We start from the raw sequence: 57,671 nt of genomic DNA on the forward strand, positions 1-57,671 counted from the left end.
AGGCCCAGTACCATTTCGTCCACAGGACGAAAACCACAGCGAGGACTAGCCACACGCATCCTAGGATCAACATGCTCTGCGTATTCGTCAATTTGGCTTCGTATCCGTACATATCTTTGCGTGTCCTGTACCGAAGATATCGAATAGTTGGTCAACTTCTGCAGTGACGAATCTCGGACAGCTACTTCCTTTCCACTTGCACTCCCTGGGAAGCCTATTGATCGAAAATGTGAGCTCTCCAGGGCCTGACTTCTCGCACTTGCATGCATAATGGCAGGCGTATTAGAAAATCGCCTCGGCCGCGAGGTGCTTCTCGAAAAATTCGTCCACCCGGTCTAGCACTTCGCTTGCTGACTTCGCCTCATACACGGCTTTGCGCAGGTGGCTGCCGTTGGTTACGCCGTGCGTGAACCAGGACGCAAATTGCTTCATCTTGCCGACCGCCTCCGGTAGCTCTTCTTCAATCAGCATGGCGAAGTAGGTGTGAATCATCTGATAGCGATCCTCTTCCGTGGGCTGTGTATAGGTGCCGACTCCCGTGGACTGCTTCGACGCGGTGTACTCGGCGATCTGGCGGAAGATCCAGGGATTGGACGGGGCGGTGCGGCCGATCATGACGGCGTCGCATCCAGTTTGGGCGATCATGGTGGCCGCGTCTTCGGGGGTGCGGATGTCGCCGTTTCCTAATACGGGAATCTTGATTGCGTCCTTCACCGCGGCGATGTACTCCCAGCGGGCGTTGCCGCTGTAGCCTTGCTCGCGGGTTCGGGCGTGCAGGGCGACGCCGTTGAGTCCGCAGTTCTCGGCTAGCCTGGCTAATTCGACGCAGACGATCTCGGCGTCGGACCATCCTATGCGGAACTTTACCGTAAAGGGAATCTTGACGGCGGCGCGGACCGCTTCGAAGATGCGCTGAATTTGCGGCAGGTCGCGCAGCAGGCCAGATCCGCCGTTGCATTTCACGACGCGCTTGGCCGGGCATCCGAGGTTGAGGTCAACCAGATCGAAGCCGAGGTCTTCGACTACGCGCGCGGCGTCGGCGACGACGTTTGGATCGGAGCCGAAGAGTTGGGCGGAGATCGGATGCTCGTCCTCATAAAAGGTGAGATAGCGCTTGCGGCGGGATTCGCGGCAGCGGGCCAGTCCGTCGGCCGAGGTGAACTCGGTCATGATCAGTCCGCAGCCGGACTGAAAGTTGGAGATTTCTGCGGCGACTTGGGCCTCAAAATCGCGTTCTGAAGGCCCATTTTGTGCTCGGGAGGCGGCTTTTAGCGCCTCAAAATCGCGCTGGGAAGCCTCAATTTGGGCTGTGGAACGGTGTTCTAACGCCCCAAAATCGCGCTCGTGTGCCTTGATTTGGGCGCTGGAGGCGGATTCAGGGGCCTTACTGCACCCCCCGCTACTGCAACGGGTTCTGCTAAACACGCTGGCATTGCGGATAAAGCGGCGAAAAACGGTGTCGGTAACGCCCGCCATGGGCGCTAGAACCGTCGCTGGAGCAACGCGAACACTGCCAATCTGCACCTGGGACGGGACAAAAACGTCCTCTGGCATAGCGTGCGGGAGCGGATTGTCCCAATTTTTCCGCATCGATAGACTCTAGATTTTAGCGCGGGAAGAGCGAACAGGAAGGTCACAAAGGGAACAAAGAAGGTCACGGAGCGGTGCTTTGGAAGCTCCGAAGTCGCCTCCGTGGCCTTCGTGTTCGCCTTTTTTCGGTTATTTCGTGCCCGTTTTGGCCGCTTCTCCGGCCTTCGCGTACTTGCGGCGGAAGCGTTCGACGCGTCCTGCAGTGTCTACAAGCTTCTGTTTGCCGGTGAAAAACGGGTGGCAATTCGAGCAAATTTCCAGGTGGATATCGCCTTTATGGGTGGATCGGGTGGTAAATGAGTTCCCGCAAGCGCACATTACGCGGATTTCGTTGTACGCGGGATGGATCTTTTCCTTCACTTAAAGCCTTCCTTTGGATCACCGGGGCACACGGAGCCTCTCCGCGAGTTTTCCGGGAACCTCTAGTTTAAGGGAATTTGCGGGATTTCAGCAAACTTGGGAGGGCGCGGAGGAGACGAACGGAGCGCCTTTAGGCTGCTGATTGCGTATCGCTAAGCGCTTATTGCTGGGTTTTGCAAAACTAAAAGGCGGCCTTTCGGCCGCCTTTTCTCGTTCGGTATTTCAGGATTAGAGCGGTTGGACGCTCTCTGCCTGCCAACCTTTGGGTCCCTTTACGACGGTAAATTGTACCGGCTGACCTTCCTTCAGGCTGCGGAAACCGTTGGCCTGAATTGCCGAAAAGTGCACGAAGACATCTTCCCCGTTTTGGCGGCTGATGAATCCATAGCCCTTCGCGTCGTTGAACCACTTCACTGTACCTTGTTCCATACGTTGCTCTAATCCTTTAATCTTGTGAATTACGCTGAGATGTCAATCGGAGGATACTGCAGGCAGGACCAGCTTTGAGGCGCGGACTGCTCACAACCAAGTGCATCTAACGCGCTTGCATTATACCAGAGAAGAGCATTTTGGGCGTGCTAACGCTCTGATGACGTGCCGGCGACGGTTCTCTGCATTTACCTGATCCCTATTTGAGGGCTTCATCCTAATTTTCTAAGGCGTTTCCGCATGCGCAAAATGACCCTTCTCGGGTGCTCTTCGTAACCCTGCGGAAGCGTTCACCTGAGCCGGATTATCCCACTGGAAACACAGGGGATTCCGGCGCGGTCACTTAACGTCTGACTACGCGCGCTTCGTTGCTTTTCCTTGTGGGCTGCTCCTATAATGCTGACATCCGTACCCGCCAAGAAACCTCGCAAGAGGTCCGGCGAGCGTCAGCCGGAATGCCAGGAACATGGCATAATTCGCCCGTCCAGGGAAGCAAAAGGCGACACTGGGAAGTGATCCCGAACGGAATCAAGGAGTCTTCAAGCGCAACAATGACACGCAAGATTGTTTCAACACTCTCGGTCGCGGCCCTGCTTTTAGCCGGAGCTGTGGCGCAAACCGCGGCAACTAACGCAGCCCCTTCCACCAGCACTAACTCGGTGATTGCCGGACCAAACAAACTGGCGATCATCAATATCCAGGCAGCCATTGCCAATAGCAATGAAGGCCAGCGCGATCTGGACGCCCTCCAGAAAAAATTCGAGCCCAAGCAGATCGAGCTCAAGAGTCTGAGCGACGAAGTCGACAACCTGAAGAAGCAGCTCGCCGCGCAGGACACCAAGCTCAACGACGATGAGCGCAACAAGCGTGTGCAGTCTATTGAGACCAAGCAGAAGACGTTGCAGCGCAACCTCGAAGATGCGCAGAACGATTACCAAACCCAGTCGAATGAAATCGCGCAGCGCATCGGCAGCAAGCTCATGCAGTCGCTCGACAATTATGCGAAGCAGAATGGTTACGCGGTTGTGATCGACGTCTCGTCGCAGCAGAGCCCGGTGCTATGGGCAGCGCAGTCCGTCGACATAACTAAGCCGGTGATTGATGCCTACAACGTCGTTTCGGGTGTTGCAGCGCCCGCGGTGAAGCCGGCGACACCATCCGCGCCCAGCGCGAGCACGACCCTCCCACGCCGCACGACTCCGCCTGCCATCACACCAAAGCCGGCAGCTACAAGCGCGACGACACCAAAATAGGAATTTTAGTTCCAGGTTTTTCAGTAAGGCCGCTCCGCACGAGCGGCCTTTTTTATTTCTGCGTAACCAGCGCCAACAGCGCGTTTGCGGTGTCAATTTCCTCATCCCGTAATGGGAAGGAGGAAGTCATGTTCGCTGACAGCCTGTTGGAATCGGCTCCCCATCCTGCACCTCGCGGCGCCTGGAGCAAACTCGCATCTGTGCTTCTGCAGAGTCTTGCCTTGGCAGTCGCGCTTGCTATTCCACTGTTTCACGTGGACCGTCTGCAGCTCGTTTCACCCCCACCAAGTATTCAGATGACGAGCGCGCAGCAGCCGCCAGCGATGCGACAAACGGCAATCAGCGGCACAAGCTCCGTTGTTCGTACCGAAATGGTCCAGCTCACCTTCAGAAGCCATCCTGCAAAAACACGAAACGAAGATCAAGGAGTTCCGCCCTCGACATGGACATTCGGTCCGCCCTGTGGCGCGAACTGCGGCACCGGACTATCCGTGCCATATGTTTCGAGTGCTGGATCATCGGTGATAACGCTCGCTCAGCCGAGTCCTCCTGCGCGTCCGCCTCGCGTGTCTGAGTGGCAGCTCGGTGGAGTCATTCACAAAGTTCTCCCGGAGTACCCGATCACCGCTAAACAACTGGGAATTCAAGGCACTGTGGTTCTGACGGCAATTGTCGGGAAAGATGGCCGAGTGGAGCATGTGCAGCCGGTGAGCGGTCCGGCTCTCCTCGTCAGGACAGCCATGATTGCAGTTCAGCAATGGCAGTATCGCCCGTACCTGTTAAACAAGGAGCCGGTAGTCGTGCAGTCTACGATCACGGTGAACTTTGTGTTGAATCGATAGAAATTCTTCGCCCACGATTCACGGAGCAGCCGCCTCTTGTCGAAAGGGTCGCGATTCGTGAAGGAATCTTCCTAACTCGAACGCGTGGAAATCTTGAACCTCGTACCGGCCGAGGGCGGGCAGAACAACGCAATCGGGGCTTCTGAGAGGGCAAAAAGCTTCTTTGACGCTTCCGTGTTTCCGGGTAAAGACCCTGCTAAACTTCGACGATGGTTCCCGGACACGCGTCGCATTCGGGCACTGCTCGATTGTGTGCGCGATTCCCTAAATTCTCCGCGGCGGGACACTTCCGTCAGCCGGAACATGTACCTCACCTAAGCCATCTCTGGCTCTCGTCGGTTGGAATCGGCACGTACCTCGGAGAGCCGGACACTGCGACTGATCAGCGGTACACGGACGCAGCACTAGACGCGATTGCAGGGGGCATCAATGTTCTGGATTCCGCCATCAACTATCGGTTTCAGAGATCTGAGCGCAGTATTGGTGCCGTTATTAAGCAATTGCCGGGGCGACGCGAAGAACTGCTGATCTGCAGTAAAGCTGGATATCTGACTTACGACGGCACAGTACCGTCCGATCCTCGCCGTTATTTCATCGAGCAATACATCGAGCCGGGCATCGTTCCCCGCGAAGAGCTCGTCGGGGGAATTCATTGCATGGCGCCGAGCTATCTGAAGAATCAACTCGAGCGTTCGCGACACAACTTGCAGGTCGAGACCATTGATGTGTTCTACATCCACAACCCCGAACAACAATCAGGTGAGGTTTCGCGGGACATTTTTCATGATCGTCTGCGGCGGGCATTCGCCGCTCTGGAACAGGCGGTTGCCGGCAACAAGATTCGCGTCTATGGCACAGCAACATGGAGTGGATTCCGCCAGGACCGAGGCGCGAAAGATTATCTGGATCTAGGGGAAATAGCGGCAATTGCGCGCCAAGTCGGTGGCGACGGCCATCACTTCCGCGCGATTCAGTTGCCTTTCAACCTCGGACTTCCCGAAGCTTTCGCAAAGGAAAATCAGAAGATTGGAGCAAAACAGGTTTCACTGCTGACTGCCGCCCGGGAACTCGGCATTGCCGTCATTGCCAGCGCATCGTTGCTCCAGGGCAAGCTCGCTGGTCGTCTGCCGGAGTTCGTTCGCGAACGCATGAATTTTGAAACAGATGCGGCAGCCGCGATTCAATTCGCGCGCTCAGCACCAGGCGTGACCACGGCGCTAGTCGGAATGAGTCGCAGAGAGCACGTGGAAGCGAACCTAAAAGTAGCAGCAAAGCCTATAGCGAAAACGGAAGATTGGGAGAGCTTGTTTCAAAAGCAGCAATGAGCGATTAGCGATAGACAAATCGAGCGCGTTGAACCGAAGTCGCTAATTACTAATCGTTGCTTTTATTGGTGCTTCACCGTTTTATCGCGCTCTGCCGCTGCTTTGCCATTTGCGCTACAGTCGGCGACTTATCCAGGGCAAGCTGATCGTAGATTCGCTTGGCCTGCGCTGGATCTTTGCGCTCGTAGAGATCCGCGAGGGCAAACTGCGCGTGCTGCGATGAGACCGACTGGGTAGGCTTCTTGATTAGCTCGTTGTAGATGTTAATCGCGTCTTGATCTCGATTCCTGGCCTCATAGACCGACGCGAGTCCCAATTTGGCAAGGGCAGCGAGATCCTTGTTGCCAACATCGACAACCTTCTTGAACTTAGTTTCTGCGTTTGCGTACTGGCCGCCATCCAGCGCCGCCGCCGCGGCCATATACAGAGCGTTCTTTCCTGTCTCGGTGTGGGGATACTTGTCCGCAACCGCCTGGAACTGCTTCTCTGCCTCTTTGTCGCGCTCAGCCGTGCTGGCATAACTGGCAATGCTGGGATCTTGTATTGCCCCTGGTGCCCGGATAGGAGCGGCGTACGTACTCAATGCTTGGCCTAAGGCCGCACTCGCCTGGTCGTCCTGATGGTTACGCCAGTAGCCGTAAGCTCCGCCCGCGAGTACCAATACAAGCACTACAATTCCGAGCAGCGTGAGCTGCTGGCGATGCTGTTGCGCTTGCGCGATGGCGCCGCGCGTTACTTCCTGAAACTTGTCTTCCTTAAGTTGATGACGGGTGTAACTCTGCACGAACGGTCCTTCAATGCTGGATTGTCAGCCAAGGCGGGAAAACCTTTGATGGCCAAGAATTTAGTTTAGCAATCCTGCAGAAAGAGCGTCAATTTTGCGGAAAAATCGGGCCGTCCTGGACCATTGCTAATTTGCGCGCGCCCGGCAATTTGCCACACACTTTACTGACGTCAATTCAATCTGAGCCTTAGCCTTTGCGGGAACACTGACGTTCGGCTCCGGAATGAGAATCAACGACTGTGCAGCGCCGTTCGGATTTAGTTCACATCCGAAGTTGACCGATTGCGCCGCGCGCTGCTGGCAAATTCCGCCTGCAACCGCTGACTGTAGCATCTCGGGCTTGCTATAAAGCTGTTCCGCGAGCGCGGAGGGAACCACCGCAACCAGCATTGGCACCGGGGATTTGAGCTTCACGTCCACTTGTTCGCCCTCGTGCTCAGGTAGCGGAAGGCTATAAAGTTTGAGCACGCTGCTCAGCTGGTATTTTTCCTTTGCCAGACGAACGCCGCGGAATTGCGGTGGATAGCAGTTTTGCACGCAGCTCCATCGGTAGTACTGGAGATGGACTTCGTTTGTATTGCCAAATGCCTCGGCGACGTGACGGACGCCCAGCACGTTGCCTACTTCGGAAAGAACGGCGCGATCTAGCTCGCGTTCGTCATGCACAATCAGGACCATGGAATCATCTGAAGCGGGAAGATCGCAGCTATAAGTCGTGCTCACCACGTGCTCCTGTACGCAGCGATATTGCAAGCGGTCCATGACCGCGGGACGATAGATTGCCTGCGGATCCTGCGTAGCATCGTCCCAATCGCGACGTTGGGCCACGGCAACGGTGACCGGCTTCTGCGCCGTGATGTCGAGCTTGATATTGCCGCCCTGGCCGGGATTGTACAGATGCGTCTTCTCCCGCAGTCCCGGAGTGAGCCGCACCATCTCGTCGGTGTCACGCACCCAGTCGAAAGCTTTCTGCTGGGCGGTGGCTGGTCCAGCCAGCAGACCGATAAACAATAGCGCGTGAATAGTGGGTTTCTTCATGGCTCGTCGGAGTTTAGGCAGTAAGAACGGTCGATCGGAAACATTTCTTCACAAGAGCCGTTACGCGAGTAACCGCGCTGCGCTGGTCGTACATGGACCTGGGTAGCGAGTCTGCGATGCCGCGCCGGAGCTTTTTTGAATGGCCTGCGGGAGCCGACACGAGGGGCACGAAGTCAGCTTAAAGCCGCCAAGATTGCGTTCGCCGCTTGTTTGTCGTGCAACCGTCTGCTCTTCTTACAGTTCCAATTAGATAGGCCTTCGTTTAGAGTACCGTGCAGCAGCTCTCGCGTTGTTCTTCCCACCCGATTGAGGAGTCCGCACGGAGTTCTGGAAAGGGGATTCTTATGCGTAAGCTAATCGGCGTCTTAGTTGCGCTTGTTCTGATTGTTGTTATCGCGGTCATTGCGCTGCCTTCGCTGGTCAATGTGAACCAGTATCACGACAAAATCCAGGCAGAGCTCCAGCAGAAGCTTCACCGGCAGATAAAGCTGGGGGACATGAGTTTGAAGCTGATCCCATTTTCAATTCGCGTTTCGAGCGTTGAAATTGGGGAAGACCCAAAATTCAATACGGAAAGACCATTCGCTTCGACGCAACAATTAGCCGTTAGCGCAAAATTGCTGCCTCTCCTGCATCACGACATCCAGGTGAATTCCGTTGAGTTAATCGATCCCAAGATCGAACTGATACGTAACGCACAGGGAGTTTGGAATTTTGCCAGTCTGCAGGAACAGCCGGCTCCGGCTCCAGCTCCGAGCCAGCCGAGCAACGCTCAGCCAAGCCCTGCGAAACCCAGCCCGACCCCGAATCAGTCCCAACCTGCCCAACAAAAGTCTGGTCAGGCTTTTTCGCTTTCGCAGCTGAAAATCACGAATGGTCAAGTCGCGATCACGGATCAGCAGAAGCACCAGAGCCGTGCTGTTTATGACCACATCGATCTTGCCCTTTCCAACTACGCAGCGGGCAAGCCGTTTGATTTGTCACTGGCTGCTCATTTACCGGGACAAGGCGATCAGTATGTGAAATTCGACGGAACCGCCGGCCCCATGAACGACAAGAACTCGCTGGCGACGCCGCTTGACGGGCGCCTCAAGCTCAACCAGGTCTCGCTCGCGGGCGTGCAGAAGTTCCTAAATTCGCCGCAATTGCAGCAATACGACGCGAGCGCCAGTGGCGATGCCAGCGTGCGTAACGATAATGGGAACATGAACTCAGTCGGCCAGCTTCAGCTCAACAACGTCCGCGTGCGCGGGATCGAGATCGGATATCCGATCAAGGCTGACTACAACATCGGCGATAATCTGAACACAGATATCATCACGATCTCCAAATTGAACCTTAACCTTGGTCCCACGCCAATCAGCATGAGCGGCACTGTGAACACGCGGCCTACTCCGGCACAACTCAACGTTCAGTTGAAAGCGAGTAATGCCTCCCTCAGCGAAATGGCAAGGCTTGCGGGAGCGTTCGGAGTGGCTTTTAATCCAGGAACGCAAGTTGCGGGAACCCTGAACACTGACGTTCGTGCACAAGGCGCCGCTAATAAGCCGGCACTCAATGGAAACCTCAATGCGCAGAACCTGGTGATCAGCGGCAAGGATATCCCGCAGCCTGTAAAGGTTCCCGCAATTAATCTGGAACTCACTCCGAACACGGTGAAATCCAATAATTTCACGGCGCAGAGCGGTGGGACGTCACTCAACGGCAACTTTGCCTTAACGAACTACACCTCGCCTAACGGAATTATCGACGCTGCGATCCGCACCTCGGGCGCGAACCTCGGCGAGTTGATCAATATTGCTAAAGCATATGGGGTCTCTGCAGCCGAAGGCATGAGCGGAACGGGATCGCTTTCGCTCGATGCGCACGTTCAAGGCCCCATCAAGCAGACAGATCGGCTTGTGTACAGCGGCACTGGATCGCTGCAGAACGCGACCATCAACATGCCAAATCTGACAAAACCGCTGATGGTCAAAACGGCGAACCTGCGCTTCGCACAGAACTCAGCGGTGCTCGAGAATATGCAAGCCTCACTCGGGAGCACGACCGCGACTGGAACGGCGACAGTACGCAATTTCTCCGCTCCCCAACTTCAGTTTGCTCTCAACGCTGACAAGTTGAACATCACCGAATTGCAGCAAATTACTGGCGGCAACAAGAAACGCGCTGCGGCCGATAGCTTCTCCCTGGTGCCATCCGCCTATGCGCAGGAACGTCCGGGCGGATCTATCTCGCACCTCGGAGGAACCGGAACTCTGAGTGTCGGCACGATCTTGTTCGATCAACTTGTGCTGAGCAATTTCAAGTCGAATCTAACCTTCTCCGGCGATCCGGCCGGCAACTTGATGCGCACGTTGAATGGGGACATCAATTTCAATACTGGAAATGGAAAGTTTCAGGGTATCGATTTGCTGCATGAACTGAGCTCCATCGCCAAGTTCTCCCAATCACAGCCATCACAGGGCTACACCAACATCGTGAAGCTTGGCGGTCTCGTAAACATCAAGAATGGTGTGGCCAGCACCAATAACCTTCAGGCTTTGATTGACGGCGGGACTCTCGGCGCCGAAGGGACCGTAGACTTGGTTACGGAAGCACTGAACATGCGTGCGAACGCAGTGCTGGCCAAACAACTCAGTCAGAAGGTCGGCGGCACTGGCATTGGCGGTTATCTGAATACAGCGCTAGCTAATAAGAATGGAGAGTTGGTAATTCCTGTGATCGTCACTGGAAACCTCAACAAACCAATGATCGCTCCCGATGTGCAGAAGCTCGCCCAGATGAAGCTGAACAATCTTCTGCCAACAGCAGGGAATCCGGGCGCGCTCACTAGCGGCATTGCCGGTCTGATTGGGGGCAAAGGTGCACAGCAGCAGGGCGGCGGGGTTCAAGGACTTCTCGGTGCGCTGAGCGGTCAGCAGCAACAGCAACAACAGCCGCAGTCGGACCAGGCTCAGCAGGGGAATGCCCCGAAGGGGAACGCTCAGCAGCAGCAACAACAGCCGCAGCAGAATCCAGTGAACGACATCATTGGATTGTTTGGAAAAAAGAAAAAGAAGTAGCTCTCGGATCAAGACCTGTGGCACAGGGCGTTCAATCGTGCCTGCCCAACTCGGCGCCTGTGCCACAGCGACAATCCTGTGCACATCCGACCAACTGGAATCAACGGTTCTTCACATCTTCATTTGCAGGTCGTGCTCCCGAGTCGTATCGTTCTCTGCAGGTGTCTATTTAACTAGGCATGACCCTTTTTGAGGCGAAGGAATACGATCCGAGTGTTGAGAAACGGCTTCGCCTGTATGCGATTGCCGGGCTAGTAGTGCTTGTGATTCTTGGCTTCCTTGTGTATCACTTCTGGGACTGGCGCGAGGAGCACGCAGTGAACAGGCTGCTCACCGCGATCGAGCACAAGGACTACGAGAAGGCCTACGCGATCTGGAATGCCGATCCGGACTGGAAGCAGCATCCGCAAAAATACGCCGGATACAACTTTGGTACTTTCGAGTTGGATTGGGGTCCGACCGGCGAATACGGAGAAATTCGTTCGCACACCATCCGCACGTCAATCACGCCGAAGAATTCGAGTGGCGTGGTCGTGATCTCGATGATCAATGATCGCAAGGTACCACTGGCGCTGTGGGTAGAGAAGAAGGACAAGAGCATTACCTTTCTGCCGCCAACCTTAAATATTAGGATTGAACCGTAGCGTTCAGCACTCAGGGTTCAGCATTCAGCTTTCAGCTAAGGCCACTCAGTGGATTGGTGGGCTGACAAGCTACAATCGGCGACCTAACTCGGAGCCGCTATGAAAAACTTCCGAGACCTTAACGTCTGGCGAAAGTCGCACGAGCTCACGCTGGCAGCATACAAGCAAACAACAGTATTTCCGATTGAAGAGCGGTTTGGTCTCACATCACAGATACGGAGAAGCGCCGCGTCGATCGCGGTCAACATTGCGAAAGGATGTGGTCGACGGGGGAATTCAGAATTTCACCGTTTTTGACGATTGCAATGGGTTCAGCTAGTGAACTCGAATACCACCTCTTCCTTGCAAAGGATCTCGGATATCTGAGGGTCTGAGCTTATGCAGCGCTCAACGAAGGCGTTATTGAAGTCAAGCGAATGGTTGCTTCGTTGCTTCGAAGAGTTGATGAGGTACGCTCAAACAACAAGGCAGCTGGAATCTAATGACACTGTCCTACGGCTGAGTGCTGAGTGCCCGAATGCTGAGTGCTAGGTGTGCAGCGCAGAGAGCGTCTTTTGCAGTGACTCCTCGTTCTCTACATTCAATCCCATTTTAGATCTATCAATCTGGCGTAGCAGACCGGTGAGCACTTTGCCCGGTCCGACTTCGATAAATGTCTGAACTCCTGCGCTGATTAGCGCCTGAATAGAGCGCACCCACTGCACTGCGCCAGTGACTTGACGAATGAGAGCTTCGCGAGCTTCTGCCGCACCCTGAATTGGATTTGCGTCGACATTCGTGATCACGGGAACGCGCATTGCAGAAAATCGCAAACCGCGCAAATCAGCGGCGAGTCGATCCTGCGCGGGCTGCATGAGCGCACAGTGGAAGGGAGCGCTTACCGGCAGCATCACAGCGCGTTTGGCGCCTTTTTCCCTGGCCAGCTCCGCGGCTCGTTCCACAGTGGCCTTGTTGCCTGAGATCACGATCTGGTCAGGTGAGTTGATGTTGGCTGGGGATACCGTGCCAACGGTCTCTTGCGCAGCCCGGCGGCATACTGCTTCAAGCGGATCAAGAGCGAGGGCCAGAATCGCTGCCATAGCTCCTACTCCCACGGGCACAGCTTCCTGCATGTATTTGCCGCGCTTTGCCACGGTGCGCACCGCGTCAACGAAGCTGAGCGTACCGGCGGCAACGTGGGCGGAGTACTCGCCAAGACTGTGTCCCGCGACGTATTGCGGCTGAATGCCCTGCTCTGCCAACACGCGCTGAGCGGCGACTGAAGCTGTGAGAATCGCCGGCTGAGTAATCTCGGTGAGCTTCAGCTTTTCTTCTGGTCCTTCAAAGCAAACTTGGGAGAGCGAATAACCGAGGGCCGCGTCGGCCTCAACAAAGGCTTCGCGCGCGACTGAATATGTCTCGGCGAGTTCTTTGCCCATTCCGACTGCCTGTGATCCTTGTCCGGGAAAAAGGAAAGCGAGGGGAGATGTGCTCATGGCCAAAGATGAGTTTAATCAGAATTTATGTTCACCGGGGCAAATGCCATCGCGATTTGGGCTGAGGCATCGGCGATCAGATGATTGGGAATCTGGCTTAGAACAATCTTGATCCAGCGCTCGCCAGATTGGGAGCTGTAATCTCCAGTTGCCGCGAGAGCCATGTCTCAAGATCGGATTTCGCAAGTGGGGCGATTGTCGTGAAACGGATGCCGACGCGACCGGTATTGTTCGTCCAGACGAATTCGCCTTTAGCTTCGAGTATGCGATTCAGCCCGGGTAGCTGCATTCTCAATTGCACGGGACCTGTCATATCGCTGGTTCGGTTTGTCCCAAGAGCAACTCCACCCTCGCTGATGTTGGTGAGCGGGACCGGCACATCGCGGACCGAACCATAGCTCATATGCACGGTCGCGTTCACCGCGTGACGGTGATAGCGGCGGCGTTCGCGCAGAATCAGCCCATGCGCAGCGCGCAGACTGCGGGCTGCACGATCGGACGAAACTGGCTTGTCGAGCACAAAATTGGCGCCCAATTCAAAGGCGCCTTTCACGCTCGTTGTTCTGTTGGTGATGGCGAAAACGATCGACTTCGAATTGGACTTGCCCCGCCGCAGCTCCTTGATCACTTCGCAGCCGCTTTGGACGTCATCACAATCGACGAGGATCGCGTCGAACTTGCGGCTGCAAATGGTTTGCCTGGCGGCGTCGGTTGAGGTAACCGTCTCCATGTCAATGGTTACTGTTTCCAGCACGCGGCGGATAACGCGCAGTACCTCCTGGTCGCGTGTGAGGAGCAGCGCTTTCAGCATCACCGTGAAAATGTACCTTCCTTATAACCCAAGGAACAAATAACGGACGTAACTGACCTCCCGCGTATGCACGTTAAATCATTGATTTAGCTTGGAAGTGGCTGATTGCAAAGCACGCCTCGGCACAGGCAGAAAGCGTGCCATGGGAAATTAACGCAGTTGCTTTTTCGCGAGCCGGGAGGGCTTGGTAGCTTTTGCGGACTTCTCTGCCGTGCTCGTGGCAGATCCCGCTTGGGCCTTCATCTCGTCGATAATCGAATACAGCTTGGATCGATCGACTACCTCGACGAAAGGCTTACCATAGGCTTTGTTCGAGACTACGTAGATGGTTGGCGTGTGCTCGATGCCAACGCGTTGTCCAACAGCAAAATCTGTCTTCACTTCGCCCGCAAACTTGCCATCAGGATCTACGACGAACGGAAGCGAAGTCTTGTTCTGCGCAGCAAACTTCTCGGCGTTACTGCGCAAATTCTCGGGCGTGATCGCCGGCTGATTCTCAAAGCAATAGTCACGCCAGGCGGCTCCCAGAGCCTTCGATTTGCTGTCAAAATATTTCGCGATTACCGCGGCGTCGAACGACCAGTTGTGCTTCGGTAGCGGGAAATCATAGCGAACAATAGGGATGTTGTACGTCTTTGCGGCTTCTTTCAGCAGGGGGTTAGCGTTTGCACAATCCGGACACTGCAAGTCGACGAACTCGACAATGGCAACGCTCTGTCCCGGCGGGGGTTTCAGCGCTGAGGTGTCGGCTGAGTAGCTGAAGTTAGCAAACATAAGTAGGGCGGCAACGATGATAAGAACTCGTGAAAGCATGGCTAGTTAGACTCGATGACCAAGGCTGATACTGAGAATATTTTATCGCGGAGGGATAGACTTGCGCTTGGGACCGCGATTTCTGCCGTGCCCACATCGCTGATGCCGGTTCGTTCGGTGAACAGCTCGCTATGCCGATGCCTTGGATACAACTCAGGAGCCGGATACTTGTCGTTTGGCGGCTGTTTGCCGGGCGAGATGGGCGAGACCAGATTGTGTGATTCTGACGATCGAGCGCCCAAAGGCGTTCTCCCGTTCTACGAAGCCCCGGTCGTTGGCTTCTTCCCAAACCGGAAGCTTGGGGCACGACGTGCGCCATGCTTCCATCGCTTCTTCGTAGCTTCGTTCGCCTCTTGCCAGCCAGGCGAGGAAGTCGACGATCAGTGCTTCGACGGTGTCACTCACACGATATTTTTACCACTGGCCGCGTAAAGACGCAGCACGCTGCGTCTCTTCCAGAACGGCTGCTCTGGACGACTCGTTCGACAGCTCCGACTTGACCCTCCTTTTGGGTAGCAGAAGCATCTAGCCAAATATCGCTGTTTTTTAGTGACATTTCAGGAGTGGTTTATGAACTTCAGAGTCCCAGCTCTATGTTTGCTGCTGTCCGGACTTGTTGCCGCGCAGGTTCCCAATCCCACGTCTCAGCCACCCGCGGAGCAGAATCCGAACGGCTACGCCCAAGGTACTAGCACAACCGAAACCGGTGAGACTGTACCGTTGTTCAAAGTCCAAGTTGTAAGCCGGACAATCGAAGCAGTGAATTACCGCCATCTTGGAGGAGAAACCAAAGTAGGCATGATGGGCACAACGCTTATGCCGCAGGCCAAGGGCGATGCCCACGTGGACAGCCGCCATGGCCGCGTAGTCATCAGCGCCAAAGTTGACAAGATCGGTCCAGCCTCCCAATTTGGGCCTGAGTACCTGACGTATGTGATGTGGGCGATTACGCCAGAGGGCCGCGCACAGAACCTGGGCGAGCTGCCGCTCAAAGACGATCATGCGCAGCTCGACGTAACTACTGACCTGCAGACGTTCGGGTTGATTGTTACTGCTGAGCCATATTTCTCGGTGACCCAGCCGAGCGATGTGGTTGTAATGGAAAACAGAGTCTTACCCGATACTAAGGGGCAAATCTCAGAGGTAACGGCTAAGTACGAACTGCTCCCTCGCGGACAATACGTCAAAACCGAGAGCGCGCGAGGTGTGCAGCCTCTCGCGGAAGATGTTGAGCACGATCACCACAAAGTTCCGCTGGGATTACTTGAAGCTCGCAATGCAGTGCGTCTAGCCCAGGCTGCCGAAGCCGATCAGTACGCCGCCGATTCGTTGGCCAAGGCACAGGCATCGCTCGATCGCGCTGAGGACTACTACCGTCGCAAACAGTGGAAACCAGTCGAGACCGCGGCCCGCGACGCCGCCCAGAATGCCGAAGACGCACGCGTCATCGCATTGCGACGACGCGAGCAGAAGTCAATTGCCGAGGCGCAGGAACGTGAGCGGCAGCGAACGGACGAAGCTCGCGCGCGCGCCACCGCTGCTGAGGCCGAACAGCAGCGCGAGGCGGAACAACGTGCTCGCGCCGAGGAGGATCGCCGAGCTGCTGAAGCTGCGCGTCAACAGGCGGAGTCGGCACAGCAGCAGGCCGAGCAGGCACGTCAGGCAGCTCTGACGGCGCAGCAGCAAGCGGAGGCTCAGCGACTTGCCGCCGAGCAACAGGCTCAGCAAGCGCAGCAACAGACGCAACAAGCTCAACAGCAGGCACAACAGGCAGAGCAGGAGAAAGAGGCTTTGCGTCAGCGCCTGCAACAACAACTCAACACGATCCTGCAAACGCGGGACACAGCTCGTGGATTGATCGTGAACATGTCCGACGTGCTTTTTGACACAAACCGCTACACGCTCAAACCAGGGGCAAGAGAGAAACTGGCGAAGGTCTCAGGAATTCTGCTCGCGTATCCAGGGCTGAAAGTGCAAGTGGAAGGCTACACCGACAGCACCGGCACTCCAGATTACAACCAGCATCTCTCAGAGCAGCGCGCTATGACAGTTCGTGATTATCTCGTTGGACAAGGCATAAACATGAACAGCGTCACGGCCCAGGGATTCGGCCCGAACGAGCCGGTGGCGAGCAATGCCACTGCCGCCGGTCGCCAGCAGAATCGCCGCGTGCAGATGGTCGTCTCCGGCGAGCCAATCGGCGAGGTCGCCTCGGCGCAAGGCATGCCTTCGAACGGTGCTGCCGATCAGCAATATCAAAATCAGCAGTACCAAAATCAGGCGCCTGTGTCACAGCCGTCTCATCAACAACTGCAGACCCAACCCTCGCAGATGCCGCAACAGCAACAGCCAACAGTTCCACGGTGAAGTGAAGCTAGTGAATGAAAGGCCGGCGCTTCCGCCGGCCTTTGTTGTATTCGGATTTCGCCAGAGACGCATGCTCCGCCTTCGTCAAACCGTATGAGCAGGGACGCTCCTGTAAAATCGAGCGTTTATGCTTCGCTTCTGCACTGCGGGAGAGTCCCACGGAGAGGCGCTGATCTCCGTCATTTCCGGCGTTCCTGCCGGCGTCGAGATTGATCAAGAGTTCGTCAATCGCGAGCTCTGGCGCCGCCAGCAGGGCTACGGCCGTGGTGGACGCATGCGCATCGAGCGCGACACTGCGCACTTCATCTCTGGTGTTCGCCACGGAAAAACAATTGGCTCGCCGATTTCCCTACGCATCGAAAATCGCGATTGGAAGAATTGGGAGGAGGCTCTGCCGGTGAATGCCGGAGACCCGGCAAAGCACAAGCGGGTAGCCTCTCCCCGCCCCGGACATGCCGATCTCGCCGGAGCATTGAAGTACAACCTGCCGGAAGCGCGCTACGTCCTCGAAAGAGCATCCGCCCGGGAGTCGGCGGCTCGCGTGGCGATTGGTGCCGTGGCCAAGCTGCTGCTGAGAACGATCGAAGTGGAAGTTCTCAGTCATGTCATCGCGGTCGGCAAGGCTGCATGTGACGGCGCTCCGGAATGGGCACAGATGCGAGCCTTGCTGCAGAAGGAAGACGTCCTGCTAAGCTGCATCGATCCTGAAGTGGAACAGAGGATGAAGGCGGAAGTAGATCAGGCGCTGCGCACAGGTGATTCTGTCGGTGGGATCTTCGAAGTGATCGGACATCACGTGCCTCCCGGTCTGGGCACTTACGCCAATTGGGACGAACGCCTCGACGCGCAGCTTGCCGCAGCCGTGATGTCATTGCAGGCGGTCAAAGCGGTGGAGATCGGACGCGGAGTGCACGCGGCGGTCTCTTTCGGATCGCAGGTCCATGATGCCATTGGCTATTCGCCAGAGCAGAACGATAAAAACGGAGACGAGCACTTCACACGCTTCACCCGCGCGCAGAACAACGCCGGAGGCATCGAAGGCGGCATCTCTAACGGCGAAGACATCGTGGTGCGAGGATACTTGAAGCCAATCTCAACCTTGCGCCGTCCATTGGAATCTGTTGATTTCGCTACGCGCGAGCCCGTAAAGGCCGCTTATGAGCGCTCCGACGTCTGCGTGGTGCCCGCCGCCGGCGTTGCCGGCGAAGCCATGGTCGCGCTCACCCTGGCGCGTTGTGCTCTGGAGAAGTTTGGCGGGGATTCCGTAATGGAACTTGAGAGGAATTACAAATCATATTGCAAACAGATCGCGGAGTACTGAGCCGACACGCAGAATGATCTATCCCATCGTGAAGTATGGCGATCCCGTTTTGGACAAACCAGCTGCCATAGTCAGCGTTTTTGATGATGAGCTGAAGAAGCTTGTCGAGGACATGTTCGAATCGATGTACGGCGCGCACGGCGTAGGCTTGGCGGCCCCGCAGATCGGTATTTCCAAACGAATTGCGGTCATCGACTGCTCTTTCAAAGAGGATCGAAACGCGAAGATGGTAATCATCAATCCCGAAATCCTGAAGAAGGAAGGCAAGCAGACGCACAGTGAGGGATGCCTGAGCCTGCCTGACTTCCGCGAGAACGTCACACGCGCAATGAAGTGCACGGTTCGCGCGCAGGACGTGGAAGGAAAATGGTTCGAGTCCGAAGGAGAAGAGCTGCTCGCTCGGGCCATGCAGCACGAAACAGATCATCTCAATGGAAAGCTATTTATCTCGCATATCAGTGCATTAAAGCGGGATCTAATCAAGCGCAAGATAAAAAAGCTCCATAAGCTTGGCGAATGGTAGTCCTTGAACGTAGGACCCGCAGTGTCTCTCCCGATTCAGATCTGCCGAATTTTTCTTGGAAATGGCGCAACTTTTTGCCCGCTGGCATTGTGAGCATAGACGATGAGTAAAACCTTCCTCTAGCCTTGCTGAGCCAGCAGCCAACCATTATGTGGTGCTGCAACTGGTTGAAAGCAGTCGAACTATCCCAAGCTGCTGCCACATGCTTTGGTAAGCGACTTGCCCTTTATCTGGGACGTGCATACGAGAGTCGCTATGAACCCAGCAAGGAAGCTTGTAACTCAAAACCAGCGAAAACCGGGAGAAGCGGTTCCCGAATCAGGCATTTACGACGTGCTGCATAGCCACTGCACGTCGGATGTGCGTCAGGCTACGTTTGTCGCGGGTCAGCAGTTCCCACCTTGCCGCGTCTGCGGATCAAGGGTGCGTTTTCAGCTCAAGCAGGCGATTCCCCACATTTCTGAAGACCGAGATTTCAAGTAACTAACTTAGGCACCCATCTTGGTGCAGAGTTCCCGTACTGCACTTCGATCACTCGGCGAGAGGCGAAGAAACTCGAATCCATGACGCATCCCGTTTCGGTACCGGAGGCGGGCGTTCACATTGATTTCCTCTCGGACCCGTGCGCCGGGAAAACGCAAGGTCACGCTCTTTCGCGGATATCGGAGGCCCTTGTCGATCATGACGCCCAGTCCGCCTTCGCTCAAAGTCGTAGCATGCCCGCGTACTAAGATCGGATTTCTGGAGTGGCGCGCCTCGACGAGGATAATAGGAAGATTGACCTCAATCCTTCGAAACGCGCGTACGCTATCGAATTCTTTGAGTTTTGTTACGGGACCGAGGTCCAGCGGTCCGGCGAGATCCCAGTCGTGATGAACGTGCTCGGTTTCTCGCAGGAGCTCATATTGGACAGCTCCCTTGCAAGAGCGGCAAATTGGAAACTCTTCTCCTCGCACCACGATCGCTTCGTGCGGAAGACGGTGCCGGCCTGAATGCTTGACCAGGTAGACACCGCTTGCAGGCGCAAGCTCACCCGGACGGCAGATCACCTTTTGGGAAAAATCGGCAGCCACAAACCCTCAAATTTACAAGCCAGCCATCAGTCAAAGCGAACCAGGGAGAGACCTCGGCCAGAGGAAACTTCCAAGCATCAGCTTGTGCTGCCTTCTCACAATAATTACCACGAACTCTGTATAACGGCTATGTTAGTGAGAGCAGCAGGGGCGCGGGTCGCCTATGGGTGGCCAGGACCAAAACATCTGAGTTTCAGATGAGCGCATTCGTACTGAAATTTATTTTTGTGTCGACTTACGCCATCAATAAAACAAATATTTCCGCCACTTGGAATCCGAACGCCCGATCATTCTCATGATGTGTCGACTGGTGTGCAGGCTGAAGGCACGCGGCTCGCGCAGCAATCGCATGTTGATCTCACCAAGTAGATGATTGCCTTTGCGATGATTACAGGGATGGCAACACGCGACGAGGTTTTCCCATGTGGAAACTCCACCGCGCGAGCGGGGGATAACGTGGTCCAGCGTCAACTCTGCGGATGAGAGAACAACTCCGCAGTACTGGCAGGTATTGCGGTCGCGGAGAAGGATATTCTTTCGAGAAAGAGCTCGGGTTTGATGCGGAATGCGACGATACTCGAGCAGCCGGATCACCGAAGGCAGGCGAATCGCCAGTCTCGCCGAGTGCAGATAGTGCCCGTTCTCTTCCTCGGTGATTGCAACTCCTTTCAGAACCAACACGAGCGCTCGCCGGGCGGCACAAATGTTGATCGGCTCATAAGAGGCGTTGAGCACAAGCACAGGGGAGTGCATCGGCAGACGTGCCGGTTCGTTCGGCTCGACCATCGTCGCCTGCGTTATCATCACGCGCGGCGCATGGTGCGAGCCTGAGTGACGATGCGATAGATTGTGTCTCGACATGCCCTTTGTCTCTACCCAGCAGCCGCCTCTACCATAGTAGCTGCCTGTCTCTCCTGTTTTGAAACTCGTTGCAGAGCGATCTTCGCAATCTCTCGATAAACTCTGGCCACTGTTGCCACGGCGATCTGCCGCGCTCCGGCGGCGCGCAGCACGCGTGCACACTCATTCAAGGTTGTGCCCGTCGTATACACGTCATCAACGATCACGACGTTCTTGTCCTTCACTCTCGCCGGAGCGGCGACTGCAAACGCTCCACGCACGTTCTCGCGACGTTGATGACTGGTCAATCCCGTCTGCGAAGTCGTCGCCCGCATACGGCGTAGATTTCCGGTATGCAGCTCAAATCGAGAGCGATCCAAGTGCTTCAGCGCAGCGCGCGCGACCAGCTCTGCTTGATTAAATCCTCGCTGACGACCTTTGCTTTGATGCAGCGGCACAGGAATGACCAACACCGCGTGATCATCGACGAACTCATTTCGTCTCAACGCCTGCGCCAACTTCAAACCCAGCACAGTAGCTGCAGGACGGAGTTGCTCGTACTTAAGTAGATGCACGAGACGCCGTAGAGCGCCGTCATAGCTGCCAAATGAGATTGCGAAATCGAATCGGGGATGTGCGCGTTGGCACATTCCACAAAGCAGCTCAGCTCCCGCCGGACGCGATCCGAGCGCCTCGCCACAAACGGAACAGGCGGTTACATCAGCGGGTGCCAGCGAATTCAGACAGTCATGGCACACCGGAATTCTAGATACTTGGGTAAGAGGGTGATTGCAGATCCGGCAATCTGAAGGAATAAAGACGGCCGCAACCCCGTCCAGGGCGATACGCAGCTGCCGCCACGCCGCCTCAATCCACAAGCGAGCTCGCAGTTCGCTCACGCGAATTGCAGTGCGCTCCGGAGCTAGGTCACCGCTACTGCTGAAGACGACCCTCCAGGTCTCCAGTACGATCCGCAGAGGCGGATGTTACCGGCCTCGCAAATACAAGCTTGATCCCGCTGGACGGGATAGATAGCTGAGTACATGAACAGTATAACCGCACAAGCAAGAGGGCAGTATGAACATACTGACATGAACTAATGGGTTAATGGGAGGATCGGGTGATCAAGCAATCGGGTGATCGGGTCATCGGATGAAGTAAACAGCAGCTTTCGGCATTCGGCCGGAATCACGTAAGTAAAGAAGAAGGGCGCAACCGTTGGTCGCGCCCTTCTATGTGCTCGCAGCTTCGAAGCTTGCCTATTCCCTCACGCCATCCATAAACGCTCGCAACTTCCTCGAGCGGGAGGGATGACGCAGCTTCCTCAGCGCTTTGGCTTCGATTTGGCGGATGCGTTCGCGCGTGACTGCGAATGACTGTCCGACTTCTTCGAGCGTATGCTCGGAGCCGTCTTCGAGCCCGAAACGCATCTTGATCACCTTCTCCTCGCGAGGAGTAAGCGTGCGCAGCACGTGCGCCGTTTGCTCCTTGAGGTTCACGTTGATCACGGCTTCCGCGGGTGAAACCACACCGCGATCTTCGATGAAGTCGCCAAGATGCGAATCTTCTTCCTCGCCGATTGGAGTCTCGAGCGAGATCGGCTCCTGCGCGATCTTCAACACTTTGCGGACCTTCGCGACAGGAATGTCCATCCGCTTGGCGATCTCTTCCGAGGTTGGCTCGCGACCGAGTTCCTGCACGAGCTGACGCGAAGTTCGAATCAACTTATTGATGGTCTCGATCATGTGCACCGGAATACGGATGGTGCGGGCCTGATCGGCAATCGCGCGCGTGATCGCCTGGCGAATCCACCAAGTCGCATAGGTCGAGAATTTGTAGCCGCGACGATACTCGAACTTGTCCACCGCCTTCATCAGGCCGATGTTGCCTTCTTGAATCAGGTCGAGGAACTGTAGTCCGCGATTGGTGTACTTTTTCGCGATCGAAACCACTAGTCGCAGGTTCGCCTCGATGAGTTCGCGCTTGGCGTACTCGGCATCAATATCGCCCTGCGTGATCTCGCGTTGCGTGCGCTTCAGCTCGATGAAAGTGAGGCCTGACTCCTGCTCCATCTTCTCGAGGTCGGCTTTGCAGTTGCGCTGTTGCCTGCGGTATTCCTTCTTGAGCTCTTCAGAGCGGGTGGAATCGACCTTCTTTTCCAAGTTATGGAATTGGCGGTCGAGCGAACGCATCTGCTCGGAGATGTGTCCGACCCGATCAATCAACTTCTTGCGTTGCGAGTTCGTGTAACGCAGTTCGCGAATAATCCGCGATACCATCACCTTCTCGCGCCCGAGTGACCAGCGCGTCCGGCGATACTCTCCAGGACGTTTCTTTTTATCCACGTTGGCGAGCTTCTCTTCGAGCTGCTCGGCCTTTTTGAAGTGCTTGTGTATCTCGTCGATGCGGTGCGTCGTCGCCTTTATGCGGGCTTCGACGATCTCGTCAGTGATCTCCTCTTCGTCGAAGATCACAACTTCCTTGATCGAGCGAACGCCGCGCTTGAGGTCTTCGCCGATAGCGAGCACTTCATTGATCACGATCGGAGAACGCGAAATCGCCTTTAAAACGCGGAGTTGTCCGCGCTCAATGCGCTTTGCAATCTCAACTTCACCTTCACGGGTTAGCAGAGGAACGGTTCCCATCTCGCGCAGATACATGCGGACGGGATCATTGGTTTTTTCCAGAGTGCCGGGAGTCAGGTCGAGTTCTACATCCTCGCCGGCCTCCATGTCTTCGAACTTGTCCTTGAGATCGGAGCTTGGCATCTTTGATCCGTCAAGGACGTCGATACCTTGCGTTCCGATCGTGGTAAGCAGATCATCCAGATCATCAGGCGAATGGACATCGTGGGGAATGAGATCGTTGACCTCCCCGTAGGTGAGGTACCCCTTCTCCTTGCCTGCGTCGATCAGTTTTTGAATGTCGTCGAATTTGTCGTTAAGCGCCAAATGCACTCATCTCCAGTTCAGCAAAACTTGGGTGGCCTATGCGACCAAAAGGGCCTAGGCACACCAAGTACAAAGCTCAGTTTTGTTCGGGCGAGCGCCTTTAAGTTCTTCAGAATGAATAGCTGGTAGGCACACCTATCCGGGAGAATTTAGGATATCACAGCCCGTTAAAAGGCATAAACCTTGACCAGTTGTCGTTTTAATGTGCGCTTTTCGCGCCTCGTAGACACTCCACCCTAGAAGCTTAGATGCCGCCCAACGCTACGGAGTTCCGGGGAATGTTGAGGAAAACCAGTCATTCCGGGCTCCCGGTTGGACCAAGCCACAGTCTTGTTCTTCTCCGCTCGAGGCATCAGGCAACAGTCCCGGTCGGCTCCTTGGGAGAGACACCGTCGGGATTATTAATTTTGGCTCCGTGTGGAGCTGGCACCGGACCTCGTAGCAGCGGATCGTCAGTTACGGTCATCCAGCGGCTGAGCCGTTGACGCATCTCATCCAAGACGCTTCGGTAGGCCCGATCGGGTGCAAGGTTCTGATGCTCGGTTGGATCGAAAACGAGGTCGTAGAGTTCTTCTTGAGGCACAGTGCGCTTTCTCCAGCCATGATCCAGCCAAAAATCCTTGCTGAGGCCGTCATCGCAATTTGGCAGTACAGGCGTCTTGCGTTCGTCATAGTGCCGTATGTACTTCCATCGTGAGGTGCGTACTGCGCGTTTTGGCTCGTATGATGCGTGGTAGTTCACTTCGGCAAAGACTTCTTCGTTGATCTCCTTCCTTTGTCCGCGCAAGATCGGCAAAAACGACCTCCCCTCGAGCCACGAAGGTTTTTCGATTCCAATGAAGTCACAAATCGTGGGAAAAATATCCAGATGCGAAATTAAGCTGTCGCAGACTACGCCCCCTTTGAACTCGCCGGGACCTCGCATGATCAGCGATACTCCCCAACCGTCGTCCGTCAGATTGCACTTCATGGAGGGAAAGGCGACGCCGTGATCGGTGGTGCTAATTACTAACGTATTCTCTAACAGACCCTTTCTTTCAAGCGCATCGATCACTTGCCCTGCTCCGTGATCCATGATGCGTGCGCTTGCGTGATGTCTTGCCATATCCATGCGCGTTTCGGGTGTGTCCGCTATGGGAACTGGAGGCAGGATGTAGTTGGGATTATCTCCAACGGTTGGGTTCGGATACTCGCGATGCGTTTCCTGGAAGCCGACGTCCAGAAAGAATGGAATATGCGGATTGGATTCGACAAATGCTGACGCAGCCGGCGCTACCGTCGCAGCACTCTGGCTCTCGGGAGCTAAAGTTGCAGGTGGAAGCATTTCGTCAAAGCCAATCATTTCAGGCTTCGCGGCGATATGTTGCAGCCCAGCCAGCACAGATTTGTAGCCCGCGCGCCTCAACGTATACAGAATGTGCTTCCGGTAGTCATTCAAGGCAAATCCGCGATGTGCCAGTCCCAACATGCCGTTCTTGTGAGCGCACTGTCCGGTAAGCAATGCGGCACGACTGGGAGAGCAAGTCGGAGCAACGCTGAAAGCTCGTCGGAACAGAATCCCTTCGCGTGCAAGACGCTGGAGATTCGGTGTAGGCACGGCGTATCCATAGGGCTGGAGATAGCGTCCCGAATCGTGAGAGTGGATGTAAACGATGCTGGGAAGCTTTCTCGGTTCAGAATCGCCGCTGTTCTGCAATGGCTGAAGCCCGGCTGCGAGCCCTACGCCTGCTATGCCTCGCAGAAATTCACGACGCGAAGTCGATGAAGCTTCCACCTCTTCCATATTCACACCCTCCAACTTTAGATTCTCCACCCCGACAGCACAAAGTGGACAATCGAAGAAATCTAAACATCGCCGACCATTGGGAGGCCAGATTTTACTGTGAAAATCCGTTGACAACTCCGCAATTCGCGAGCACTATGCATGCGCCTTAGCACCCGGACAAGCAGTTGCTAAAACTTTTAGCCTGTCGAGAGACTGTCTGGCGGTGAGCTGATGTGCGTGCGGCCGGCTTTTCTCGCGGCGCTAAGAACATCGAGGGGGATTCCCGATGAAAAGCTTACTTCACAAATTAATCCTGGGCGCAATGATGGCGATGTGTCCTCTAGCGAGTTTTGCGCAGGCGGTCTTTGGCGGCGTTGCTGGAACCGTAACTGATCCTTCTGGCGCTTCGATTCCTGGCGCGAAGGTCACCATCAGCGATACTGGCAAGGGGCTTAGCTACAGCACTCTCACCAACGACTCGGGAAACTATACACAGTCTCACCTCATTGTCGGGAACTACGACGTGCGCGTTGAGGCCCCCGGTTTCGAAACTTATGTTCGGCGAAATGTGCGCGTGAGCGTGGACGAGGTCGCGCCGGTGAACGCCCAACTTACCGTCGGTAAAGTCGGCGAGGTGGTCAGCGTCACTGCGGAAGATGCCTTGCTCAAGACTGAGAAGTCCGACGTCTCCGACACGATCGATCAGAAGACGGTTCAGGAGATCCCGATCTATGATCGCGATGTCAGCCGCTTATATTTTCTCGTTCCGGGCATTCAGCCCGGCGGCCTTACTGCGGCCAGCGAGCAGCCTCAGGACGTCTATCGTCCCAAAGTGAATGGCTCTTATTGGGGTGGCATCTCATTCCAACTTGACGGTACAGACAACCGCGAGTCTGTCCTCGGTGAACCGGTGATTACACCCAAGCCGGATGCCCTCTCCGAGCTGAAGATCAGCACCACCTCCTACGACGCAGAGTTTGGTCAGGCTAGCCAGGCGGTGATCGTTGCCCAGACCAAGTCTGGAACCAACCAGCTGCACGGCGGAGTGTTTGACTATCGGCGCGACCAGCATGGCCAGGCGAAAGATCCCTTCACACAATCCAAGCCCCTGCCAAACACGACGGACCAATTCATTCCTGCCACGCTGCGAAACGATTTTGGCGGCTCTATTGGCGGCCCCATTCAGAAAGACAAGATGTTCTTCTTCGCAGATTACGAAGGCACGCGCCAGAAGCTCGGCAACTCTCTGTTATTGACCGTTCCCACAGACGCGGAGCGCGCCGGCGATCTCAGCGATTTGGGCGCCAACATTTACGATCCCTGCCCTGCTGGCAATCCGAATTGCGGCACTGCGGTCGTGGCGCCCGCCGCTCGTTCGCAATTTCCGGGAAACGTGATTCCCGCGTCGCGGCTTTCAACACAAGCTGTCGCGTTGCTGAAATTTATTCCCCCGGCGAACATCGCCGGAGCGGCGGGCGGAACCACGAACTATGTTGCTAATGGAACCGGAATTGTGAACACGAATTCCTTCGATGCGCGTGTGGACCGGCACCAGGGACAGAAGCTGGACATGTTCGGGCGCTACAGCTTTCTGCAAGTGGCGCTAGGCGCGCCTGGAGCCTATGGAGCGCTGGCTGGAGGAGATCAATTCCCGAGTCCGAATTTCGCAGGAGCCTCGTCGCTGCGGAATCAGAGCTTGGCCTATGGAACAACGTACCTGATCAACAACAACTGGGTAGCTGATTTCCGCTTCGGATTCTTCCGCTACCGAGTATTCGTGAATCCCGACGGCCTTGGAACCTCTCCCGCCAAAGATGCCGGAATACCCGGATTGAACCTCGATAACTCTTATACCTCCGGGATGCCCGCTATCACCATCAATCAGTTGGGAAGCCCCACGTTCAAGTTCGGGTATTCTCTGCAAATTAACCAATGCAACTGCCCGCTCAACGAGCAGGAAAACGAGTTCCAATGGGTTGGAAATGTAACGCACACATTTGGGAACCACTCCCTGAAGTTCGGAGCCGACGTGCGTCATGCCCTCAACTTGCGCGTGCCTAGCGACTTCCATCGTTCCGGCCAGATCAACTTTGATGCAGTCACGACTTCCGGTCCTACGGGTGGGGGTCTCGGGCTCGCGTCGTTCCTGCTCGGAGACGTAGGTGGCACCTCAGCCAACTCGGGAAATGCGTCATTCGCCCGTTACGTGAGCAACTCCACGGACGCTGCTGAGCGGCAAAACCGGTTGTTCTCCTACATTCAAGATACTTGGCGTCTCACGCCCAAGCTGACGGTGAATTATGGTGTGCGCTGGGACATCTACTTTCCGCAATACGTGAATGCGGCGGGCAACGGCGGGTTTGTAAATGCCAACACCGGCGAGATCCTTATTGCCGGTCAAAATGGCGTTGGCTTGAACGGCAACGTTAATACCGACTATAAGCATTTCGCTCCTCGGCTTGGAGTTGCATACCAGTTCTCTCCCAAGACCGTAGTGCGGGCAGGATTCGGCCGCTCGTATGACGTAGGCGTGTTTGGCGTCTCCTTCGGCCATAATGTCACTCAAAATCTCCCAGTGCTGGCGAGCCAGTCGCTGAACCCTACGCAGCCGTACGCCCCGGTCTTCACATTGGCAACGGGGCCGCCGGCTGCGACCAGTCCTGGCGCCATCTTGGCTGCGGCACCACTAGGTCCTACGGGGAATCATTTGCTGCCGAATGGCATCTCGGCCAAGATTCTCCCACTGAACTCCGATAATACGATGCGTATTCCCACCACCGATGCCTGGAACCTGACCATAGAACGGCAACTCACACCCACTCTGGTCGTATCTGCTGCATACGTCGGCAACAAAGAGGAGCATGTAACTCCTGGTGGGACCAACTACAACACTAATCAGCCGAAGTTGAACGCAGGCTTGCCACCCACAAACACCAACCTGCGCAGGTTCTATTTCCAGAAGTTTGGCTGGTCACAGTCGGTCAATGCGTATACCGACGATGCCACAGTGAAGTACAGCGGACTGCAATTACGCGGAGAAAAGCGCTTCGCTAACGGGTTTAGCTTTCAGGGAAATTACACGTGGGCAAGCGCGTTTGAGTTCGCTAACGACTACTTCTTCTGGGATCGGAGCATCGATTACGGCCGCGAGTCCGGCGTGCGCCGCCACGTGATTAATTTCAATCACGTGTATGAACTCCCATTTGGGCGCGGACGCACCTTCTTTAAAGATGCTTCCGGTCCGATGGACTATCTCGTAGGGGGATGGCAACTCTCCGGAGTGTGGTTGTGGGGCTCTGGCATGCCGTTTACTCCCTCGTACAACGAGTGCGGCAACGACATAGATACCGGTCCTTGTCGCCCTAATCTGGTTGGGACCGCGCACATCGACAATCCCGGAACGGGAACTTCGATCGGCGGAGGCCCCGTACAGAACCCGTGGTTCGTGGTCACGCCTTCAGGCACTTCGGGCAACGGCTGCGCCACGACCACAAGCGCCACAAACGCCCTCAACCTCAATGGCTGTATGCGCGGCCCATGGCAGCGTCCGGCAGTTGGAACTTTTGGAAATGTAGGGTTCAATTCTTTCTGGGGTCCTCATTTCTTCAATGTTGATGCTGCACTCAGCAAACGACTGCGAATTACCGAAAGAGTGAATGCTCAATTCCGCGCCGAGCTGTTCAACGCCTTGAACGACGTGAACCTCGGCCAACCCAACGGCAACGTCGATGCCAAAACCGCCGGACAGATCACCGGACTCGCAACCGGCAACCTCGCCCAGATGCGAAGATGGCAGTTCGGCTTGCGCGTTGACTTTTAGGCAAGCTAATTAAATGCAGGTGGAGCAGCCCGTCCCAGGGCTGCGTCCACCGACCGATACATTCTTATGAACTGTCAATCCTGAGGCGTGGTTTTTCGCCGAAGGATCTCCCGCGATGTGTCACACTCGGTTGCAACGTCCCGGCTCTTTGGCGAAGATTGTCGTGACAGAGCCAGGATGCACCAACGATGTCTGATTCATTCCGGGAGCTCCTTCTGCCAAAATCGGGCCTCAGGATGACAGCTCGTAATATGGGGTCTTCTTGGCTGACGATCGCCCTTCTGCTCCTTCTTGTTTCCTTTCCAGCATTAACACTCAGCGGTCAAACCCCAGTCAAGCAACTCGAATCCCACGCACTGGCGATCGAGAAACAAGGTAACGCCGAAGGCGCTCTCGCCGCATGGCAGCAAGCCGCCGCAGTCAAGCCCAAATCGGCCCTTATTCAGGACCATATTGGATTCCTTCTTGCCGTCTTAAACCGGCGCGAGGAGGCGATTCCACATTTTCTGCATGCTCTCAAATTCGATCAGCACTTCGCTCCCGCGCACTTCCATCTGGGGGTCGCGTATGTAATGCAGCAAGATCCAAACCGCGGAATCCCGGAACTGCAAGCGGCAGTCGCTGCCGTTCCTAAGAACTTCGATTACCGCTTCTACTTAGGACGCGCGCTCAACGATACCGCCCACTATCGCGAAGCCCTGGTTCATTTGCGCGCCGCAACCGCGCTGAACACTACGAATGCCGAAGTCTGGAATCAGCTTGGCGTTGCCCTGCAGAACACTGGAAGCGATGCCGGCGCGGTAGAAGCATATGGCCGCGCCGTGAAAGTCGATCCTGCGAATCTCGATGCCCGCAACAACTACGGTTTCATGCTGGTGAACACCGGACACGCCGAAGAGGGCGTCAAGCAGTTCGAGCAAATCCTGCGCGCCGATCCTGCCAACACAATGGCGCGAATCAATATCGGCTTTGCCCATCTGCAGAAGGGGGATCTCTCAGCAGCAGAGTCCCAATTTCGGAATGTAATCGGCCGCAGTCCCGAATCCGCAATCGCACACTATGACCTCGGCGTGACATTAAAGCTAAAAGATCAACTCGCCGCCGCCAGCGCCGAGCTGAAGCGGGCGCTGGAGCTCGATCCAAATTTGGAAGAGGGCCACTACACACTCGGAGTCATCTACTGGCAGAGTGGAGACTTCGAACACGCAGCTCAAGAGATGAAAGCGGCGGTAGCAATCAATCGCAACGATCCCGATGCTTACTTGATGCTTGGCTCCGCATTGAATAAAAAGCGCGATCTCGACGGCGCACAAGACGCTTTGCAGTCAGCGATTCGCCTGGATCCCTCCAGCCCGGGACCGTACAACATTCTCGGCAATGTTCTAAGTCACAAAGGCGATAGCGAAGGCAGCCGGAAGGCCTTCGCCGAGGGGGCGCGGCTTACGGAGCAAAAGCACAAACAATTGGGAAAAATGCTTCAGAAGGCACGTTGATGTTCATGTTTGAGCTCCTGCTGCCAGTGGAGAGACAGTGAAGCATAGTCAGCGCGCTCGTCGCAGGAACGAGTTTCAAGTCTAGAGCACAGATTCGCAGTACTCAGGCCGACGTCTAGCCGGCTCAGAAGAGTCTCAGAGAAGCGCGAAGGAGGCAAAAACCCAGGGCAAGTCAACCCATTCTCCCCCGAGATTTCGGGTCAGACCTGCCCCTCGTTTTCTCCCGCTAAGGAGAGCTCGACGCGAGTGCGGAAGGCACACCCGCAAAGACGAATGGCGATAAACTTCTTATCGTGGACAACCCCAGCGTTGGGCTAAAAACGCCAGCATCACACTGCAACAAGTTCTGCAATCAGGCAATCAAAAATTAGCGCGTCGAACTTAGGATGGCATTAACTCGCAGGGTGCGGTGCTGGACGCACAAAGATACACGCGTGAAGACCGACGCGCGCCCCGGGCGGGAGTGTGTGTATCCAAAATGAAGACTCCGAAGTCCAGACAAGGACTTCTTTTTCCCAGGAATTTGAAATGAGTTCCAACCGAGAAAACCCGTCTGAGGGGACGCGGCAGTCCTCTCGCAGGAGCATCGGCTTCTTGGGCCGCTAGTGTCCGCTTGCTTCGAACGTCGCAGCCCTTCGGGAACCAACTGCGGCGATATTCTCTCTTTAACAACGGGTATATACTTCTCAGCACATGCTAGCGGTGCGGGGGACTTCTCTCCTATTCGCTGGTCTCCCGATAGATCACTTTCTTAGAACGTTCATAGCTGCTCGTCGATAGATGGTTTTACCGGAGCGTGCCGGGAAGTTCACGCTAATTGGGAGGTCCTTGTGGACCTTTTATTCATACGTTCTGTCTTCATTCTCGTTGTGGCGATCGCATGCTTCGTGTTGCGGCCGTTCTCCCTTGAGAGCTGGGAAGCCGCCGGAGCCGGAGCAGTCATCGGCTTTGGCGTAGTGCTTTTCGAGGCGCGCCTGCGGATTGTCAGCCTCAAGCGCCTCATCGGCGCCGTCATCGGTAGCATTCTGGGAATCTTCGGCGCCTACTTGTTCAGCCTGGTTCTGCGCGACGCTATCGAGCCCGGGCGCACCCAGCACTTCCTCCAGCTCTTCGTCATGCTACTGATGTCCTATGTCGGGCTGATCGTTGGTGCCAACAAAGGCGATCTGCTCAACCTTGCTGCCCTTGGTGGAATCTTCGGGTCGGAAAAGACGGGCAAGCGTAGCTGCAAGATCCTCGATACCAGTGTGATCATAGATGGCCGCATCGCCGATATCGCGGAGACCGGTTTCCTCGACGGCATCGTCGTAATTCCGCAGTTTGTTTTGCGCGAACTCCAGCTCGTCGCTGACTCAGCCGACTCGCTGAAGCGCAATCGCGGGCGCCGTGGGCTGGACGTCCTGCAGCGAATTCAAAAAATGGCCACGATGAACGTGCAGATCGTCGAAGACGATTTTCCCTCGGTCCGCGAAGTAGACCTAAAACTCATCGAATTAGCCAAGCTCTACGAAGCCAAGATCATCACCAACGACTTCAACCTCAATAAGGTCGCGCAGCTCCAGGGCGTGGAAGTGCTGAATATCAACGAGCTGGCGAACTCGCTTAAGCCGATCGTGTTGCCCGGCGAAGCCATGCGCGTGTTCATCCTGAAAGAGGGCAAGGAATACAACCAAGGTGTTGCCTATCTCGACGACGGAACTATGGTTGTGGTTGACAATGCGCGCAAGATGATCGGCAAGAATGTAGACATTGCGGTCACCTCAGTGCTCCAGACCACCGCCGGAAAAATGATCTTTGGCAAATTCGATGAACGCGCGGCCTACCATCCGCGCCATGAGAATGGCCCGCCAGTACAGCAAGCGGCCAACGGCCCACGTGTCGACACGCGTACGCCAACCCGTCCCCAGCCCATAGTCCCCAGCGGTGCAACGGTCGAACCCCAGGAATAACCTGGAACAGTAGAGACTTTGCTGTGCTCCATGCGGTTTCAGGTTAGGCGAGAATTCTGTTTTCTGGAGTGGAAGCTCGAAGCTGGTAGTGAATAATCAGCTGCGAATATGGATCGCTCCATTAACGTGCGACTTGCCACACTGGACGACTTGCCGCGCCTGACCGAAATTCAGAATCACTACATCGAAACCACGCACATCACCTTCGACCTCCGGAGGTTTACCCCCGAGCAGAGCATAGGGTGGTTTAACGAACACTCCGACGGGAAGCGCTATCGGATTCTGGTCGCTGAAGACAGAGACTTGCGCCTCCTCGGCTACGCTGCAACCGGACGCTTTCGTCCTAAGCAGGCCTATGAAACTACCGTAGAAATCAGCGTCGCTTGTAGTCCCAATATGGTCGGAAAGGGTGTTGGCACAAAGCTTTACACTGAACTGCTCCTCCTCCTCAGGAAAGAGGATGTTCATCGCGTGGTGGCAGGAATCGCACAGCCAAATCCCGCGTCCATGGCATTGCACCAGCGTTTCGGTTTCCGTCAGATTGGAACCTTTACAGAAGTAGGACACAAACTCGGCCGCTTTTGGGATGTCACCTGGCTGGAAAAGTCGCTCAAATAGGCAGCGATGATAAAGCCGTGCCTCTGCTCGATGGGTTTTAGTGAGCAGACTTTTTTGCGGCGGAGAAGTGTTCCCAGCCTCGCGGCATTAGGATTGCGCACTTCCCATTCTGCACCAAGTACATTTTCCTTTCGCGGAGAACCTCGCCTACTCTTGTGACCTTGACTCCAGCGATCCGTTCTGGGATGTGCTTTGACCTCGACGCGGTGAACAGGAGTTCGTAGTCTTCGCCGCCGTGTAGCGCGAGTTGCAGAGAAAGGCGGCTGGCCTGCTCACCTCCGCGCTCGTTTCGCGACAGCTTCCGGGCTTCCATATGGATCGGAATTTTGTCCGATTCGATTGCTGCCCCGACGCCACTCTCCTCGCAGAGATGACTCAGGTCGGTTGAGAAGCCATCGCTGATGTCGATAGCTGAGGTTCCAACTCCTCTTCGGACCAGCCATTCGCCTACCGCAACTCTTGGCTGAGAAAAGACATCGCGCTTCTTGATCCTACCCGAGCCAAGAAGGTGCAGCACGGCGGCGGATTCACCCAGATCTCCGGTTACGTAAATAAGATCGCGCGGCTTGGCGCCGCAGCGCAGGAGGGCCCGTCCGCGCCTTACCCTTCCGACAACTATGATGTCTGCCACCACTCCGCCAGGCGACTCCGCCGTGTCTCCGCCGGCAAGTTCGACTCGATGGGTGCGGGCCAAAGCGAGGAGTCCCTCAAGAAATCGATCAGGCCAAGCTGGGGAAAGTCTCGCCGGCAAAGCGAGCGATAGGAATGCGGCGGCAGGCGTGCCTCCCATGGCAGCGATGTCGCTCAGCCCGCGCGCCAGACAGCGATGCCCGATAGACTCGGGCGACTGCCAATCGCGGCGAAAATGAATCCCTTCAATGCTGAAGTCGGTTGTGACCAGCGTTTCCTGCCCCGGAGGAAGGCTCAGTACAGCGCAGTCGTCACCAATTCCCAGCATCACTTCGGGATTCTTGGATTGCCTGAGGCTGCGGAACCACTTCAGAAGTTGGCGTTCAGGGATCAAGGCGACGATGGCTGAGAGCCGAAATTACGAAGCACAAAGCTAAGCAATCCGACTAACCAGAATTCATCAGCATACTGCCAAACGCAAGCCATAGTGGGTCTGAGTTCCGTCGATTTTGCGCGCAGCTCCTACCCTTAAAGTCTTAAGCAGTCCTTTCGCCAGTAATCCTGCAAAGTGTCGAGGCCTAGCATTTCGATCTCTTCCGAGTAAAGCCTTAATTTATAACTTGCTGAAAACAAATAAGGTTACTCAAGTAACCTCACTTTAGTGTTTGACACCAGAGAAGCTGCTTTGTTAACGTGCCGTTGCATTTAGAAATATCTCTGGCCGCAGGCCCGATGGTTGGTCTGGCACGTTGAGTTCGGGGAGGCATTAAACCCCCCGCAAACTAAAAGCTCACTATCGTCAAGACAACCGGCAGAGGCGCTTGATCCCCAACCAGGGTGACTCCTCTGAGCAGTAAGAAAAAAGGGCAGCTCGAAGAAAATCCGGTCTTTGGAGTGGTAATGCGGAAGCGCTACTACATCATGTTTGTCGCGCGAGACGCCGACGGCGAACTCGTGAAAATGCCTATCCCTCTGCATTACCTATACATGTTTATCGCCGGCGCGCTTATCGGCATGCTCACTATCACCGGCATGGCCGGTTCTTACACCCGCATGCTGGTAAAGGTGGCGCGATTCAATCAGCTCAAGGTTGAGAAGGACGCCCTCAGCGCCAATTACAACAAGCTGGAGCAGGTGGCCAAGGAGAAGGACGTCCAGGTTGCGTCGCTCGGATCGCTCGCCAGCGAAGTTTCCGCCTTATATGGCCTGAAAACTGAGACCGACTTCAAGACAGCCGTTCCTGAAGAGATCAAAACGCAACAGGTCAATTATTCGATCGATCAATTATCGATTTTGAAGAACACCGCAATGTCCGGAGTTGCCGGTGCAGGAATCTCGGCCAGCTACGGACACATTGGCACGCTAAGCACGAGTGACTGGGAGCGCCTGGCAGCAGCTCCGTCGTTGTGGCCGGTTGAAGGCATTGTGACCGGATCGTTTGGCGAACGCATTGATCCGTTCAACGGTGAAGGCGCCTTCCATACCGGTGTAGATATTTCGACGCCGTTTGGAACGCCCATCATCGCACCAGCCGATGGCAGGGTCAGAGCCGCTACCTACATCACCGGCTATGGAAGAACGATCATCCTCGATCACGGCCACGGAATCACAACTCTCTTCGGACACATGTCTGGATACGCAGCCGCCGAAGGAGAAACAGTCCATCGCGGAGATGTGGTCGGCTATGTAGGATCCAGCGGACGCAGCACGGGCGCGCACCTTCACTATGAAGTCCGCATCCAGGACACCCCGGTGAATCCCCATAAGTATTTGCGCACAGTATGGGCGCGCAGCGGGACCGGCGTGATGACCGGAATGTAATTCAGAATTCGAGCCGTCAGCTTCACAGCGCTCAATCGCAACTCTTCTATTATTTTGAGAGATACCCCAGGATGGGGCGAACTGAAGGGTCCCCTCCGTCCTTTCACTCCATTCCCATCCCGAGAGGCTCCCCTTCCAGGTGCAGCCCATTCCGCTCCGATTTACTTCGTGGTATCACCCGCAAAAGACTCGCAGGAAACCTCTGGATGCCAATTCACGAACGCACCATTGGGATTCTCCTTCCACGTATCTTGACTTGAATTACCGCCCAGAGCACAAGCATCGTGTGGAACTAATCCGTTCTCTCTTAGGAATATCGAGAAATGCAAGGATAAAGATGACAAGCAGACTGAGGTTTGTGATCTTTCCTTGCCCTTGTAACCTGCTCTGTGTCTCCTATGATTTCTCAACATCAACTCACTATCTCCACCTCCGGCCAGGGACACATGCACGATCTGACCGAGGATGTCGCCGCAGCAGTCGCGCATTCGAACATCAAAACGGGTGTCGTCAATATCTTCAATGTTGGCAGTACCGCCGCCGTAGGGACGATTGAATTTGAGCCGGGACTGGAGAAGGACTTGCCGGCGATTCTGAACAAGCTGATTCCGCCGAGTCGCAATTACGGACATGAACAGGCATGGCACGACGGTAACGGCCACTCGCATTTGCAAGCCACTCTGCTGGGTCCGTCGTTGACACTACCCATAGCAGGCGGCAAGCTGATGCTCGGCACATGGCAACAGATCTTCCACCTTGAATGCGACGTGCGCGAAAGGAAGCGGACCCTTGTGGTTACCATTATGGGCGAATAATCGCGGAGAGCATCTATTCGGTTCCTGGAAAAACAAACGCAGAGTCACTACGAGAGGAAATGAAGGCCAGAAATGCACGCGATTTTTGGACCAATCCTGCTTTGGCGTCAATTCAGCCCGTGGAAAACGAAGACGCTGATTGTGCGGACCAGCTGGCTGCCTCTCAGACAGGCCGGACCTTCGTTTTTGCATGGTCTTGGAACGTGAGCCTACGGCCTGTACTTATCTCTTAGTTATTGGCGTTCACTTGCAGACGCCCCTATGCCTCGGGCAGATCCGGCGTGAGACTACAGTGGAGTGCTTTATGCGGCCAGCTTTTCTTTCCTGTTAAACATGATGGATTCCGCCTGGATCCAATCTTCTTCGGCTCTGCCGTCCTCACGACCCCGCTCCTCATACAGCCGATACGCCAGCTCCCGAATGTTCTGTTGCAAGTCAGGCGACGGTTGAGCCAATAGGGGAATCACTCCTTCAGCTTGCTTGGTTACCCGCAGCAATGACTGACTTTCCGGCACAGCCGCATCGATTCGTTTCTTCGCCATGTTACTTCTCTCCTGGATGAATATCTTTACAATCTACTTGCGAATTAGGATGCTCCCCTTCAAAAGCTTTCGATGACGCTTTCCACATGGCGTAACTTTTCGCAGGATCGTTCCCGGGCCGGTGACGCTTGGGTAACCGAGGATCCCAGGTTATTTCAGCGGTAGCTGCTTATACAGTCCGGCTTTACGCGAAGATTTAGGAAGAAGTCCAAGCCCCTTACACGCCCTTTAAATCTCTTCAGGGCGACAGTCTCCAACGCAATCCGCCCTGCTACTCTCGTGCGAGTTGCCGCAAAATGCGGCACTCTTGGTGCCCTTTTTCCTCTTAACGAGCAAAGCAGAATGGCGATCGGTCCTTCTCCGTGACGATCACGGGTGCCATTCTGGTTTCGGAATAAAATATGAACCAAGATTCAGTGCAGAGCAGGAGGAGAATATGAGTGTGAATTGGAGTACAGATGTTGATCAGGCATTAGCTGCCGCCCATGAGAAGAACCGGTCCATTCTGATCGACTTTAGTGCGGCGCCAGCGTGAGGCGCCTGTACTCGGCTGGATGCCGAGTCATATGATGAACAAAGGACCGCCGAGTTTATCCACCAGAACTTCATTCCTGTAAAGGCTCATATCAAGGAACATCCAGCATGGTTCCACCGTTTTGACGCGGTGTGGACCCCGAGTGTGCTGCTATTCGACCGCGAGGGCAAAGAACGAGTCCGTATAGAAGGCTATTTGCCGCATGACGACTTTCTTGCTGCTCTCGAGAGCGGTCTCGGCCGTATCGCGTTCGTGCACAAGCAATACGCCGATGCGGAACGCTGGTACAACGATGTGATCACGGGCTTGGGGGAAACCCATTCCGCTCCCGGGGCGATGTATTGGCGGGCAGTAGCGCATTACAAAGCGACCAATGACCACACCGTTCTCGGCAGAGTTGCAGAGGATCTTCGCGCGCAATACCCCTCAAGTGTGTGGGCGTCAAAGTCGATTCCGTGGCTGCCGACCGGAGCGCAAAAGGAAGTGGCGTGAAGAGTACCCGAGTCAAGCGGTAGAACCCTCGACTAAATATCAACGTGGAGCAACCCTGAAGTGAGAACCACAATCGCACGATACACACTCCTGAACTTTTTATGAGAATGGCAAATCCTGTTTTACTGACTGGTGTGCTGTTGGTTGCTGGCTGGTTCTGGGGGACGTGGAGTTTGGAAAGGCGAAAGAAGCGGAAGCTGTAGACTCAGTGAATTCCGCTCTGCTCTTGCTTCTTCTAAATCGCATGAATCCCGAAGGTGGCGCCCGGTGACTAACCGTGCATTATCGCTCGCCTTCTTCTGTCCAGTCGGCCGGTGGCAGAGAGACGCCCCAAATATTCTGGGGGTGATCGAGTGCGATGCCGACCTCCAGAGCGCTCTGGCGGCTGGCAAAGACAACTCGCGCCGCTGCAGCCTTGCCCGTGAGTTGGACGTGTACGTTAATTCCGGCTCCAAGCTCCAGTTGGCTGGAGGTCTTCACCAGAGCTCCATGCAGGTTCACAACGATGGTTTCTCCATCGCAGGAGAGTCCCGTGGATTGAACCTCAATGCGCACGCGAATTGGTACTCGTGTGCTCCTGCGGAGGTCTTTGTAGGGTCTGGCACCCGTGCCGCTCATGCAACCATGATAGGTGATGATTATCCTGTTTGCCCCAATTTGGGATCATTGACAACTTTCGAAACTCAAATAGAGGAGTCTCCGCTCATAAGCAGAAACGCTGAGCGAGCGACGCGATGCCAATGCAGATGGCCAGTAGCACCGCCAGGAAATTTGCCCAACTCGATTGAGGTTCCTGGCGAAGAATACCCGCAACAACTGCGTTCCTAAAGATCCGGCAGAACGGAAAGGTGCCGATCGCAAAAACGCAACCCACGGCAAAACTTAACCCGGGTTTGCCGTTGGAGCTCCTCATCGTGGCGAACGTAAGATGAATTGGCTGCCTGATATAAGTGAATGAATTGTCGCAACTATCCGAGAAGATTGCTCTGGTAACGGGTTCTGCATCTTTCCTGTTCCCCATCCCTCATCCCCTGTACCCTAATTCATAGTGAAACGCTCCGGAGTTGCCGATCTCCCTCTGCATGGCGGACGTGTGCCTCAGTGGCTTGCTGAGCGCATGACTACGCTCGGAACGGCCATCGTCGAGAGTGTTCTTTACCATCATGGGACTGCCGAGCTGTTGTCGCGGTTGAGCGATCCGTTTTGGTTCCAGGCTCTCGGCTGCGTGATGGGAATGGACTGGCACTCGTCGGGGATCACGACCTCTGTGCTGGGCGCTTTGAAGCGAGGCATCAATCCGCGCTCGACGGAGTTGGGAATCTACATTTGCGGTGGGCGCGGACGGCATTCGCGCAGGACTCCCGATGAGTTGCGGGCAATCGCCGATGACACTGGCTTGGACGGTGGCCGTCTCGTCCGCGCCAGCCGGCTCACGGCGCGGGTGGATAACAACGCCATCGCCGATGGTTTCCAGCTTTATCTTCACTCTTTCATCTTGAGCAATCGCGGTGAGTGGGCGGTTGTGCAGCAGGGCATGAACGACCGTACTGGTATGGCGCGGCGTTATCACTGGCATTCGGCTTCAGTGCGCGATTTTGTCTCCGAGCCACATACCGCAATTATCGGCGAACATCAGGGCGTGATCATGAACTTGGTGGACGCGCAGGCGGCGCCGGCGCAATCCGCTCTGCTCTCAATCATACGGGAGCGTCCCGAGACAACACTCGATACAGTGCGCAAGCTTTCGCTACCGCGCCACCATAATGTTCGGGCTTCTGATGTGGACTTGAGGCGTCTTGGCGCGGTGCTCGCTCTCGCTTATGAAAGAGAGTTCCAGGATTTCGCATCGCTGCTTTTGTTGGAGAAGCTCGGGCCGCGTACCTTGCAATCACTCGTGCTGGTAGGCGAGGTGGTGCACGGCGCTCCAAGCCGCTTCTCCGATCCTGCGCGCTTCTCCTTCGCGCACGGTGGCAAGGACGGGCATCCATTTCCGGTGCCACTCAAAACCTACGACGAGTCGATTGCGGTGCTCCGCCGCGGACTGCAGGCAGCCAAGCTGGGCGATCCTGACAAGATGGACGGTTTCAAGCGTCTGGATGCATTCGTGCGCCGAATTGAATCTCAATTACAGCCTGAAGCAGATCTGCCCGAGGTCGTTGCTCACGAGAAGAGAATTTCAAAATCGATTGGCGGACGCACAGTCTTCGATGATCAAAGCCGCCAGGCCGAGGGCAGGCAAATGTCTTTGTTTCGGAAAAACGGCAGATAAGAACGGATTGGTATGCCGCGACGACTCCGACCGATGCCGACCGGTTCTAGCCTATTGCGGTCGCTTCCACGGCAAGCGGGAGTTCCAAAATGAAACGAGCTCCAACAGGCTGATTCTCTTCGATACGAATTGAGCCGTTGTGCTCCTGCATGATGCGGCTGACGATAGAGAGTCCGAGGCCCGTGCCGCGTTTCTTCGTCGATACGTACGGCAGGAATAGGCGTTCCTTCATGTCGTCGGTGATTCCGTGGCCGGTATCGGCGATCACAATCTCTACCGAATCGCGACTTTCAACGAGCAATGTGGAGATATAAATCTCTCGCACCATGGACTCCTGCAGCGCCTCGGCGGCGTTGTCGATGAGATTCGCGATTGCTCGCTTCATCGCGTCAGGATCGGCGAGTACTACCGGCAGATCAGGCGCGAGGTGTGTCTGAATTGTGATTCCGTCGAGGCGTCCGCTGAACAGTTGCAAAGCGCTTTCAATAATCGCATTGATCTCGCTGGGTCGAGGTTGTGCAGTAGGAAAACGCGCGAGCGTGGAGAATTCATCTACGAGCTGACGAACGGTTTCGACCGCATTCGCGATGGTTCCGGCGCAGCCGTGCATCACTGCGATCGAATTCTCATCCGGCGCAGTGCCGCGTTCCAAATGGCGACGAATGCGGTCGGCTGAGAGTGCGATTGGAGTGAGCGGGTTCTTAATTTCGTGTGCAACGCGGCGGGCGACCTCACGCCAGGCTGCCTGCTTTTGCGCGCGCAACAGTTCCGTGAAATCTTCAAAGACAAGAACATAGCCGAGCCTCTGTCGGTCGATGCGCATCGATGCCACTGTAATGGCGACATTGAGTACTCCCGCGCCCGATTTGAGCTCAAACTGGCTTGTGGTTGTACCCATGCGGTCGGCCTTGCGCATTAGATGAATCATCTGCGCGGAGATTTCGGGGCCGAAGATATCGCGCAGAGAAGCGCCTTCAAAATTTTCGGCGGAGGTCGTTGCTGTGGATTCGTCTCTGAATTTAAGGAGTCGAACGAACGCGGGATTCGCGTGGGCGACTCTTCCGGCTCCGTCCAAAGACAACACGCCTGTGGGAATATTCTCCAGGATGATTTCGGTCTGGCGTCGGCGATGTTCAATGTTGGCATTCGCACGTTCCAGTTCGCGTGAGGAGTGCTCGATCTTTGTCCGGCTTTCTTCTAGGTCGGCAGCCATGCGATTGAATGAGGCCACCAATTCACCGAGCTCGTCTGCAGCAGCCACGGCCACACGATAGGAGAAGTGTCCCTGCGAGAGTTCTTGAGTAGCCTCAGCGAGCGCAGCCACCGGTCGCGTAACAAGTTTCGAAATGAACAGCGACAGCCATGTAGCCGCAAAGAGTACAAGGGCGGTGATCAGGAGGAGCAGCAGAATATATGCCCGACGCACTGCCTTACCTGCGGTTGCGAGTTCCTGATAATTACGTTGGCTCTCGGCGATTCGCAGCATAGTGGCGTCAAAGTTCGTCGGCAGCGGAATAGCCACGATGATTAAGCCATTTCTTCCGACATCGCTTTCGCCAAGCGCATACGCAAGATTGCCCCAGCTGAAACGGCGGTGCGCACCGAGCGCTTCGATCATCGATCCGCCAATTTGCTGCCATCCTGCTGGCGAATTGATGGATGCCACTGGAGCGTGTCCACGCAACGCGAAGGCAAAACCGCCCTGCAACGCAGGCCGGTATTCGCTTAGCACAGCATTTGCCAGCGCAAAGTCTCCGGAATCGAACGATCGCTGTATTCGAGCGTTGTTGGCCAGCGTTTGTGCTTCTGCTTGAGCATTGTCCTTTGCATACCCGAGTAAGAGCGTCGCAACCTGCTCCGAACCTTCACGGAGATTTTGGACCGGACGCGAGAACCAGCGATCGATAGATCGATTCGTCAGCAGGTACGTAAACAGGAACATAAAGAGCGCCGGCGTGAACGACATCAGCAGCGCGCCGAAGACCATCTTTGTGCGGAACTTCGAACCCAGCACGCCGATACGGCGCTCTGCCAGCAGCTTGAGCAAGTTTCGGAGCAGCACGAACGTGAGCGCAACGAAGAGCAGGAACACGAGCGCGGAGAGTGCTGTCAGGAGGACAGTTTGCTGTACGCCGCCCGGGCTGAGAAAAGTCAGATTAAAAGCCTGCTGCGAGACCAATACAAAAAAGAGAAGAACGATAGCGATGCCAAGACCGATGATGAGGGCCTTGCGCTCGACTGGCTTGGAGTTGCTTGCAGGCACGGTGCTGAAGAAATTATAGGACGGCTGGGAAGGCGCGTACGACAGTCACTTCGACAGCATAGGAGGCGCATGCTGCGCTCTGTTTGGGTCGGAAAAACGCAGATTTGAATCACGAGTCATTAGCCCCAGATTCGCGGAGCGACGGTATGAGAAAGTGTTGGGTCGAAAAAAGGAAAGACCGAAGTGCCGGAGGTGACGGCATTGGCTTCGCCAACAAGAAGGATGCCGCCCTTCCAAGGCTCTCTGTTCACCAACGCACGTCTAGGACGGCATCCTAGTCTTCACCTTGGCGCCTCGGTAGAGACGCAACTTTGCTCCTGAGTCTGATGGGGAGCGGCCTGTCAGATTGGCGACGTGAAAAACCCTAATGTGGACAAGCCTGCAGCATGCCGCGTCTCCACGAATCTATGCAACCAAGTCTTTTACCGCCTTGAACGGCTTGCGCTGCGACTCCGCCACGGCCGAGTACGTGAGATATCCCTGGAAGGTGTTTACGCCTTCGCGGATTCCCGGATCAGTCTTGATTGCCGCTTGCGCGCCATGGTTCGCGAGCTTTAGCACGTAAGGGAAAGTTGCGTTCGTAAGCGCCAGCGTCGAAGTGTGTGGTACTGCGCCGGGCATGTTGGTTACGCAGTAGTGGACCACTCCATCCACTGTGTAGGCGGGATTACTGTGGGTTGTCGGTTTGGCTGTTTCGATACAGCCGCCCTGATCGATGGCGACGTCGACAATGACTGCCCCACGCTTCATGTGACTGACCATCTCCCGACTGACCAGCTTTGGAGCTGCGGCGCCGGGAATGAGCACGCCCCCTATTACGAGATCGGCTTCGGCGCAGGATTTCGCAATGGTGTAGGAGTTCGAAGCCAGTGTACGTACTTGTCCGTTGAAGATGTCGTCCAGCTCGCGCAGGCGGTTCAGATTGATGTCGATGATTGCGGTATCGGCGCCCATTCCGAGAGCGATCTTGGCTGCATTAATACCAACGATGCCGCCGCCAATGATTGTGACCTTCGCCGGTGCCACTCCGGGAACGCCCCCGAGCAGAATGCCTCGTCCCCCCTTTTCATGCTCAAGATAGCTGGCGCCAACTTGGACCGACATGCGTCCAGCAACCTCGGACATTGGCGTGAGCAGGGGCAAGGTGCCGTTCCGATCCGTGACCGTCTCGTAGGCAATGCCCACCACCTTCTTCTTAAGTAGATGATCGGTGAGATCCGGAATGGGAGCGAGGTGAAGATAAGTAAAGAGCACCAAACCATCGCGGAAGAATTGCACTTCCTGCTCGATCGGTTCTTTAACCTTAACCACCATTTCGGCGCGGTTCCACACTTCTGCCGCAGACCCGGCGATCTCAGCCCCGGCCTGTTTGTAGTCGCGGTCGGGCATGGATGAAAGCTCGCCCGCTTTGGTTTCGACCAGAACTCGATGGCCTGCCTCGACAAGCGCTTTCACTCCGGAGGGCACAATCCCAACTCTTGCTTCGTGATCTTTTACTTCCTTCGGTACGCCAATAATCATCGTATGCCTCGAAAATCGTTTTCACCACGGAGACACCGAGTCACGGAGAAGAGGAAAAGCTAAATATGAAGGCCACGAAGGAAATAAGCCAAGCTGCCTTGCATCATCGTGTCCCTTAGTGTCCTTTGTGGTTTGATCTCTGATTTCGTCTGTGACTCGGTGTCTCCGTGGTGCATCAAATCATTCCCCAGTATCGATCTGGGCGCGCTGCAGTCGGTCAGAGTAGTCCACGTAGATCGCCTTCCATTGTGTGTAGAAATCGATTGCGCCAATCCCACCCTCGCGATGTCCGTTGCCGGTAGCTTTCGTGCCTCCGAATGGCAGGTGCACCTCTGCGCCAATCGTTGGCGCGTTGATGTATGTAATGCCAGTCTGCAGGTCACGGATGGCTTTGAATGCTCTGTTCACATCGCGTGTGTACACCGCGGATGAAAGGCCATAGGCAACTCCGTTCGAAATCTCGACCGCTTGCTCGAGACTGTCGGTTGGAATCAGCGAAACAACCGGACCGAAGATCTCTTCCTGCGCAACTTGCATTTTTCCGTGAGCATCTCCGAAGATCGTAGGTTCCCAGAAATATCCATCGCCGAGACCGCCCGAGGTGATGCGATTCCCACCAGCAAGCAGCTTTGCTCCTTCGTTCTTGCCAATCTCAATGTACTTTTGTGTAGTCTCGATTTGCTGCTGATTGATTTGCGGGCCCATGTCGTTTTGCTCGTCGATGCCGGCGCCGACTTTCATTGCTTTTGCGCGGCTTACGAACTTATCGGTGAATTGGTTGTATACACCTTTTTGCACGATTACACGGCTGGCGGCGGTGCAGCGCTGACCGGTGGTACCAAATCCGCCCCAGAGCGCGCCATCGATCGCGAGATCGACATTTGCATCATTCAGAATGATGATCGCATTCTTGCCCCCCATCTCCAGCGAGCACGGCTTGAAATGGCGGGCTGCGGTCTGGCCAATAGTGCGGCCGACGTCGCTCGATCCAGTGAAGGAGATCGCACGTACGTCCGGATGCTCGAGCAGCGGCGCCCCCGCCTCGGGACCATGGCCGTTAACAATGTTCACGACGCCGGGCGGAAGTCCCGCATCCATGAGAGCGCGGACTAGATTCAAAGTAGAGAGCGGCGTGTCCTCTGCAGGTTTGATGACGCACGTGTTTCCCGAAATGATCGCAGGGAAGATCTTCCATGAAGGAATTGCCATTGGGAAATTCCACGGTGTGATCATGCCGACAACTCCGAGAGGAACACGCACTGCCATCGCAAACTTGTTGGGGAGTTCGGAAGGAACCGTATGGCCGTCGAGGCGGCGGCCTTCCCCGGCCATGTAGAAAGCAGTATCAATCGCTTCTTGAACATCGCCGCGAGTCTCTTTGAGAACCTTTCCCATCTCGCGAGTCATGTCGCGCGCGCAGTCTTCCTTTCGCTCCTGGAGAATCTGGGCACAGCGATAGATGATCTCGCCACGGCGAGGAGCGGGAGTGAGTCGCCAACGCTCGAAAGCTTTCGCAGCGGCCGCAACCGCTTCGTTCACATCGTCTTTATTGGATCTTTGAAAAATGCCGACAATATCTTTGACATTAGCAGGGTTTTGATTCTCGAATGTTTGTCCGGAGCGCGATTCAAGCCACTCGCCTCCGATCAGGTTCTTGTAGACTCTTGCGGCCATCTAGCTGGAAGTCCTGGGAAGAAATGCAAAACTCTTAATCGTATCAGAAGCGGCTATCGGCGCTCGGCTGTTCGGCTTTCTCCCAATTGGCATGATGCGAAACAAATCACGCGGCTGACGACCGACAGCGATTCCAAATCGACCAAGAGGAACGCAACCGAGAGTCTAGTCAGTGCTGGTTACACTGCTCACGAACAGCTCGGAGTCATGCTGTTGGCTGGCCGAAAGCCCATTGCAGGATGCCGACAGCCATCTCCCATTACCTTCGTACATCTCCCTTCCGACTTAAGGTTTTGTGTTGAAACTTTGGTGACTATTAAGGGATTCGCCCCTTTTGAGGGCCTTTTTTCTTGTGGTACTCTCGCTTTGATCCGTCCCGAAAAGTCAAGCAACAAAAGTGTGCCCCAAACCCAAAGACGAGCGGAGTTACATCCGGTACATCACGATCACGTACCGCAGTGTGTTGCTGACGATTCTGCTTCTCGTTGCTCTGGTCAGCGCCGTCAGCTACTTCCTCTTTCCTCAGCAGACCAAGGCTCTCGTCGCTGACGTCGTGGACATGTTGCATCTGGATTCTCCGACTCGCGCGCTTGCTAAGGAAGCCGGCCAGCAGCAGGCTCACTTCACAAACATTGACGGCACTGTCCGCGTAAAGAGAAACAACAGCAGTTTTTGGGCAAACGCGAGCTACGACATGCCTCTGAATAAGGGTGACGTGGTTCAGACCGGGCCGGAAGGAATTGCGAAGGTTGTCTTCGCCGACGGCACCAACTACACCATCCAGCAGGAATCACTGATCGTCATCGAGGAAAACTCGACCAATGAAGCTCAGCAGACGCAAGTTGCCGTGCAGGTGACTACCGGAACGGTTGATCTCGCTACTGCTACTTATTCACAGGGATCCACTTCTCGAGTGATTGTTGCCGGCGCCACTGCGAGCATCTCACCCGAAAGCTCGGCGCAAGTGCACAATGACAATCTTAAGAATGATCACACGATCTTGCTGAAACAAGGTTCGGGTAATGTTCTGCGCAACGGCGAAGTTGTAAAGCTCGGCAGCTACGAACGGGTTTCGTTCAAGGCGGAAGATCCTAAGATGACACGGGTGAAGGAAGTAGGTCCTCCTACTTTGATTACTCCAGCGAACATGTTGCCGGTATTCGCGGCGAAGGACTCGAGCCAGGTTGATTTCACGTGGACGCCAATGCAAAACACGCGCGCATATCACCTTCGGTTATCCAGAAACCCGTACTTTACACAGCTGGTCCAGGATAAGACAGTGAATGTGCCACAGTTCAAGCTGAGCGGACTAGCGGAGGGCGCGTACTACTGGACTGTGCAATCCATGGATGCTCAAGGCAAGGAATCGGTCGAGAGCGAGCACAACAAGTTCACGATTATTGCTCAGTCAGGAAATACAGGGCTTGCTCTGGAATTAGATCCGCTGGTGCAGCACGGACACGTCATTGAGGTGCGCGGCAAGACCGATCCGAGCGCGCGGGTAATGGTGAATGGCGAAGAAGTTCCAGTCGTCGGCGGAGATGGAACGTTTCGGTATTACACACCTCCGCTCCCGGTGGGCGAGAGCGTGATCACGGTAACGGCACAAAATACGAAGGGTGGCGTAAGCACGCAAACGAAGAAGATCGTAGTGCAGTAAGGGCCAGGGCTCTCCGGTACAAACCTAACGTAAGCTGATTTTCAGTAGTCCGCTTAACCGATTCAGACGGCGAAATCTGATCCGGATCCAGCACCGCGTATGGATCCGGCAAAAAAACCAGACAGCGGCAACAACCGAAAGTATAGAAAGAAGTTCATTCATGTCGTCAAACGGTTTTGGCTCACAAAACTCGCGCGTGCATAACATGCGCTCGCTGTTCAGCATGTTCTCGAGCGACCTTGCCATCGATCTAGGCACGGCCAATACGTTGGTATATGCCAAAGGCAAAGGCATTGTCGTCAACGAGCCCTCGATTGTCGCCATCAACAAGAACACCGGTGAGGTTGAGGCTGTCGGCAAGGAAGCCAAGGAGATGCTGGGCCGCACGCCCGGCAACATCGTGGCGATCAAGCCGATGAAAGACGGCGTAATCGCCGACTTCAAGGTCACCGAGAAGATGCTGAACTACTTCATCCAGAAGGCGCACAACCGAAAGATGATGGTGCATCCGCGCATCGTCATCGGCGTTCCTTCTGAGATCACCCAGGTGGAAAAGCGCGCAGTCATGGATTCGGCATATCGCGCGAAGGCGAGTGAAGTTCACCTGGTGGAGCAGGCGATGGTCGCGGCGATCGGAGCCGGCCTTCCCATTACGGAACCGAGCGGAAACATGGTGGTCGATATTGGCGGAGGCACTACCGATATCGCGGTGATTTCCCTTTCCGGCATCGTGTATTCGCGTTCGGTGCGCATGGCTGGTAATCAGATGGATGAAGCCATCATGAATTACCTGAAGCGAAAATATAACTTGCTGATCGGCGAGCGCACCGCCGAGCAGATCAAGATCGAAATCGGCTCGGCCTTCCCCCTGGATAAGCCGCTGACCATGGAGATCAAAGGCCGCAACCTGATCGAGGGTGTTCCCAAAACGGCAACAGTCGACGACAGCGAAATCCGCGAAGCTCTTAGCGAGTGCGTTTCGACGATCATGAACGCAATCCGCGTTGCCCTGGAACGTACGCCGCCAGAACTGAGCGCTGATATCAGCGACCGCGGCATCGTTCTCACTGGGGGCGGCGCGTTGCTCAAGAACCTGGATAAGCGTATTCGCGAGGAAACCGGGTTGCCGGTTTCGATTGCGGATGATCCGCTCGCCAGCGTTGTGCTGGGAACCGGCAAGATGCTCAGCGACTTCAAGCTGCTGCGCAAGATTTCGATCGAGTAGTTAAAGCCGATTTCAGCGACACGCAGGCACTGGGAAACGGGTTCAGGATCGAGCGACAGGGAATAACGGCGTTTCGGTTTCAGTTTCGTGGTTCGGCAAAGCCAGATGGTTGCGCAAGGTGGTTTGCCATAGCTTGCTGTCTGCTTGGCCGAAACCTGAGATTGGGGAGGCGAAGCGCCTTTTTTGTTGTTCTCCCGTCTCTCTGTGTCTCCTTGGTGAAATAATTCCTTTACATGGAAAACTTTTTTACCAGATACCGGAACGTCACTGTGCTGCTGTTTCTGCTCATGGCGCAGGTGATCGTCCTGGCGACTCAGGTTCGCCGTCCTGAAACCGCTACTGGGGAGTCGATGTCGCTGGTACGCGTCTGGATCGTACATATCTTCGTGCCCGGCGAGAAGGCAATCTCCTCCATTGGCAGTGGGATGCACAATTTGTGGCAGAACTACGTTGACCTTCGCGGAGTGCGGCAGCAAAACGAAGACCTGCAGGCGCAGCTTGACCGCTTGCGACTGGAACAAGTGAGCCTTATCGAAGATGCCGGACAGGCGCGGCGCTTGCAAGCACTGCTTGGATTCAAGACAAAGTTTATTTCGCAGACGGTGGCGGCTCAGGTAATCGGCACAAGTGGCACAGACCGCTCGCGGGTGCTCTACATCAATAAAGGTTCCGAAGACGGCATTGGCGTCGATATGGCTGTCATCACGCCTAAGGGAGTCGTGGGTAAAGTGACGCGGGTCTCCAACCACTCAGCGCAGGTGCTTCAGATTAATGATGCGACCGCTGGGGCGGGTGTAATGCTGGAGCGCTCTCGGCTGCGGGGCGTCCTGCGCGGTTCTTCCTCCGGCATTCCAGAGATCATGCATGTCATGGCCGACGAAAAGATTGAGCCGGGTGAGCCAGTTATAACTTCTGGTGGTGATCAGATTTATCCTCGTGGACTGCCTATCGGTACAGTCCTTAGCACGGGTCCAGATCCGGACGGCGGTCCCTTCCTCGAAGTAAAGGTAAAGCCTTCGGCGAACCTGGATAAGGTCGAAGAACTTCTGGTAATTACAAAAATCCTTGACAAGGGACAGCCGCAGCAACAGGCTCCACCGGGTCTCCGAGCAGCAGACATTCTGGCCCAACGACTCCCAACAATTACTCCCAAGCCGCCTGACAAAACTGGGGGTGAGCCGCCTACAACAAGCGTTCTCTTCGCAAAGAAACCCGTGTCGCCGGGCACGGAAGTTCCCTCGACACCCACTACACCGAAGAAGAAGCAACCTGCTGCGAATCTTGGTTCCGAACCTGCAACAACTCCGACGAGCGGTCCTGTTGCCCAGTCTGGAGAGACCGCCGCAGAAGCAAAGCAAAACGCCTCCCCAGCCGCAAATGGAACTGATACGGCAGCTTCGGAGCCGAAGAAACCTAAACCAGCATCTGCAACTGATCCAACGCAGCCGCAGGAGAACCCTCATTAGTGGCTACGCTCACGTACACATCGCGCGAACAGATCGAGGTACACCGATTTAGCGCCCTCGCGACGATTGGGATTCCCCTGCTCGCGATCTTTTTTCAAGCGTACGTTTCGTCCCGAGTTTCCTTCCTAAAGCTATTCGATCTTCCCCTACTCGTGACCATCTTCTTCGCGGTTTCGCGGCGTAATCAACTGGCGGGGATGCTGACCGGTTGTTCGATCGGCTTGGTGCAGGACGCACTTACGCATCTGCCTATTGGCATCTACGGAATCTCGAAAACGATCGCCGGCTACGCCGCCTCCTCGATCGGCGTGAAGGTGGATGTTGATAATCCCGGTTCGCGCTTCCTGATGATGTTCTGTTTTACCTTGCTGCATGATGGCATCTACTTCATTGTTAGTCGGCACCTGCTGGGCATACCGGCCGATTGGCGCATGCTGCACGAACTGGGTTCCGCGCTCGCAAATGCCATCGTCGCCGTGCCGCTGTTTGCGCTCATGGACCGCGCCAAGCAGCGTTAATCTCGGGCCATCGTATTAGTCCGTTCGTAACGTATTAGGTAGGGATTTGTGTCATTCGCGCGGCTCGTAAACCGAGTAGTTGGATAAAATAGATTGAACTCGCTCTGCGGCTTCCCACCCGACTGAAGTTGAAGTGAATGTACGATCGCGAAGACAAGATTCCGCAAATCAAACTGGCTTCTGTCCAGTATGTGATTCTGCTCGTGGTCGCGATTCTCGTAGTTCGTCTCTGGAACCTGCAAGTACGGGGCAGCGAGAGATACAGCAGCCTTGCAGAGCAGAATCGTACCCGCAAGGTTCCCATTCTGGCCCCTCGAGGCAAGATTTATGATCGCGAAGGCCGGATCCTTGTCGACAATTATCCCTCCGTTTCCGCGCTGCTGATTCGCGAGCAATTGCCCAAAGATCCTTCTGCGAATCTCGCCAAGATCGCCACCGGCCTGCACATGACGCCAGAAGAGATTCGCGAACGCATGCGACGGACAGCAAGCCCGCAAAACACTCCGCTGCTATTGAAGGACGACATCACGCCGGACGAGCAAGCCTTCATCGAAGCACATCGAGATGAGCTGCCCGAGCTGGACACGATCATGATGCAGCGCCGTCTTTATCCAAAAAACGGTTTCCTGGCACACCTGATCGGGTATGTGGGCGAAGTGAGCGATGAGGATTTGAATTCGCCCCAATTTGAGACTTATCAACCCGGAGCTGTAGTCGGTAAGAGCGGTGTTGAGCAGTTTTATAACGAGATCCTCATCGGCAAGGATGGATCACGCCGTACGCTGGTAAACAGCCATGGTAAGGAACTTGGTCCGCTCACTACGGAGCCCGCGACCCCCGGCCAGCCACTCAAATTGACAATCGACCTCGACATTCAGATGGCCGCTGAGCAGGCTCTCGATGGGCATAATGGCGCTGTGGTCGCCATGGATCCGCATACCGGCGAAATACTGGCGATGGTGAGCCGGCCAACATTCGATCCGAACGCGTTTTCGGTTCGCATCAGCAGCAAAGAATGGAACGCGTTAGTAAGTGATCCCGCCAAGCCGCTCTTCAACAAAGCCATTCAGGCTCAGCTGGCGCCGGGATCGGTGTTCAAGATCATCATGTCGGTGGCTGGATCTCAGGAAGGCATCGCCCAGAATATGACCGTGCACTGTAGTGGCGGAGCGGTCTTCTACGGTCACCGCTACGGGTGTTGGGTAACAACTGGACACGGTGCTGTCGATTTTACCAAGGCGATTTATCAATCCTGCGACGTCTTCTTCTACACACTGGCGCAAAAGCTCGGGATTGAAAAGATCGCGAAATATGCTCACGAATTTGGCCTAGGTCAGAAAACGGGTGTTGATTTAACCCAGGAAGCAAGCGGCATTGTGCCTTCCGAAGAGTGGAAGGCGAAAGTCTTCAAACAGAAATGGTTTGCAGGGGAAGTGATTTCGGTTGGTATCGGCCAGGGTGCTCTCACCACTACTCCGATTCAGCTGGCACGCGCGCTCGGAGCCATCACCAGCGGAGGCCGCTTGGTTCGTCCTCATGTGGCATTTCCGGATGAGCTCCCAAAACAGTACCTTGAAGTTGCAAATCGCGGTCGCGAAGTAAAGAAGATCGATTTCGATCCGCAGAACTGGATGACAATCACCAACGCCATGGCCCGTGTAGTCGATGTAGGCGGATCGGCGCCTAGCGCGCACCTTCCCGGTATCGATTTTGCTGGAAAGACGGGCAGCGCGCAAGTGATCAGCCTGGCCAAAAGGAAAGCACTTGGCCTCAAAGCAGATCAGTTCAAACAGAACGGCTGGTTCGTTGGCGTGACTCCGCGGCGCAATCCTGACGTCGTGGTGGCAATTTTGTTTGAAGGCGGAGAGCACGGTAGATTAGCCGCGCGCCTTGTGGCTCCGATCATTAAAGCATTTGTGGATAAACAGCGTCGCGTGCGGCATGACAATAATTACGCTGCAGTTGATAAGGATGGCCATCCCATCGAGCTTACGGGTATCTGGAGCGACGGCGCCAAGGGAGAGACTGAAGGATTGCAGGCAGGCACGATGGAATTGCCGACGGTGACCTCTTCTTTCCAATCCGAAAAAAAAGCGGTGTGCTGCGCCTCTACTCGCGCGGAGCTTGCGACTGGTATTCACTAATGCGTCGCTTTATCTCTTTTCGCGATTTTGATTGGGTGCTGCTCGGCTTTGTGCTGATCATCTGCGGCATTGGTGTACTGGAAATCTATAGCGCCACCCGGCAGACCAAATTCATTGGTTTCCAACAAAAGCAGATCTACTGGATCATCGCCGGACTAGTGCTCATGTTCCTGGTGAGCGTGGTGAACTATCAGGCGCTGCTCGAGAACGTTCAGTGGTTCTACATTGCCTCAATTCTGTCCCTCGTGACCGTAGCGGTGGTGGGTACTCGCGTACTCGGAGCCAAGCGTTGGATTAAGCTGCCCGGAGGTCAGCACTTCCAGCCCTCGGAATGGATCAAGATTGTGCTCATTTTGGCGCTAGCCAAGTACTTTTCGGATCTTGAAGGACGCGACGTCACGCTACGCGACATCATCAAGTCTTTCCTGATCGCCGGAATTCCCATGGCGTTGGTGCTCAAGCAGCCGGACCTCGGCACCGCGCTAACCTACGTGCCGGTCCTGATCTGCGCACTGTTTCTTGGAGGCATCAAGCTCAAGCACGCGGTGGGTATCCTGTTGCTCGGTTCGGTAATGATCTATCCCGTGTGGCGTTGGGGGCTTAAACCGTACCAGAAAGCTCGGTTAACCAGTTTCAGTGAGCCTGCCGCTGACCCTCTCGGCTCCGGATATCAGATTCAGCAGTCGCTGATTGCCGTCGGTTCCGGCGGATTAACAGGTAAAGGCGCGCTCAAAGGTACTCAAACGCAAGGCGCGTTTATTCCCATTCCCTATACCGACTTCATTTTTGCGGCTTTTGCCGAGGAGCATGGCTTTGTAGGCGCTTTGATCGTCCTGCTGCTATACTTCATCGTGTTGATGCGTTTGATTCAAAACGCACAAACCGCACCTGACCGGGCCGGAACTCTGATAATTATGGGTGTAGTAGCGGTTCTGGTCTTTCATATCCTTGTCAACGTGGGCATGGTGGTTGGCTTTATGCCTGTTACGGGCATTCCATTACCGTTGATGAGCTATGGCGGATCGTCAGTCTTGTTCACGTTTTTGGCCCTGGGCATCGTGAATAACATTCGAATGCGCAGGTTCGTGAACTAGACGGATAGGCAATGAAGTTCAGCATCCGGGTAAGCCCTCGAGCAACGTCCGCTGCTGCGGACCATCAAGTTTTCTGATTTACCCGGACAGCCGGAGCTGTCTGGGGTTAGCGTCCAGCGGGACGTCAACGATATTACGTTCAGCCCTCCACAAAGCTGAGGGCACCGGCAATCGAGAAACAAGCCGGAGAGGATTCAAGAGCTTCACTGCTGTAGAAGGACAGGGTAACGGCCCGGCCAGATTCGCAAATGCGGATTCGGTACAGTGGCCACAAGTCCTTGCAGCTAGGCCGCGAGCATGATCGCGATAGGTTCCAGAATTCGAAGAATCGAAAGTCTGCAGGACTTCGAATCCCGCGCCTACCTCGTTATTCCACAAGATCTTCAATGCATCGCAGCGCTCATACTCCTCCCCGCAGAGGCCTTGTGACCTCCTAGCTAGTTGCTCGCTTGCCTCCATCGGAGCAAGCATGGCAAAAGAGCTTTTCATTTCAACCACCCCGCACGAAACCAAAGTTGCGGTGGTGGAAGACGAGCAACTTAACGAAATCTATTTTGAGCGTGAAAACGAATACACGCTCGCAGGTTCTATCTACAAAGGCCGCGTCACACGAGTGCTGCCCGGAATGCAGTCTGCATTCGTCGATATCGGACTGGAGCGCGACGCTTTCCTTTACGTTACTGACTTCCTCGAGGAACAGGAAGATCAGGAAGAGTTTGAGCAGGTCGTAAATCGCGCGCATTCAGAGGCGCAGCCGGAGTCAGCGCGTCCTCAAGGCCAACAATCGGAGTCGGTCGAGGGCAACACTGCCGAGCCCGCGCAATCGCATACAAACGGGGCCGATCACACAGCAGGAGATGCTGAGCAGTTCGAACCCGGTCCGCGGCGGTGGCGGGGACGCCGCGGCCGCCGTCGTGGCCGGGGTGGATATCAGGAGCACCCTGCGTCGCAAACCACGGCTCAGCAAACTCTTTCGGGCGAGGAAGCTCAAGTAGCATCCAAAGGCGCGGAGCAGGAAGCGACTGTTCTGCCAGGCGAATCGCTGTCCAAGTATCGCCAAGTCGAAAGAGCCGAAGAGACGGAACAAATTCCTGCTTCCGGCGAACGGCAAAGCAGTGAATCTCCAGAACCTGCCGCACAAAGCCAGACGCCCATGGAGAAAAATCTTGCTGCACCTGCTCAGAACATGGCGTCGTTACAGGTCTTGCCGGGGGAATCGATTTCCAAATATCGCAATCGGGTGTCGGAGCCGGAAGGGGCACGTGAGCAGAGTCCTCGAGAGTCATATCCCAGCCGGGAAGGCTCTTACGCCAAGGGTCAATCTCGCTGGGAACGTCCGAACCGCAGGTTCGAACGGGAATCCTCCACACCACAACCAGCGCCGTCAGGACCCCCAGTGTTGGCCCTTCCCGGTGAATCGCTGGCCAAGTATCGCAGCAAAGATGAAGTAACAGCGAACACATCATCACAGGCACCATCTGAAATAGCATCCGCGGCCATAGGGACCGATCCTGAAAAAACCGAAGTTTCATATAGGGAACAATCCGGTGGGAACGTTTCTTACTCCTCTGCCGAACAAAGCGATGTTGAGGAACGAATTGAGCACGTCTTCGGCAACTTGGAGCCACAGGAGCACACGACTTCCGTTGTCGAGCCTGAGGCGCAGGCAGAAGGAGCGGGTGGCCACGCACAGGAAACTACGCAGGTTGCCCATGAGTTTGGTGCTGGCGTGCTCGAGGAAGAAGTAATCGACGAAGAGGAGAGTGACCCAACACCATTCGGCGAGCACCTGGATGAAGAAATCTACGAGGATCTCGAAGAGGAGACGCTCGACGCTGAGAACGCCGAACAACTCGTCGAAGCGGTGCGCGAGGCGCACGCAAATCAGCGCCTCGGGCTCGGCGAAGGTGAGCCAGCAGATGCGGAAGATCATCCTGGGGGAGAAGAGGTCGCAAGCTTCACGCCGGAAGACCAAGGTCACGATCTTTCTGAGCAGGCAGAAGTTGCCGACTCGGAAGATGCGAATTACCAGTCTGCTGATGAGCAAGCAAGCGAGGACAGCGAAAGCGAGGATCCGACAGCAGAAGGCCGCGCCGAACTGAGAGCGCCGGCGAATACTGCCTCGTTTCAACAGCGAGTTGAGCGCCCCGAGCGCAGCCAGCAGGATCGTTTCCGTCGTGGACGCCGTGGACGCCCGATGCGTGGTCGTCGCAATATCCAGCGCGAGTCTCAGCCGACCATCAGCGATCTGCTTAAGGAAGGCCAGGAGATTCTGGTCCAGATCGCAAAAGAGCCCATGGCAAAAAAAGGCGCGCGCATTACCAGCCACATCGCCCTGCCGGGGCGATTCCTGGTCTACATGCCGACTGTGAATCACGTCGGCGTCTCGCGGAAGATCGGGTCAGACGACGAGCGCCAGCGGCTGAAGCGCATTCTTATCAGCGAAAAAGGAAGCGCACACGGCGGCTTCATTGTCCGTACTGCCGCAGCCGGAGCAAACGAAGAGGATCTCCGTTCCGATCTGCGTTTTCTGATCAACCTGTGGAACGACATTAAATCACGATCGGAGAACAGCAAGGCTCCAGCTCTCATCTATCACGATCTCAATCTCGTCGAGCGCATTCTTCGTGATCAGGTCACAAGCAACTTCACGAGTATTTGGGCAGACAGCGAGCAGGAGTACGAGCGCATCGTGCGCTTCCTCGGTCGCTTCCAGCCAGCGATGGTGCGACGCGCCAAGCTCTATACCAAGGACACACCGCTGTTCGAGCAATTCGGGATTCAGGACGAGATCAACAATGCCCTGAAATCAAAAGTCTGGTTGAAGAGTGGTGGATACATAGTGATCAATCAAACCGAAGCGCTCGTGGCCATCGATATCAATACCGGTAAGTACGTCGGGAAGACGATGCGTCTTGAGGACACGATCGTAAAGACGAACATCGATGCCATCAAAGAGATCGTCCGGCAAATACGCCTGCGCGACCTTGGCGGCATCATCGTCATTGACTTCATCGATATGGACGAGCGCAAGAACCGCCAAAAAGTCATGCAGGCTCTGGAGGAAGCATTGAAGAGCGATCGCGCGCCTTCGAAGGTGTTGCAGTTCAACGACTTCGGACTCGTCGCAATTACCCGCAAGCGCGTAAAGCAATCTCTGGAGCGTACGCTGTCAACAGCATGCTCTTATTGCAGCGGCACCGGCATGATCAAGAGCGTGCAGACGGTCTGCAATGAGATCTACGTCGAGATGCGCAAGATGGCGCACCAGATGGAGCGGCACGACGTAATGTTGCGCGTCAATCCGGAGGTCGTGAAGGCTCTCAAAGCTAACAACGCGCGCTGGCTGCAGGAGATGGAAGAGCTGGCCGGCAAGACGATCATCGTAAAGAGCGATCCTCTGCTGCACCAGGAACAGTTTGATATCAACTAGGGCTTCGTTCCAGTTCAGCGACCACGGACAGAAGCTTGGATTTCTGCAATCATCCTTATTCCTCGCGCGAGTCGCGCAGGAATAAGATCTTCGAATTACCCCACGATGGGTCTAGAAAGGAACCACTTTCTTCAACCCAGTCTTCTTTTTTTTCTTGCTCGAAGAACTTCCCTGATCCTTGGAACCCGAGCTTGAGGCCGCCTCACTCGACGATCCATTCTGAATTTCGTTCACTTGAGCTGGTGCCTGGGGCGGTGTAGCTCCGTTTGCAGCATTCGAATTGGAAGCCGAAGCGCCCTCGCTTGTCTTGCTTGAAGAAGGATCCTCACCAGCCTGGGCTCCTCCGGCTGCGTTTGGCGTCAGTTCGCCAATTCCCGTATCGGAGCCACTCCCACTGTTTGTCGAAGGTGCTGGAGCCGTAGA

47 protein-coding genes and 1 pseudogene (1 of these 48 running past the window's edge) are annotated in these 57,671 nt (G+C 55.4%); 25 read left to right on the top strand and 23 right to left on the bottom strand.

Features of this window, described 5'->3' with window-relative positions; translation table 11 throughout:
- Positions 1-282: 282 nt before the first annotated feature.
- The 3 genes from DMG62_01055 to DMG62_01065 form a co-directional block, all read right to left on the bottom strand.
- A complete protein-coding gene (locus tag DMG62_01055; GenBank protein PYY24717.1) occupies positions 283-1,554 on the bottom strand; it encodes a tRNA-dihydrouridine synthase in 1,272 nt (423 codons plus the stop codon).
- A 165-nt stretch (positions 1,555-1,719) separates the two neighbouring features.
- Complete coding sequence (locus DMG62_01060) at positions 1,720-1,950, bottom strand: 50S ribosomal protein L31 (GenBank protein PYY24718.1); 231 nt, start codon at positions 1,948-1,950, stop codon at positions 1,720-1,722.
- Positions 1,951-2,178: 228 nt separating this feature from the next.
- Complete coding sequence (locus tag DMG62_01065) at positions 2,179-2,379, bottom strand: cold-shock protein (protein ID PYY24719.1); 201 nt, start codon at positions 2,377-2,379, stop codon at positions 2,179-2,181.
- 455 nt (positions 2,380-2,834) lie between these two features.
- On the opposite strand from DMG62_01065, the gene DMG62_01070 reads away from it, so the two are divergent.
- From DMG62_01070 to DMG62_01080, 3 genes are all read left to right on the top strand, one after another.
- Positions 2,835-3,632, top strand: a complete 798-nt coding sequence (locus tag DMG62_01070; protein ID PYY24720.1) for a molecular chaperone Skp — start codon at positions 2,835-2,837, stop codon at positions 3,630-3,632.
- 128 nt (positions 3,633-3,760) lie between these two features.
- Entirely contained in the window at positions 3,761-4,474 is a 714-nt protein-coding gene (locus tag DMG62_01075) for a hypothetical protein (protein PYY24721.1), read from the top strand.
- Positions 4,475-4,683: 209 nt separating this feature from the next.
- Positions 4,684-5,799 carry an aldo/keto reductase gene (locus tag DMG62_01080; GenBank protein ID PYY24722.1) on the top strand — a complete coding sequence of 372 codons (1,116 nt, stop codon included), beginning with the start codon at positions 4,684-4,686 and terminating at the stop codon, positions 5,797-5,799.
- A 73-nt stretch (positions 5,800-5,872) separates the two neighbouring features.
- On the opposite strand, the gene DMG62_01085 is transcribed toward DMG62_01080, so the two are convergent.
- A complete protein-coding gene (locus DMG62_01085; GenBank protein PYY24723.1) occupies positions 5,873-6,598 on the bottom strand; it encodes a coatomer subunit epsilon in 726 nt (241 codons plus the stop codon).
- Between the two features lie 111 nt (positions 6,599-6,709).
- Positions 6,710-7,621: a hypothetical protein gene (locus DMG62_01090; GenBank protein PYY24724.1), complete on the bottom strand. Its 912-nt coding sequence runs from the start codon at positions 7,619-7,621 to the stop codon at positions 6,710-6,712.
- A 344-nt stretch (positions 7,622-7,965) separates the two neighbouring features.
- Between DMG62_01090 and DMG62_01095 the strand changes: the two genes are divergently transcribed.
- The 3 genes and pseudogenes from DMG62_01095 (at position 7,966) to DMG62_01105 (ending at position 11,809) form a co-directional block, all read left to right on the top strand.
- Positions 7,966-10,683 carry a hypothetical protein gene (locus DMG62_01095; GenBank protein ID PYY24725.1) on the top strand — a complete coding sequence of 906 codons (2,718 nt, stop codon included), beginning with the start codon at positions 7,966-7,968 and terminating at the stop codon, positions 10,681-10,683.
- Positions 10,684-10,862: 179 nt separating this feature from the next.
- On the top strand, positions 10,863-11,327 hold the full coding sequence (locus tag DMG62_01100) for a hypothetical protein (GenBank protein PYY24726.1): 465 nt from the start codon (positions 10,863-10,865) through the stop codon (positions 11,325-11,327).
- Positions 11,328-11,426: 99 nt separating this feature from the next.
- A pseudogene (locus tag DMG62_01105) lies at positions 11,427-11,809 on the top strand (diversity-generating retroelement protein bAvd family protein).
- 45 nt (positions 11,810-11,854) lie between these two features.
- Here the strand turns inward: DMG62_01105 and fabD are convergent.
- The 4 genes from fabD to DMG62_01125 form a co-directional block, all read right to left on the bottom strand.
- Positions 11,855-12,802 carry a [acyl-carrier-protein] S-malonyltransferase gene (fabD, locus tag DMG62_01110; GenBank protein ID PYY24727.1) on the bottom strand — a complete coding sequence of 316 codons (948 nt, stop codon included), beginning with the start codon at positions 12,800-12,802 and terminating at the stop codon, positions 11,855-11,857.
- A 97-nt stretch (positions 12,803-12,899) separates the two neighbouring features.
- Positions 12,900-13,613, bottom strand: a complete 714-nt coding sequence (locus tag DMG62_01115) for a hypothetical protein (GenBank protein ID PYY24728.1) — start codon at positions 13,611-13,613, stop codon at positions 12,900-12,902.
- A 150-nt stretch (positions 13,614-13,763) separates the two neighbouring features.
- Entirely contained in the window at positions 13,764-14,426 is a 663-nt protein-coding gene (locus DMG62_01120) for a hypothetical protein (GenBank protein ID PYY24729.1), read from the bottom strand.
- 153 nt (positions 14,427-14,579) lie between these two features.
- Complete coding sequence (locus DMG62_01125; protein ID PYY24730.1) at positions 14,580-14,831, bottom strand: hypothetical protein; 252 nt, start codon at positions 14,829-14,831, stop codon at positions 14,580-14,582.
- A 165-nt stretch (positions 14,832-14,996) separates the two neighbouring features.
- On the opposite strand from DMG62_01125, the gene DMG62_01130 reads away from it, so the two are divergent.
- The 4 genes from DMG62_01130 to DMG62_01145 all read left to right on the top strand — a co-directional run bounded on the left by DMG62_01130 (position 14,997) and on the right by DMG62_01145 (position 19,120).
- On the top strand, positions 14,997-16,793 hold the full coding sequence (locus DMG62_01130; GenBank protein PYY24731.1) for a flagellar motor protein MotB: 1,797 nt from the start codon (positions 14,997-14,999) through the stop codon (positions 16,791-16,793).
- Positions 16,794-16,920: 127 nt separating this feature from the next.
- A complete protein-coding gene (locus DMG62_01135) occupies positions 16,921-18,114 on the top strand; it encodes a chorismate synthase (GenBank protein PYY24732.1) in 1,194 nt (397 codons plus the stop codon).
- Between the two features lie 13 nt (positions 18,115-18,127).
- On the top strand, positions 18,128-18,637 hold the full coding sequence (def, locus tag DMG62_01140) for a peptide deformylase (GenBank protein PYY24733.1): 510 nt from the start codon (positions 18,128-18,130) through the stop codon (positions 18,635-18,637).
- A gap of 255 nt (positions 18,638-18,892) precedes the next feature.
- A complete protein-coding gene (locus DMG62_01145; protein PYY24734.1) occupies positions 18,893-19,120 on the top strand; it encodes a hypothetical protein in 228 nt (75 codons plus the stop codon).
- Positions 19,121-19,125: 5 nt separating this feature from the next.
- Here the strand turns inward: DMG62_01145 and DMG62_01150 are convergent, their stop codons facing one another.
- The 5 genes from DMG62_01150 to DMG62_01170 all read right to left on the bottom strand — a co-directional run bounded on the left by DMG62_01150 (position 19,126) and on the right by DMG62_01170 (position 25,284).
- A complete protein-coding gene (locus tag DMG62_01150; GenBank protein PYY24735.1) occupies positions 19,126-19,710 on the bottom strand; it encodes a hypothetical protein in 585 nt (194 codons plus the stop codon).
- A 243-nt stretch (positions 19,711-19,953) separates the two neighbouring features.
- Positions 19,954-20,463 carry an HNH endonuclease gene (locus DMG62_01155; GenBank protein PYY24838.1) on the bottom strand — a complete coding sequence of 170 codons (510 nt, stop codon included), beginning with the start codon at positions 20,461-20,463 and terminating at the stop codon, positions 19,954-19,956.
- Positions 20,464-20,582: 119 nt separating this feature from the next.
- Positions 20,583-21,449 (bottom strand): amidophosphoribosyltransferase, encoded by an 867-nt coding sequence (locus tag DMG62_01160; GenBank protein PYY24736.1) that lies wholly within the window; start codon positions 21,447-21,449, stop codon positions 20,583-20,585.
- A 360-nt stretch (positions 21,450-21,809) separates the two neighbouring features.
- Positions 21,810-23,501 (bottom strand): RNA polymerase sigma factor RpoD, encoded by a 1,692-nt coding sequence (locus tag DMG62_01165; GenBank protein PYY24737.1) that lies wholly within the window; start codon positions 23,499-23,501, stop codon positions 21,810-21,812.
- 352 nt (positions 23,502-23,853) lie between these two features.
- The gene (locus DMG62_01170) at positions 23,854-25,284 is read right to left on the bottom strand and encodes a sulfatase (GenBank protein PYY24738.1); all 1,431 of its coding nucleotides are present in this window, start codon (positions 25,282-25,284) and stop codon (positions 23,854-23,856) included.
- Between the two features lie 268 nt (positions 25,285-25,552).
- On the opposite strand from DMG62_01170, the gene DMG62_01175 reads away from it, so the two are divergent.
- From DMG62_01175 to DMG62_01190, 4 genes are all read left to right on the top strand, one after another.
- Positions 25,553-29,086 (top strand): hypothetical protein, encoded by a 3,534-nt coding sequence (locus DMG62_01175; protein ID PYY24739.1) that lies wholly within the window; start codon positions 25,553-25,555, stop codon positions 29,084-29,086.
- Between the two features lie 188 nt (positions 29,087-29,274).
- A complete protein-coding gene (locus tag DMG62_01180) occupies positions 29,275-30,579 on the top strand; it encodes a hypothetical protein (GenBank protein ID PYY24740.1) in 1,305 nt (434 codons plus the stop codon).
- Positions 30,580-31,409: 830 nt separating this feature from the next.
- Positions 31,410-32,528: a PIN domain nuclease gene (locus DMG62_01185; protein PYY24741.1), complete on the top strand. Its 1,119-nt coding sequence runs from the start codon at positions 31,410-31,412 to the stop codon at positions 32,526-32,528.
- A gap of 108 nt (positions 32,529-32,636) precedes the next feature.
- Entirely contained in the window at positions 32,637-33,146 is a 510-nt protein-coding gene (locus tag DMG62_01190) for a GNAT family N-acetyltransferase (GenBank protein ID PYY24742.1), read from the top strand.
- Positions 33,147-33,183: 37 nt separating this feature from the next.
- Here DMG62_01190 and thiL read toward each other — a convergent pair whose 3' ends face one another.
- Positions 33,184-34,104 (bottom strand): thiamine-phosphate kinase, encoded by a 921-nt coding sequence (gene thiL, locus DMG62_01195; protein ID PYY24839.1) that lies wholly within the window; start codon positions 34,102-34,104, stop codon positions 33,184-33,186.
- A gap of 572 nt (positions 34,105-34,676) precedes the next feature.
- Between thiL and DMG62_01200 the strand changes: the two genes are divergently transcribed.
- Both DMG62_01200 and DMG62_01205 read left to right on the top strand, forming a co-directional pair.
- Positions 34,677-35,597: a M23 family peptidase gene (locus tag DMG62_01200; protein PYY24840.1), complete on the top strand. Its 921-nt coding sequence runs from the start codon at positions 34,677-34,679 to the stop codon at positions 35,595-35,597.
- Between the two features lie 398 nt (positions 35,598-35,995).
- The gene (locus tag DMG62_01205) at positions 35,996-36,412 is read left to right on the top strand and encodes a secondary thiamine-phosphate synthase enzyme (GenBank protein ID PYY24841.1); all 417 of its coding nucleotides are present in this window, start codon (positions 35,996-35,998) and stop codon (positions 36,410-36,412) included.
- A gap of 302 nt (positions 36,413-36,714) precedes the next feature.
- Here the strand turns inward: DMG62_01205 and DMG62_01210 are convergent, their stop codons facing one another.
- Entirely contained in the window at positions 36,715-36,954 is a 240-nt protein-coding gene (locus DMG62_01210) for a hypothetical protein (GenBank protein ID PYY24743.1), read from the bottom strand.
- A 664-nt stretch (positions 36,955-37,618) separates the two neighbouring features.
- Here DMG62_01210 and DMG62_01215 point away from each other — a divergent pair.
- Positions 37,619-37,981, top strand: a complete 363-nt coding sequence (locus DMG62_01215) for a hypothetical protein (GenBank protein ID PYY24744.1) — start codon at positions 37,619-37,621, stop codon at positions 37,979-37,981.
- 282 nt (positions 37,982-38,263) lie between these two features.
- On the opposite strand, the gene DMG62_01220 is transcribed toward DMG62_01215, so the two are convergent.
- Both DMG62_01220 and DMG62_01225 read right to left on the bottom strand, forming a co-directional pair.
- Complete coding sequence (locus DMG62_01220) at positions 38,264-38,536, bottom strand: hypothetical protein (GenBank protein ID PYY24745.1); 273 nt, start codon at positions 38,534-38,536, stop codon at positions 38,264-38,266.
- Positions 38,537-38,684: 148 nt separating this feature from the next.
- On the bottom strand, positions 38,685-39,002 hold the full coding sequence (locus tag DMG62_01225) for a hypothetical protein (GenBank protein PYY24746.1): 318 nt from the start codon (positions 39,000-39,002) through the stop codon (positions 38,685-38,687).
- A gap of 27 nt (positions 39,003-39,029) precedes the next feature.
- Between DMG62_01225 and DMG62_01230 the strand changes: the two genes are divergently transcribed.
- Positions 39,030-40,250: a DUF763 domain-containing protein gene (locus DMG62_01230; protein ID PYY24747.1), complete on the top strand. Its 1,221-nt coding sequence runs from the start codon at positions 39,030-39,032 to the stop codon at positions 40,248-40,250.
- Positions 40,251-40,296: 46 nt separating this feature from the next.
- Here DMG62_01230 and DMG62_01235 read toward each other — a convergent pair whose 3' ends face one another.
- From DMG62_01235 to DMG62_01245, 3 genes are all read right to left on the bottom strand, one after another.
- Positions 40,297-42,513, bottom strand: coding sequence for a nitrogen regulation protein NtrY (locus tag DMG62_01235; protein PYY24748.1), 2,217 nt, complete (start codon positions 42,511-42,513; stop codon positions 40,297-40,299).
- A gap of 405 nt (positions 42,514-42,918) precedes the next feature.
- Complete coding sequence (gene ald, locus DMG62_01240; protein ID PYY24749.1) at positions 42,919-44,034, bottom strand: alanine dehydrogenase; 1,116 nt, start codon at positions 44,032-44,034, stop codon at positions 42,919-42,921.
- A gap of 180 nt (positions 44,035-44,214) precedes the next feature.
- Positions 44,215-45,708, bottom strand: coding sequence for an aldehyde dehydrogenase (locus DMG62_01245; protein PYY24750.1), 1,494 nt, complete (start codon positions 45,706-45,708; stop codon positions 44,215-44,217).
- A gap of 460 nt (positions 45,709-46,168) precedes the next feature.
- Between DMG62_01245 and DMG62_01250 the strand changes: the two genes are divergently transcribed.
- From DMG62_01250 to DMG62_01275, 6 genes are all read left to right on the top strand, one after another.
- Positions 46,169-47,368 (top strand): hypothetical protein, encoded by a 1,200-nt coding sequence (locus tag DMG62_01250; protein PYY24751.1) that lies wholly within the window; start codon positions 46,169-46,171, stop codon positions 47,366-47,368.
- A gap of 160 nt (positions 47,369-47,528) precedes the next feature.
- On the top strand, positions 47,529-48,593 hold the full coding sequence (locus DMG62_01255) for a rod shape-determining protein (GenBank protein PYY24752.1): 1,065 nt from the start codon (positions 47,529-47,531) through the stop codon (positions 48,591-48,593).
- 233 nt (positions 48,594-48,826) lie between these two features.
- Positions 48,827-50,059: a rod shape-determining protein MreC gene (mreC, locus tag DMG62_01260; GenBank protein PYY24753.1), complete on the top strand. Its 1,233-nt coding sequence runs from the start codon at positions 48,827-48,829 to the stop codon at positions 50,057-50,059.
- Positions 50,059-50,577 carry a rod shape-determining protein MreD gene (gene mreD / locus DMG62_01265; GenBank protein ID PYY24754.1) on the top strand — a complete coding sequence of 173 codons (519 nt, stop codon included), beginning with the start codon at positions 50,059-50,061 and terminating at the stop codon, positions 50,575-50,577. The genes mreC and mreD overlap by 1 nt, the downstream gene beginning before the upstream one ends.
- Before the next feature lie 137 nt (positions 50,578-50,714).
- Complete coding sequence (mrdA, locus tag DMG62_01270; protein ID PYY24755.1) at positions 50,715-52,721, top strand: penicillin-binding protein 2; 2,007 nt, start codon at positions 50,715-50,717, stop codon at positions 52,719-52,721.
- Entirely contained in the window at positions 52,721-53,815 is a 1,095-nt protein-coding gene (locus tag DMG62_01275; protein PYY24756.1) for a rod shape-determining protein RodA, read from the top strand. Before mrdA ends, DMG62_01275 begins: the two co-directional genes overlap by 1 nt.
- Positions 53,816-53,893: 78 nt before the next feature.
- Here the strand turns inward: DMG62_01275 and DMG62_01280 are convergent, their stop codons facing one another.
- Positions 53,894-54,286 carry a hypothetical protein gene (locus tag DMG62_01280; GenBank protein PYY24757.1) on the bottom strand — a complete coding sequence of 131 codons (393 nt, stop codon included), beginning with the start codon at positions 54,284-54,286 and terminating at the stop codon, positions 53,894-53,896.
- On the opposite strand from DMG62_01280, the gene DMG62_01285 reads away from it, so the two are divergent.
- On the top strand, positions 54,285-57,248 hold the full coding sequence (locus DMG62_01285; GenBank protein PYY24758.1) for a ribonuclease: 2,964 nt from the start codon (positions 54,285-54,287) through the stop codon (positions 57,246-57,248). The genes DMG62_01280 and DMG62_01285 overlap by 2 nt on opposite strands.
- Before the next feature lie 111 nt (positions 57,249-57,359).
- Here DMG62_01285 and DMG62_01290 read toward each other — a convergent pair whose 3' ends face one another.
- A protein-coding gene (locus tag DMG62_01290) for an outer membrane protein assembly factor BamD (protein ID PYY24759.1) crosses the window boundary here: on the bottom strand, positions 57,360-57,671 show its end. 1,167 nt of this gene lie beyond the right edge of the window; 312 of the gene's 1,479 nt are visible here — the last part of the coding sequence; its start codon lies off the right edge, out of view; it ends in the stop codon at positions 57,360-57,362.

It is taken from the genome of Acidobacteriota bacterium (genome assembly GCA_003225175.1).
Lineage (GTDB): Bacteria > Acidobacteriota > Terriglobia > Terriglobales > Acidobacteriaceae > Gp1-AA112.

Bases quoted from the DNA above. Each gene is read 5' to 3' on its own strand.
- DMG62_01055 (PYY24717.1), bottom strand. From the start codon at position 1,554: ATGCCAGAGGACGTTTTTGTCCCGTCCCAGGTGCAGATTGGCAGTGTT.
- DMG62_01065 (PYY24719.1), bottom strand. From the start codon at position 2,379: ATGGAACAAGGTACAGTGAAGTGGTTCAACGACGCGAAGGGCTATGGA.
- DMG62_01070 (PYY24720.1), top strand. From the start codon at position 2,835: ATGCCAGGAACATGGCATAATTCGCCCGTCCAGGGAAGCAAAAGGCGA.
- DMG62_01075 (PYY24721.1), top strand. From the start codon at position 3,761: ATGTTCGCTGACAGCCTGTTGGAATCGGCTCCCCATCCTGCACCTCGC.
- DMG62_01080 (PYY24722.1), top strand. From the start codon at position 4,684: ATGGTTCCCGGACACGCGTCGCATTCGGGCACTGCTCGATTGTGTGCG.
- DMG62_01090 (PYY24724.1), bottom strand. From the start codon at position 7,621: ATGAAGAAACCCACTATTCACGCGCTATTGTTTATCGGTCTGCTGGCT.
- DMG62_01095 (PYY24725.1), top strand. From the start codon at position 7,966: ATGCGTAAGCTAATCGGCGTCTTAGTTGCGCTTGTTCTGATTGTTGTT.
- DMG62_01100 (PYY24726.1), top strand. From the start codon at position 10,863: ATGACCCTTTTTGAGGCGAAGGAATACGATCCGAGTGTTGAGAAACGG.
- fabD (PYY24727.1), bottom strand. From the start codon at position 12,802: ATGAGCACATCTCCCCTCGCTTTCCTTTTTCCCGGACAAGGATCACAG.
- DMG62_01115 (PYY24728.1), bottom strand. From the start codon at position 13,613: ATGCTGAAAGCGCTGCTCCTCACACGCGACCAGGAGGTACTGCGCGTT.
- DMG62_01120 (PYY24729.1), bottom strand. From the start codon at position 14,426: ATGCTTTCACGAGTTCTTATCATCGTTGCCGCCCTACTTATGTTTGCT.
- DMG62_01130 (PYY24731.1), top strand. From the start codon at position 14,997: ATGAACTTCAGAGTCCCAGCTCTATGTTTGCTGCTGTCCGGACTTGTT.
- DMG62_01135 (PYY24732.1), top strand. From the start codon at position 16,921: ATGCTTCGCTTCTGCACTGCGGGAGAGTCCCACGGAGAGGCGCTGATC.
- def (PYY24733.1), top strand. From the start codon at position 18,128: ATGATCTATCCCATCGTGAAGTATGGCGATCCCGTTTTGGACAAACCA.
- DMG62_01145 (PYY24734.1), top strand. From the start codon at position 18,893: ATGAACCCAGCAAGGAAGCTTGTAACTCAAAACCAGCGAAAACCGGGA.
- DMG62_01155 (PYY24838.1), bottom strand. From the start codon at position 20,463: ATGCACTCCCCTGTGCTTGTGCTCAACGCCTCTTATGAGCCGATCAAC.
- DMG62_01170 (PYY24738.1), bottom strand. From the start codon at position 25,284: ATGGAAGAGGTGGAAGCTTCATCGACTTCGCGTCGTGAATTTCTGCGA.
- DMG62_01175 (PYY24739.1), top strand. From the start codon at position 25,553: ATGAAAAGCTTACTTCACAAATTAATCCTGGGCGCAATGATGGCGATG.
- DMG62_01180 (PYY24740.1), top strand. From the start codon at position 29,275: ATGTCTGATTCATTCCGGGAGCTCCTTCTGCCAAAATCGGGCCTCAGG.
- DMG62_01190 (PYY24742.1), top strand. From the start codon at position 32,637: ATGGATCGCTCCATTAACGTGCGACTTGCCACACTGGACGACTTGCCG.
- thiL (PYY24839.1), bottom strand. From the start codon at position 34,104: ATGCTGGGAATTGGTGACGACTGCGCTGTACTGAGCCTTCCTCCGGGG.
- DMG62_01200 (PYY24840.1), top strand. From the start codon at position 34,677: ATGCGGAAGCGCTACTACATCATGTTTGTCGCGCGAGACGCCGACGGC.
- DMG62_01205 (PYY24841.1), top strand. From the start codon at position 35,996: ATGATTTCTCAACATCAACTCACTATCTCCACCTCCGGCCAGGGACAC.
- DMG62_01210 (PYY24743.1), bottom strand. From the start codon at position 36,954: ATGGCGAAGAAACGAATCGATGCGGCTGTGCCGGAAAGTCAGTCATTG.
- DMG62_01225 (PYY24746.1), bottom strand. From the start codon at position 39,002: ATGGGGAACAGGAAAGATGCAGAACCCGTTACCAGAGCAATCTTCTCG.
- ald (PYY24749.1), bottom strand. From the start codon at position 44,034: ATGATTATTGGCGTACCGAAGGAAGTAAAAGATCACGAAGCAAGAGTT.
- DMG62_01245 (PYY24750.1), bottom strand. From the start codon at position 45,708: ATGGCCGCAAGAGTCTACAAGAACCTGATCGGAGGCGAGTGGCTTGAA.
- DMG62_01255 (PYY24752.1), top strand. From the start codon at position 47,529: ATGTCGTCAAACGGTTTTGGCTCACAAAACTCGCGCGTGCATAACATG.
- mreC (PYY24753.1), top strand. From the start codon at position 48,827: ATGGAAAACTTTTTTACCAGATACCGGAACGTCACTGTGCTGCTGTTT.
- mrdA (PYY24755.1), top strand. From the start codon at position 50,715: ATGTACGATCGCGAAGACAAGATTCCGCAAATCAAACTGGCTTCTGTC.
- DMG62_01275 (PYY24756.1), top strand. From the start codon at position 52,721: ATGCGTCGCTTTATCTCTTTTCGCGATTTTGATTGGGTGCTGCTCGGC.
- DMG62_01285 (PYY24758.1), top strand. From the start codon at position 54,285: ATGGCAAAAGAGCTTTTCATTTCAACCACCCCGCACGAAACCAAAGTT.
- DMG62_01280 (PYY24757.1), bottom strand. From the start codon at position 54,286: ATGCTTGCTCCGATGGAGGCAAGCGAGCAACTAGCTAGGAGGTCACAA.